This is a genomic window from Alexandriicola marinus (assembly GCF_004000435.1).
Lineage (GTDB): Bacteria > Pseudomonadota > Alphaproteobacteria > Rhodobacterales > Rhodobacteraceae > Alexandriicola > Alexandriicola marinus.
The window spans coordinates 1-40,450 of the sequence record NZ_RBVZ01000015.1; the positions used below are offsets into that span (position 1 = coordinate 1).

General features: G+C 62.5%; 43 protein-coding genes and 1 riboswitch. Of the genes, 28 read left to right on the forward strand and 15 right to left on the reverse strand.

Features of this window, described 5'->3' with window-relative positions:
* The 4 genes from EP376_RS20405 to fabA all read right to left on the reverse strand — a co-directional run.
* Positions 1-496, reverse strand: a 496-nt coding sequence (locus EP376_RS20405; protein WP_127657363.1) for an enoyl-ACP reductase FabI, incomplete at its 3' end; no start/stop codon positions are given.
* Positions 497-515: 19 nt separating this feature from the next.
* Positions 516-1,748, reverse strand: coding sequence for a beta-ketoacyl-ACP synthase I (fabB, locus tag EP376_RS20410; protein ID WP_127657364.1), 1,233 nt, complete (start codon positions 1,746-1,748; stop codon positions 516-518).
* 68 nt (positions 1,749-1,816) lie between these two features.
* Complete coding sequence (locus tag EP376_RS20415; RefSeq protein ID WP_127657365.1) at positions 1,817-2,320, reverse strand: P-loop nucleotide/nucleoside kinase family protein; 504 nt, start codon at positions 2,318-2,320, stop codon at positions 1,817-1,819.
* Between the two features lie 60 nt (positions 2,321-2,380).
* The gene (gene fabA / locus EP376_RS20420; protein WP_127657366.1) at positions 2,381-2,890 is read right to left on the reverse strand and encodes a bifunctional 3-hydroxydecanoyl-ACP dehydratase/trans-2-decenoyl-ACP isomerase; all 510 of its coding nucleotides are present in this window, start codon (positions 2,888-2,890) and stop codon (positions 2,381-2,383) included.
* Positions 2,891-3,080: 190 nt separating this feature from the next.
* Here fabA and irr point away from each other — a divergent pair, with 190 nt between their 5' ends.
* Together irr and EP376_RS20430 are read left to right on the forward strand one after the other, a co-directional pair.
* Positions 3,081-3,515, forward strand: a complete 435-nt coding sequence (gene irr, locus EP376_RS20425; RefSeq protein ID WP_127657367.1) for a Fur family transcriptional regulator Irr — start codon at positions 3,081-3,083, stop codon at positions 3,513-3,515.
* Positions 3,516-3,595: 80 nt separating this feature from the next.
* Positions 3,596-4,054, forward strand: coding sequence for an REP-associated tyrosine transposase (locus EP376_RS20430; RefSeq protein ID WP_127657368.1), 459 nt, complete (start codon positions 3,596-3,598; stop codon positions 4,052-4,054).
* A gap of 28 nt (positions 4,055-4,082) precedes the next feature.
* Here EP376_RS20430 and EP376_RS20435 read toward each other — a convergent pair whose 3' ends face one another.
* Positions 4,083-4,949, reverse strand: coding sequence for a hypothetical protein (locus EP376_RS20435; RefSeq protein WP_127657369.1), 867 nt, complete (start codon positions 4,947-4,949; stop codon positions 4,083-4,085).
* A 155-nt stretch (positions 4,950-5,104) separates the two neighbouring features.
* Here EP376_RS20435 and miaB point away from each other — a divergent pair, with 155 nt between their 5' ends.
* The 14 genes from miaB (at position 5,105) to EP376_RS20505 (ending at position 17,373) form a co-directional block, all read left to right on the forward strand.
* Positions 5,105-6,421, forward strand: coding sequence for a tRNA (N6-isopentenyl adenosine(37)-C2)-methylthiotransferase MiaB (miaB, locus tag EP376_RS20440; RefSeq protein ID WP_127657370.1), 1,317 nt, complete (start codon positions 5,105-5,107; stop codon positions 6,419-6,421).
* 205 nt (positions 6,422-6,626) lie between these two features.
* Entirely contained in the window at positions 6,627-7,190 is a 564-nt protein-coding gene (locus tag EP376_RS20445) for an OmpA family protein (protein ID WP_127657371.1), read from the forward strand.
* Positions 7,191-7,201: 11 nt separating this feature from the next.
* Positions 7,202-7,519: a hypothetical protein gene (locus EP376_RS20450; RefSeq protein WP_127657372.1), complete on the forward strand. Its 318-nt coding sequence runs from the start codon at positions 7,202-7,204 to the stop codon at positions 7,517-7,519.
* 163 nt (positions 7,520-7,682) lie between these two features.
* On the forward strand, positions 7,683-8,696 hold the full coding sequence (locus EP376_RS20455) for a PhoH family protein (RefSeq protein ID WP_127657373.1): 1,014 nt from the start codon (positions 7,683-7,685) through the stop codon (positions 8,694-8,696).
* Between the two features lie 6 nt (positions 8,697-8,702).
* Positions 8,703-9,194, forward strand: coding sequence for an rRNA maturation RNase YbeY (gene ybeY, locus EP376_RS20460; RefSeq protein ID WP_127657374.1), 492 nt, complete (start codon positions 8,703-8,705; stop codon positions 9,192-9,194).
* A gap of 33 nt (positions 9,195-9,227) precedes the next feature.
* Positions 9,228-10,142 carry a hemolysin family protein gene (locus EP376_RS20465; RefSeq protein WP_127657375.1) on the forward strand — a complete coding sequence of 305 codons (915 nt, stop codon included), beginning with the start codon at positions 9,228-9,230 and terminating at the stop codon, positions 10,140-10,142.
* Complete coding sequence (gene lnt / locus EP376_RS20470; RefSeq protein WP_127657376.1) at positions 10,139-11,641, forward strand: apolipoprotein N-acyltransferase; 1,503 nt, start codon at positions 10,139-10,141, stop codon at positions 11,639-11,641. The genes EP376_RS20465 and lnt overlap by 4 nt, the downstream gene beginning before the upstream one ends.
* A 39-nt stretch (positions 11,642-11,680) precedes the next feature.
* A riboswitch (SAM-SAH riboswitch) is annotated at positions 11,681-11,728 on the forward strand.
* A 7-nt stretch (positions 11,729-11,735) separates the two neighbouring features.
* A complete protein-coding gene (gene metK, locus EP376_RS20475; protein WP_127657377.1) occupies positions 11,736-12,917 on the forward strand; it encodes a methionine adenosyltransferase in 1,182 nt (393 codons plus the stop codon).
* Positions 12,918-12,986: 69 nt separating this feature from the next.
* Positions 12,987-13,700, forward strand: a complete 714-nt coding sequence (gene trmB / locus EP376_RS20480) for a tRNA (guanosine(46)-N7)-methyltransferase TrmB (RefSeq protein WP_127657378.1) — start codon at positions 12,987-12,989, stop codon at positions 13,698-13,700.
* A 90-nt stretch (positions 13,701-13,790) separates the two neighbouring features.
* Complete coding sequence (gene aroA, locus EP376_RS20485; RefSeq protein WP_127657379.1) at positions 13,791-15,143, forward strand: 3-phosphoshikimate 1-carboxyvinyltransferase; 1,353 nt, start codon at positions 13,791-13,793, stop codon at positions 15,141-15,143.
* A complete protein-coding gene (locus EP376_RS20490; protein ID WP_127657380.1) occupies positions 15,140-15,538 on the forward strand; it encodes a GFA family protein in 399 nt (132 codons plus the stop codon). Before aroA ends, EP376_RS20490 begins: the two co-directional genes overlap by 4 nt.
* Positions 15,535-16,149, forward strand: a complete 615-nt coding sequence (locus tag EP376_RS20495) for a (d)CMP kinase (protein ID WP_127657381.1) — start codon at positions 15,535-15,537, stop codon at positions 16,147-16,149. Before EP376_RS20490 ends, EP376_RS20495 begins: the two co-directional genes overlap by 4 nt.
* Positions 16,146-16,775: a chloramphenicol acetyltransferase gene (locus EP376_RS20500; protein WP_127657382.1), complete on the forward strand. Its 630-nt coding sequence runs from the start codon at positions 16,146-16,148 to the stop codon at positions 16,773-16,775. The genes EP376_RS20495 and EP376_RS20500 overlap by 4 nt, the downstream gene beginning before the upstream one ends.
* Before the next feature lie 79 nt (positions 16,776-16,854).
* Positions 16,855-17,373 (forward strand): polysaccharide deacetylase family protein, encoded by a 519-nt coding sequence (locus EP376_RS20505; RefSeq protein ID WP_127657383.1) that lies wholly within the window; start codon positions 16,855-16,857, stop codon positions 17,371-17,373.
* A 3-nt stretch (positions 17,374-17,376) separates the two neighbouring features.
* Here EP376_RS20505 and EP376_RS20510 read toward each other — a convergent pair whose 3' ends face one another.
* Together EP376_RS20510 and EP376_RS20515 are read right to left on the reverse strand one after the other, a co-directional pair.
* Positions 17,377-18,624, reverse strand: a complete 1,248-nt coding sequence (locus EP376_RS20510; protein WP_127657384.1) for a hypothetical protein — start codon at positions 18,622-18,624, stop codon at positions 17,377-17,379.
* Positions 18,625-18,892: 268 nt separating this feature from the next.
* Positions 18,893-20,305 (reverse strand): hypothetical protein, encoded by a 1,413-nt coding sequence (locus tag EP376_RS20515; protein ID WP_127657385.1) that lies wholly within the window; start codon positions 20,303-20,305, stop codon positions 18,893-18,895.
* Between the two features lie 290 nt (positions 20,306-20,595).
* Here EP376_RS20515 and rpsA point away from each other — a divergent pair, with 290 nt between their 5' ends.
* From rpsA to EP376_RS20560, 9 genes are all read left to right on the forward strand, one after another.
* Entirely contained in the window at positions 20,596-22,302 is a 1,707-nt protein-coding gene (gene rpsA, locus EP376_RS20520) for a 30S ribosomal protein S1 (protein WP_276317308.1), read from the forward strand.
* A gap of 497 nt (positions 22,303-22,799) precedes the next feature.
* Positions 22,800-23,081, forward strand: coding sequence for an integration host factor subunit beta (gene ihfB / locus EP376_RS20525; RefSeq protein WP_127657402.1), 282 nt, complete (start codon positions 22,800-22,802; stop codon positions 23,079-23,081).
* Positions 23,082-23,090: 9 nt separating this feature from the next.
* Entirely contained in the window at positions 23,091-23,450 is a 360-nt protein-coding gene (locus tag EP376_RS20530) for a lipopolysaccharide assembly protein LapA domain-containing protein (protein ID WP_127657387.1), read from the forward strand.
* A 5-nt stretch (positions 23,451-23,455) separates the two neighbouring features.
* On the forward strand, positions 23,456-24,097 hold the full coding sequence (locus tag EP376_RS20535; protein WP_127657388.1) for a phosphoribosylanthranilate isomerase: 642 nt from the start codon (positions 23,456-23,458) through the stop codon (positions 24,095-24,097).
* A gap of 134 nt (positions 24,098-24,231) precedes the next feature.
* Positions 24,232-24,864, forward strand: a complete 633-nt coding sequence (locus tag EP376_RS20540; RefSeq protein ID WP_127657389.1) for a 50S ribosomal protein L25/general stress protein Ctc — start codon at positions 24,232-24,234, stop codon at positions 24,862-24,864.
* A 93-nt stretch (positions 24,865-24,957) separates the two neighbouring features.
* Entirely contained in the window at positions 24,958-26,304 is a 1,347-nt protein-coding gene (gene chrA / locus EP376_RS20545; protein WP_338068415.1) for a chromate efflux transporter, read from the forward strand.
* 25 nt (positions 26,305-26,329) lie between these two features.
* Entirely contained in the window at positions 26,330-27,052 is a 723-nt protein-coding gene (gene pth, locus EP376_RS20550) for an aminoacyl-tRNA hydrolase (RefSeq protein ID WP_127657390.1), read from the forward strand.
* Positions 27,049-28,089 (forward strand): DUF2332 domain-containing protein, encoded by a 1,041-nt coding sequence (locus EP376_RS20555; protein ID WP_127657391.1) that lies wholly within the window; start codon positions 27,049-27,051, stop codon positions 28,087-28,089. Before pth ends, EP376_RS20555 begins: the two co-directional genes overlap by 4 nt.
* A gap of 58 nt (positions 28,090-28,147) precedes the next feature.
* Positions 28,148-28,525: a DUF2237 family protein gene (locus EP376_RS20560; protein ID WP_127657392.1), complete on the forward strand. Its 378-nt coding sequence runs from the start codon at positions 28,148-28,150 to the stop codon at positions 28,523-28,525.
* On the opposite strand, the gene EP376_RS20565 is transcribed toward EP376_RS20560, so the two are convergent.
* From EP376_RS20565 to trpA, 8 genes are all read right to left on the reverse strand, one after another.
* Positions 28,522-29,064, reverse strand: coding sequence for a helix-turn-helix transcriptional regulator (locus tag EP376_RS20565; RefSeq protein WP_127657393.1), 543 nt, complete (start codon positions 29,062-29,064; stop codon positions 28,522-28,524). The genes EP376_RS20560 and EP376_RS20565 overlap by 4 nt on opposite strands.
* 33 nt (positions 29,065-29,097) lie before the next feature.
* Positions 29,098-29,634, reverse strand: a complete 537-nt coding sequence (locus EP376_RS23230; RefSeq protein ID WP_203331052.1) for a PepSY domain-containing protein — start codon at positions 29,632-29,634, stop codon at positions 29,098-29,100.
* A 48-nt stretch (positions 29,635-29,682) separates the two neighbouring features.
* The gene (locus EP376_RS20580) at positions 29,683-30,234 is read right to left on the reverse strand and encodes a PepSY domain-containing protein (RefSeq protein WP_127657394.1); all 552 of its coding nucleotides are present in this window, start codon (positions 30,232-30,234) and stop codon (positions 29,683-29,685) included.
* A gap of 300 nt (positions 30,235-30,534) precedes the next feature.
* The gene (trpB, locus tag EP376_RS20585) at positions 30,535-31,782 is read right to left on the reverse strand and encodes a tryptophan synthase subunit beta (RefSeq protein WP_127657395.1); all 1,248 of its coding nucleotides are present in this window, start codon (positions 31,780-31,782) and stop codon (positions 30,535-30,537) included.
* 75 nt (positions 31,783-31,857) lie between these two features.
* Entirely contained in the window at positions 31,858-33,807 is a 1,950-nt protein-coding gene (locus tag EP376_RS20590) for an alpha-amylase family glycosyl hydrolase (RefSeq protein ID WP_127657396.1), read from the reverse strand.
* A gap of 60 nt (positions 33,808-33,867) precedes the next feature.
* A complete protein-coding gene (locus EP376_RS20595) occupies positions 33,868-35,037 on the reverse strand; it encodes an alpha-hydroxy acid oxidase (RefSeq protein WP_127657397.1) in 1,170 nt (389 codons plus the stop codon).
* A gap of 82 nt (positions 35,038-35,119) precedes the next feature.
* On the reverse strand, positions 35,120-35,422 hold the full coding sequence (locus EP376_RS20600; protein WP_127657398.1) for a hypothetical protein: 303 nt from the start codon (positions 35,420-35,422) through the stop codon (positions 35,120-35,122).
* The gene (trpA, locus tag EP376_RS20605; protein ID WP_127657399.1) at positions 35,419-36,210 is read right to left on the reverse strand and encodes a tryptophan synthase subunit alpha; all 792 of its coding nucleotides are present in this window, start codon (positions 36,208-36,210) and stop codon (positions 35,419-35,421) included. The genes EP376_RS20600 and trpA overlap by 4 nt, the downstream gene beginning before the upstream one ends.
* Before the next feature lie 190 nt (positions 36,211-36,400).
* On the opposite strand from trpA, the gene ychF reads away from it, so the two are divergent.
* From ychF to EP376_RS23535, 3 genes are all read left to right on the forward strand, one after another.
* Positions 36,401-37,498 (forward strand): redox-regulated ATPase YchF, encoded by a 1,098-nt coding sequence (ychF, locus tag EP376_RS20610; RefSeq protein ID WP_127657400.1) that lies wholly within the window; start codon positions 36,401-36,403, stop codon positions 37,496-37,498.
* Between the two features lie 164 nt (positions 37,499-37,662).
* Positions 37,663-38,190, forward strand: a complete 528-nt coding sequence (locus EP376_RS23085) for a hypothetical protein (protein ID WP_164745014.1) — start codon at positions 37,663-37,665, stop codon at positions 38,188-38,190.
* Positions 38,191-38,201: 11 nt separating this feature from the next.
* Complete coding sequence (locus tag EP376_RS23535) at positions 38,202-40,250, forward strand: putative bifunctional diguanylate cyclase/phosphodiesterase (RefSeq protein WP_164745015.1); 2,049 nt, start codon at positions 38,202-38,204, stop codon at positions 40,248-40,250.
* The last annotated feature ends 200 nt before the right edge of the window (positions 40,251-40,450 follow it).

The window sequence follows — 40,450 nt, forward strand, 5'->3', positions numbered from 1 at the left end:
GCGCGGCCTTGGCCACGCCCATGACGTTGTAGAACGGCGTGACCCGCTGCGAGCCTTCGTAGGTCAGTGTCAGGATCGTTCCACCATCTGTCATCAGGGGGCGGGCACGGCGTGCCACTTCGATCAGGGAGTAGCAGGAAATGGTTAGGGAATTGCGAAAGTTCTCGCGGCTGGTGTCGATGAACCGGCCCGTCAGTTCCGTCTTGTCGGAAAAGGCGATCGCGTGAACCAGGAAATCGAGCCTGCCCCATTCGGCCTCCAGCAAGGCGAACGCGGCGTCGAGCGAGGCATCGTCGGTCACGTCGACATCGACCAGAAGATCGGACCCAACGCTTTCTGCAAGCGGTTTCACACGTTTGCCGAACGCCTCACCCTGGTAGGAAAAGGCAAGCTCGGCCCCGGCGTCGGACATCGCCTTGGCGATCCCCCATGCGATTGACCGGTCGTTTGCAACCCCCATGATGAGGCCGCGCTTGCCATCCATCGAAAGTGCCATCGCGGCCTCCTGTATTGTTCTAGTCTGCCCGGTAGCGGGACAGCAGCATCGATCCGTTCGTGCCGCCGAAACCGAAGCTGTTGGTCATCACGGTATCGAGGCCCGCGTTGGCAACCAGTTCCGTGGCGATTTCCTGCGGTTTCAGGGCCGGGTCAAGCGTTTCGACATTGATCGACGGGGCGATGAAATCGTCCTTCAGCATCAGCAGGCAATATACCGCTTCCTGCGCGCCGGTGGCGCCCTGACTGTGGCCCGTCATCGACTTGGTCGAGGAAACGGGCGGGGTGCTCCCCTCCCCGAAGACGCGGCGCACGGCCTCGATCTCGCCCACGTCGCCGACCGGTGTGGATGTGCCATGGGCGTTGATATAGCTGACCTTGCGATCCGCAGGCAGGGTGTTCAGCGCCAGCCGCATCGCCCGTTCGCCGCCTTCGCCGGAGGGCGCGACCATGTCATGGCCGTCGGATGTCGCGGCAAAGCCCGTGACCTCGGCATAGATATGCGCGCCGCGCGCCAGGGCCCGGTCAAGCGCCTCGAGCACGACGATCCCGCCGCCGCCGGCGATCACGAACCCGTCGCGATCCGCGTCGAACGCACGGGAGGCCTTCTGCGGCGTGTCGTTGAACTTGGAACTCATCGCGCCCATCGCGTCGAAGAGGCACGACAGGGTCCAGTCCAGCTCTTCACCGCCGCCTGCGAACATAACGTCCTGCTTGCCCATCATGATCTGTTCGGCGGCATTGCCGATGCAATGCAGCGACGTGGAGCAGGCCGAGGTGATCGAATAGTTGATGCCCTTGATCTGGAAGGCGGTCGACAGGTTCGCACTGATCGTCGACGACATGCATTTCGGAACCGCAAAGGGGCCGATCCGCTTTGTGGCCCCTGTCTTGAGAACCGATTGATGGGCCGCGAGCATCGCCGAGGTCGACGGACCGCCCGATCCGGCGATCAGGCCCGTCATGGGATGCGAGACCTCGTCCGGGCCAAGACCTGCATCGGCAATCGCCTGTGTCATCGCGATATGCGCATAGGCGGCACCCGGGCCCATGAAGCGCATGGTCCGCTTATCGACATGGTCGGCCGGATTGATCTTGAGCGTTCCGGCGATCTGGCTGCGAAACCCGTGTTCGGCCATCTCGGGTGAATGCTCGATTCCCGACCGCCCAGCCTTGAGCGCGTCAGCGACTTCGTCCGCAGAATTTCCCAAGGGTGACACGATACCCAAACCGGTGATGACGACGCGGCGCATGCGGCCTCCCATTCAAATTGTTGCCTCGTGTGTAGGTCATGGGGGCGGGGAAGGGCAAGGCAGGCAATTCAAAGGGTTTCCGGAGGCGCGTGCCGGATGATCGTGATGCCTTCGGCCTCGGTCGGGGGCACAAAGTGCGCGACCACCCCGTCGAATTGCGCGGGCGTCACGTTGAAGGGATGGTCGCCACGCGCCCGGCGCGCGGCCAGGCGGATGCGGCACAGATCGTCAGGCACATCGAGATAATGCAACTTGCATTCGACCCCCGCCGCATCGGCAAGGCGGCGCATCCAGAGGCGCGCCTCGACGGTGTTTGCATGAAAATCGAGGATGACCGAAAGACCGCGCTCCAGCAGTGCCACGACATGCGGGCCGACCGCATAGCGCAACTTGTCGGAGCATCGCACGAAATCGGACAGCGTCGACATCTCTTCACCATAAAGGGCGTCGAGCCAGACATCCTCCGAAAGCGCGATCGTCCCGGCGTCCCTGCTCAATTCGGCGCAGAGGGTGGATTTGCCGGCCGCTGGCTTGCCGCACAGGCAATGCAGGACTGCCGGTTCCACGGCCATTACCGCAATCCGGCGATCGGAGACGTCTGTGCCTGTCGCATGTCTGGCCGCAACCTCCGGTCAGCTTTCGCTTAGCGCGACCTTCATGTCCTTGACCTGATAGATCACCTCGCCATCGGCTTCGACGATGCCATCCGCAACGCCCATCGTCAGGCGGCGGGTTTGCATGGCCTTGGTGAAATCCACCTTGTAGGTCAGCATCTTGCGGTCCGGTCGAACCATCCCCGTCAGTTTGACTTCACCCACGCCAAGCGCATAGCCGCGGCCTTTCCAGCCGCGCCAGCCAAGGTTGAACCCGGTGAGCTGCCACAGGCCGTCGAGGCCAAGGCATCCCGGCATTATCGGGTTTCCGGGGAAATGACATTCGAAGAACCACAGGTCCGGCGTTATGTCGAATTCGGCCACCACATGGCCCTTGCCATGCGCGCCCTCGTCACCGCTGATGTCGGTGATGCGGTCCATCATGAGCATCGGGGGGAGGGGCAATTGAGCATTGCCGGGCCCGAACAGTTCGCCCCGGGCACATTTAAGAAGGCCGTCCTTGTCGAACTGGCGCGGATATTCTGACATCTGCGAGGGGATCCGTTCCGTTGTTTCATCCGTTGGCTACGTCTTTTGCGTCTAGCACCCGAATTCCGGCAAGGGCAAGTCCGGCGGGGTTTCGGGCGATTGCCGGATTCGTGCTGCGACAGGATGCCCCGATCCCTAGATCGGCTGTTTGCCATTGAAAATTCAGGGCATAGCGGCATATCTTGTGATCATGGAACAGGTTTCATCGACGAACGATTTGGCCGGACGACGCGGCGAGGAATGGTTGGGCGCCGCCGGGCTTCGCCCGACGCGGCAGCGGCTTGCCTTGGCAAGGCTGCTTGTCGGCGACGGAGAGGATCGTCATGTGACGGCCGAAACCCTCTATGAGGCGGCGTCTCGAAGCGGGGAGCCTGTGTCCCTTGCCACGGTCTACAACACCCTGCGGGCCTTTTGCGACGTGGGCCTGATGCGTGAGATCACGGTCGACGGCACCAAGAGCTATTTCGACACCAATGTCTCTGACCATCCGCATTTTTATTGGGAAGACAGTGCCGTCCTCACCGATGCCCCGGCCGAAGAACTCGAGATTCGTCGACTTCCCGACCTGCCCGAGGGCGCGGAACTGTCATCTGTCGATGTTGTGATCCGGCTGCGGCGAATCTGATCAGGCTGATCGGTCGCCTCGTCAGACGAACACTCTAGGTCTGTCTCGAGTTGTTAACCTTGAGGGGTGAAACTCGAACCATGACACAAGCAAGCCATTCCACTGTGCCAGACGGCACGTATCTCTTCACGCTTGGCCTGAAGGATCGGTCCAGCACCCTGCTCGTGGATCGGGCCGGCCTCTTGCGGACCGTCATCGCAGAAGTGCAGCAAGAACGGCCATTCGCCATCGACACGGTCGTTATCCTGCCCGACAGGATCCATGCCATCTGGACGTTGCCCGAGGGGGATACCGATTATCTGACCCGATGGGCCGCGATCAAAAGCAGGTTCGAACGGGCGCTGGCGGGCTCGTCACTAGTGCCGGATACAATCTGGCAGCAGCGCGTCAAGGCGTTCGCAATCCGAAGCCCGGCCGATCTTGAACGTCACAGGAAGACCTGTCTTGCGGGACCCGTGGACGCGGGGCTTGTCGATCGGCCGTCCCGCTGGCCGCATGCCTCTTTCCACGGTCCGCGTGCCACCCGTCAGGCGGCCTGACCCGGGGGTGGGTGTCAGCCGTTTTGGCTCAGAACCATTGCCCGGGCTCCATCAGCCCAAGGTCGAGCAATTGCTGCGAATGCCATTCGAACGGTGCGGAATTGTACCACTGGAATGTCTCGATGTCGAAGGTTGACCCGGGATTGCGCTTGAGGGCCTTGGCCGTCCTGAACGAGCAGATGGCGGCCGTCAGGTTGTTGTGCCAGGGGCAGGAATAGGTGTTGTATTCCGGGTCGGTAAAGGTGTGATCCGGCCTGAGGTGAACACCCTTGCGGGCCTTGAAGACCGCAACCCGGTCGATGCGGCGCCGGGGCAGGGGGACATGCTCTTCGAAACGCCACCGCAATCCTCCGAAGAAATCAAGCTGTCGTTCCTCGGGATCCTGGGTTCCGGGTTTGTGTCGCGCCAGCGCGTAATAGCCCGACTTGTCCAGATGCGCATCGTCGAGAGACACCGCACTGGGGTTGGCCCAGAGATCGCCAGCATAAAGGTCGATCACATAGGTCAGGACGGTGTCGCGCCGTTCTTCGTTGTTGAAGGTGATCATCTCGCCGACCGTCCGGTGTTCGCAGAACGGATAAAAAAGGTATTCGGCGTTGTAGCAGTAATAAAGCCATTGCCCGTCGGCCAGATCGATCACCGGATTGATGATCCTGCACAGCGCCCCGTCGGCCAGCACGTCGGTATCGACCCGGATGATCCGGTCGCTGACCGGAACGCCGGTCTTCAGTTCGGGATTGGCGAAGACGATGATCCGGCGAAACCCCGCATCGACGTGATGGCGGATCGACGTGTCGAGTTCGACCTCATCTTCGGCCAGAAGGAGCGCAATCGGTCCCTTCGCGACCAGATCGCGCCCGGAAGAAAGGAACGCATCGAGGCTGTCGTAGTGCATCTTTGGCGGCCCAGTCGTCAGAGGTGTCTGTTCGGCAGGTCGGAACGCAATGTCGCCCGGCAAGACCGGAGATTCGGTTAATTCCGGGTCCATTGCAAGTGCAGGCCCGAGTGCGCTAGATACCCGTCGTTTGCCGGACCAAGGAAACCGCTGCCATGACCGACCAGCCCAGAAAGCTTTTCATCAAGACATACGGCTGCCAGATGAACGTCTATGACAGCGAACGGATGGCCGAGGCGCTGGGCGGGCAGGGCTATGAACAGACGCAGGATGTGTCCGAGGCCGACATGGTCCTGTTCAACACCTGTCACATCCGGGAAAAGGCAGCCGAAAAGCTGTATTCCGATCTGGGCCGGCTCAAGGGCCAGAAGGCCATGAACCCCGACCTCAAGATCGGGGTCACGGGCTGTGTCGCGCAGGCCGAGGGCGAAGAGATCGTGCGCCGGATGCCGATGGTCGATCTGGTGGTCGGACCGCAGAGCTATCACCGGCTTCCCCAGATGGAACAGGCCGTGCGCGCGGGCGGCCGCGCCATCGACACCGAGTTTCCCGAGGATGACAAGTTCGAGACGCTGAGATCCCGGCCGCGCATGGCGCGGGGCCCGACCGCGTTCCTGACGGTGCAGGAGGGCTGCGACAAGTTCTGCGCCTTCTGCGTGGTGCCCTATACCCGGGGGGCCGAAGTCTCCCGCCCCGCTGAACGGATCGAGACCGAGGCCCGGGGCCTGGTCGAGGCGGGCGTGCGCGAAATCACGCTTCTGGGGCAGAACGTGAATGCCTATCACGGTGGCGAGGGCGGGCTTGCCGGCCTGATTTCCCGACTTGCCCGGATCGATGGGCTGGATCGGATCCGCTATACGACGAGCCATCCCAACGACATGGATGAGGCGCTGATCGCCGCCCACGGCGAAGAGCCGAAGCTGATGCCCTATCTGCATCTGCCGGTTCAGTCGGGAAGCGACCGTATCCTCAAGGCAATGAACCGCAAGCACACTGCCGAAAGCTATCTGAGGTTGATCGAGCGGATCCGGGCAGCCCGTCCCGATATCCTGATGACATCGGATTTCATCGTGGGCTTTCCCGGGGAGACCGAGGATGATTTTCAGGCCACGCTCGACCTTGTGGCCGAAGTTGGCTACGGCGCGGCCTATTCCTTCAAATATTCGGCGCGCCCCGGAACCCCGGCTGCCGAGCGCGAGACGGTTCCGGTTGATGTGATGGACGACAGGTTGCAGCGATTGCAGGCGCTCTTGTCGGCACAGCAGACCGCGGCCCAGGAGGCTATGGTCGGACAGGTGACCACCGTGCTGTTCGAAAAGCCCGGCCGCAGGCCCGGGCAGTGGGGCGGCAAATCTGAACATCTTCATGCAGTTCATGTGACTGCGGCCGATGACCTGCGCGGACAGATTCGCCGGGTCCGTATTACCGAGGCCGCCCCGCATTCCCTCGGCGGAGAGCTGATCGGGAGTTGACCGTCCAAATCTGCAAATGAGGCGGAAATGTGGCAACAATGCGGCGATCGGGTAGGCATTGTTAGCTTCAACACCACAATATCTAGGCGAAATCGCTTTCATTGTGGCGCCAACCGGGTAACAATGTGTTCATAAAAGCGTGTGTGACGGCTTTTTTGCCCGTCAAACGACTGGAACGAGTGATTGCAGAGGACAATAGACTGTCATGAGAACAGGGAAGAACAGATTGCGGGCCGCCCTTGGGGGAGTGGCGATCGTCGCGCTGGGGGCCATGTCGATCGCGGCGCCCGTTGCGGCGCAAGAGCAGGTGCGCGAGATTTATGAGCCCACGATCTGGATCGATCCCGATGGGTGCGAACACTGGGTCATGGATGACGGCGCCGAAGGTTACATGTCGCCGCATCGCGACCGCGAAGGCCGCCCGGTCTGCCACCGGAGTGAGATTTGCGGCGTTCTGCCGACGGACCAGTTGTTCGCCACTGATCGCTGGCACATTGGCCCGCATAATCGCGCCAATCTTCAGCAGTTCTTCCGCAGCGCGAATGCCTTTGGCTTCCTGATCTATGGCCACACCGACAGCCGCGCCTCGGATGAATACAATATCCGGCTTTCGAACAACCGCGCCAACGCGGTTGCCGAGATCGCGCAATCTGCAGGTGTTCGCGTCGTCGATGTGCGTGGCTTTGGGGAACGTCAGCCTCGGGCGACGAACCACACCGCCGAAGGCATGCAGCAAAACCGCCGCGTCGAAATCTACTGCCTGCGTTGAGGAGCCCGGATATGAAACTGGTTAAAGTAATGTGCCTGGCTTCCGCCGGATTTGCGCTGGCAGCCTGCGAAGGGGGCGAAGGCTTCATCGAGATCGGCCCGGACAAGACGGTCGACCGCGGGATCAACGCGCACCATCTGTCGACCCTCGTGGCCGGCATCTGGGTCGATCCCAACGGATGCGACCACTGGATCATCGACGACGGTGTCGAGGGCTACCTGTCCGAGCGCCTGACGCCCGATGGTAGGCCGGTCTGCTCGGGGGTGGCGCCGCCCACATCGGTCGTCGGCCCGTTCCAGGAAGGCACGTTCATTCCCGATCCGCTTTGATCGCGGTGAATTTTACATCGAAAGACCGGGGCCACGGTTCAATCCGTGGCCCTTTGTCATTTTGTCATCCCGGCATGGGACAAGGTGACTTGCGCTTCGGGGCGCGCGTTGACAGTTTCATGATATCGGTGCCGACTTGGCCCGACCCAGACAGGAGTAGTTATTGACCATCTCTGTTCTGACTGCCGATACCCAGACATCTGGCGCCGCCCTGGAATTTCCGGACAATTTCCTCCTGATCGACCTGTGCGGCGAATATGATCGGAACCTGACCGCGATCGAAAGCACGCTTGGCGTTCAGATCCTCAGACGTGGAAACCAGCTCTCCGTGATCGGCGAACCCGGCGCCCGGGCGATGGCGGCCGATGTTCTCAGCGCGCTATATCAGCGGCTAGAGACCGGGAAACCGGTCGAGCCTGCGGACGTGGATCGCGAATTGCGCCTTGGTGCTGCGGCACGCGAGGCCTCTGGCGGGGCCGACAGCCAGATGGAGATGTTCAAGGGTGGCGAGGAGCGGGTCGAGATCAAGACCCGCCGCAAGCTGGTGGAGCCGCGCACCGAGGCGCAAAAGGCCTATGTCCGGGCCTTGTTCGACAACGAACTGGCCTTCGGGATCGGCCCCGCGGGAACCGGCAAGACCTATCTTGCCGTGGCCGTGGGGGTGTCGATGTTCATCGGCGGCCATGTCGACAAGATCATTCTCAGCCGCCCTGCCGTCGAAGCGGGCGAAAAGCTGGGCTACCTGCCCGGCGACATGAAGGACAAGGTCGATCCCTACATGCAGCCGCTTTACGATGCGCTGAACGATTTCCTGCCCGGCAAGCAGCTGGCCAAGATGATCGAGGAAAAGGTGATCGAGATTGCGCCCTTGGCCTTCATGCGGGGCCGGACGCTCAGCCGTGCCTTTGTCGTCCTTGACGAAGCTCAGAACGCAACCTCCATGCAGATGAAGATGTTCCTGACCCGTCTGGGCGAAGGGTCGCGCATGGTGATCACGGGTGACCGGACGCAGGTCGATCTGCCGCGCGGGGTTGCCTCTGGTCTGGCCGATGCCGAACGATTGTTGCATTCGATCCCGAAGATCAGTTTCAACTACTTCACCGCGAAAGATGTCGTGCGTCACCCGCTCGTCGCGGCGATCATCGAGGCCTATGACAAAGACGCGGAGCGGGGCTGACCCTCAGTGAACGTCGATTGCCTGATCGAAGAGCAGCTTTGGTCCGCCGCCGGGATCGAAACGATCGCCGCGACCGCGGCCGATGCTGTCGCGGCACATCTGAACCTTCGGCAAAGCGGGCTCGAGATCAGTCTTCTGGCCTGCAATGACGCCCGGATCGCCGATCTGAACAGCGACTTTCGCGGCAAGGCGGTGCCGACCAACGTCCTGTCATGGCCGTCCGAGGATCGCAGTGCCGAGGTGGCCGGCGCGCAGCCCCACGCCCCCGTCGATCCCGAGCTGGGCGATATCGCCATCGCCTACCAGACCTGCCTGCGCGAGGCCGATGCGGGGGGGCGGACGCTGACGGATCATGCGACCCATCTTGTCGTTCACGGCATTCTGCATCTTCTGGGCTATGACCACGAACGTGACGCCGATGCGACCCTCATGGAGGGAATCGAAACGGAGATACTTGGAAAATTGGGGATTGAGGACCCATATGCGATTATTGTGTGATTCGCGGCCACGTGACCGCGACGGATGGAGCAAATGAACGACACCAGTAGTGGGCCGCGCACGGCCGAGACGCCACGCGGCAACGACCCCGACGAGGGCGAGTCTAGAAGTCAGAATTGGGGCCTTTTCGGCCGTGCGATCGGCGTAATCTCCGGGACACAACCCTATTCGGCAAAACCCGACACCTCCCTGACATCATCAGACACGACCCGGCCCGGGCTTCTGAACCTGCGTAGGATGCGTGTGGATGACGTGTCGATCCCCAAGGCAGAGATCGTCGCCGTTCCGATCGGGACAACCCAGGATGAATTGGTCAAGGTCTTCCGCGAAAGCGGTCTGACACGGATACCTGTCTTCGAGGGAACGCTCGATACCCCGGTCGGCATCGTGAATCTCAAGGATTTCGCGCTGCGTTTCGGCTTCAACGGCAAGCACGATGATTTCGACCTGCGCAACATCCTGCGGCCGCTCCTTTATGTGCCGCCGTCGATGCCGCTGGGCGTTCTGCTGCAAAAGATGCAGGCCGAACGCATCCATATGGCGCTCGTGATCGATGAATACGGCGGGACAGACGGCCTTGTCACGATCGAGGATCTCATCGAACAGGTCGTCGGTGAGATCGAGGATGAACACGACGTCGACGAGGCCACCTCCTTTATCGAGGAACGTCCCGGCTGCTGGTTGGCGCTGGCTAAGACGCCGCTCGATGAATTCGAGCCGGCCATCGGTATGAGCCTGACGAACCACGAGGAAATCGACGACGAAGAAGTCGAGACGCTGGGCGGGCTGGCCTTCATGCTTGCGGGCCATGTGCCCGCCCGCGGCGAGGTGATCCGCCATCCCGATGGACCGGAATTCGAGGTGATCGACGCCGACGCCCGACGCATCAAGCGGCTTCGCGTTCGTCTCAACCCGGTCAAGGAGATGCCCCAGAAGGCCGCTGAATGACGCCAACGACGCGGGTCGCGTCGCGGCTGTCAGCCATGCGGGCGATGCCGCGGGGAGCGATCTATGCACTGCTGGGGGCATTTGCCGGACTGGGTCAGAGCCCATGGGGCTTTTGGCCATTGATGCTTGTTGCGCTGGGCCTTGCGTTTTCGGTCGCGCGACACGAGACGCGCTTGCGCGGTGCGATCTGGGCCGGTTGGGCCCTTGGTGCGGGATACTTCGCACTGACGTTGCATTGGATCGTTCAGCCGTTCCTTGTCGATGTTGCTCGCCATGGCTGGATGGCGCCTTTTGCCTTGGTGTTCATGGCCGTGGGGGCGGGCGCGTTCTGGGCCGCCGCATTTGGACTGGCACACAGGCTGGCGCGCGGGTCCAGCCTTCTGGCGCTTGTCGCGATGCTGGCGCTGGCCGAACTGGCGCGGGCGTTGATCCTGACGGGATTCCCATGGGCGCTGATCGGCCATGTCTGGATCGGGACGCCGGTCGCACAATTGTCGGCGATCACGGGCCCGCACGGGCTGACCCTGCTGACGCTGGCGCTGGCCGCGGGTATCGCCGCTGCCGGACTTCGGTTGTGGCTGGCGCTGCCCGCGCTTGTGCTGGCATCGGGGTGGATCGCCTTTGATCCGGGCCCGCCCATGGGCCTCAGCGAGGATCGGCCCCTTATCCGGATCGTGCAACCCAACGCCCGGCAGGACCTGAAATGGCAGCCCGGGATGGCAGACGTCTTCTTTGACCGGCTGTTGAACCTCAGCGCCGGTGATCCGGCGGGCCCTGTTCCCGATGTGACGATCTGGCCGGAAACGGCTGTGCAATGGCTTCTGGAACAAGCCGAAATGCGCCTTGCCCTCGCAGCCGACCTGACCGGAAGCCCCGTTGTGACCGGGATTCAACGCCGCGAGGGTCGGCGGTTTTTCAACAGCCTTGTCGTCGTCGACCCCGATGACGGCCTCGTCGACCTGTATGACAAATGGCATCTCGTTCCATTCGGGGAATACATGCCCTTTGGCGAGTTGATGGCCCGATTCGGTATCCATGGCCTCGCAGCGAGCGAAGGCGGCGGCTACACCCCGGGCACCGGTCCGGCGCTTGTCCGGATACCGGGGATCGGCTCCGCGCTGGCACTGATCTGCTATGAGGGCATCTTCGCCGAAGAAGTGCGCGCCGCGCCAAATCGTCCCGATTTCCTTCTTTTGTTGACGAATGATGCCTGGTTCGGGAATTGGGCCGGGCCGGAACAGCATCTGGCGCAGGCAAGGCTGAGGGCGATCGAGCAGGGGCTTCCTCTGGTGCGGGCGGCCAATACCGGCATCTCGGCCATGATCGACAGCAAGGGCCGAATCCTTGGTGAAATCGCCCTGAATACCGAAGGCACACTTGACCTCGTGTTGCCGGAACCGGGACAGCCCACATTTTACTCCAAACTGGGGGACTGGCCCGTGGGCTTGTTGCTGATCTTCCTGATTGCCGGGGCTTTCTATGCGGCGAGGCGGGATTGATGTTGACCCGGTGAGCGGCAGGGCATAGCCCCGTTGCGATCTCCGTCACAACGGCTTCCTGGCGTGGCGGAAAATTTCAGTGGAGCGACCCCTCATGTCACGACAAGACTATATTTTCACCTCGGAATCCGTTTCCGAAGGGCACCCCGACAAGGTGTGCGACCAGATTTCAGACGCCATTCTCGATGCGTTCCTGAGTGAACAGCCAGAGGCCCGCGTGGCCTGCGAAACCTTTGCCACGACGAACCGCGTCGTGATCGGTGGCGAGGTCGGCCTGTCCGATCAGGACCGGCTCAAGGAATTCATGGGCCATGTCGAGGGAATCACCCGCGACTGCATCCGCGATATCGGCTACGAGCAGGACAAGTTTCACTGGAAAACCTGCGAGATCACGAACCTTCTTCATGAACAATCGGCACATATCGCACAGGGCGTGAACGCGGCCGACAACAAGGACGAAGGGGCCGGCGATCAGGGCATCATGTTCGGCTATGCCACGAACGAGACCGATGCGCTCATGCCCGCACCTATCCAGTTCAGCCATGCGATCCTGCGCCGGCTGGCCGAGGTGCGAAAGAACGGCACCGAGCCGGTTCTGGGCCCTGACGCCAAGTCGCAGCTGTCGGTCATCTACCGTGATGGCAAGCCCGTGGGCGTGACCTCGATCGTGCTGTCGACCCAGCACCTTGATGAGGACATGACCTCCGACGACGTCCGCGCCGTGGTCGAGCCCTACATCCGCGAAGTTCTGCCCGAGGGCTGGATCAGCGCCGACACCGCCTGGCACGTCAATCCGACGGGCAAATTCGTGATCGGCGGGCCGGATGGTGACGCGGGTCTGACGGGCCGCAAGATCATCGTCGACACCTATGGCGGCGCCGCGCCGCACGGTGGTGGTGCGTTCTCCGGCAAGGATCCGACCAAGGTCGACCGCTCGGCGGCCTATGCCGCGCGCTACCTTGCCAAGAACGTGGTGGCGGCAGGCCTGGCCGAGCGCTGCACGATCCAGCTCAGCTACGCGATCGGCGTGTCCAAGCCGCTGTCGATCTATGCCGACACCCACGGCACCGGCGAGGTCGATCCCGCGGCGATCGAACGCGCGATCGATCAGGCCATGGATCTGACGCCGCGGGGCATCCGCACGCATCTGGGCCTGAACAAGCCGATTTACCGGCGCACGGCGGCCTATGGCCATTTCGGGCGCGAGCCCGATGCCGATGGCGGGTTCAGCTGGGAACGGACCGATCTGGCCGAGGCCCTGAAAAAGGGCCTCTGAGCCAGCAGACCGCGACAAAGCCGGGCCCGCCGCTTGCAACGCGGCGGGCCCGTGGCTATTCGGCGCGGCATGACTGACCGCACCCACAAATCCGGCGCGCCTTGGCGCAATTTCCATGGCCGTATCCACGGCAAGACGCTCAACCGTCGCCAGCAGGACATGCTGGAGACGGATCTGGGGCATTTCTCGCCCGGGCCTGTCAGTTGGGAAGAGAACCCCGATCGCACGCCGCTCGATCTTGCGGGCCTCTTTCCCGGCAAGGATGAAATCTGGCTTGAAATCGGTTTCGGCGGCGGCGAGCACATGGTCGCGATGGCCGCCCGGTATCCGGGGATCGGTCTGATCGGGGCGGAACCCTACGTCAACGGCGTGGCGCAGCTTCTGGGCAAGATCCGCGAGGCGGAGGTGCAGAACCTCGCGATCCATGCGGGAGATGTCCGTGATCTTTTCGACGTGATCCCCGATGGCAGCATCGCGAAAGCCTTTCTCAATTATCCCGACCCATGGCCCAAGGCGCGCCATCACAAGCGCCGCTTCGTGACGCCGCAATATCTTGAACCGCTGATGCGGGTTCTTGCGCCGGGCGCGGAATTTCGGGTGGCCACCGATATCGAGGATTACGTGCGCCAGACGATCGAGGAAGTGCCCGCCGCGGGATTTGCACGCGTCGACCACCCGATGGACGAGGCCTGGTCCGACTGGCCCTCGACCCGGTATGAGCAAAAGGCCCTTCGCGAAGGGCGGCCGCCGCATTACCTGACCTGGCAAAAGCCTGTCGACTGACGCAATTTGCCGGCCGAACCGCACAGGAGCGTGGACCCTCCCCCGGTGCTCGTCTAGAACGCGCTGCAAAAGCACCTAACGAGGTAGGACATGTCTTCGCACGGCGATCCGATTCCGATGACTTCGCGCAAGACGCGCAACCTGCGTGGCACGGCACATGTGCCCGGTGACAAGTCCATCTCGCACCGGTCCCTGATCCTTGGCGCGCTCAGCGTCGGCGAGACGACGATCGACGGCTTGCTCGAAGGGCAGGACGTGCTGGACACCGCGTCGGCGATGCGGGCTTTCGGGGCCGAGGTCACCGATCACGGCGGTGGACGTTGGTCCGTTCACGGCGTGGGTGTGGGCGGATTTGCCGAACCCGATCAGGTGATCGATTGCGGAAACTCCGGCACGGGCGTCCGGCTGATCATGGGGGCGATGGCGACGTCGCCCATCACGGCGACATTCACGGGCGACGCCTCTCTCAACAGCCGCCCCATGGGCCGGGTGACAGACCCCCTCGCACTGTTCGGCGCGCAATCTTACGGGCGCGAGGGTGGCCGTCTGCCGCTGACGATCGTGGGGGCGGCCGATCCGGTGCCCGTGCGCTACGAGGTGCCGGTTCCCTCGGCGCAGGTGAAATCGGCCGTGCTTCTGGCCGGGCTCAACGCGCCGGGTCAGACCGTCGTCATCGAGAAAGAGGCGACGCGCGACCATACCGAACGGATGCTGGCTGGCTTCGGTGCGGAATTGTCGGTCACCGAAGAGGATGGCAAGCGCGTCATAACACTGACCGGGCAGCCGGAATTGCAGCCGCAGTCGATCATCGTTCCGCGGGATCCGTCCTCGGCGGCGTTTCCGGTCTGTGCGGCGCTGATCGTCGAAGGGTCGGACGTACTGGTCCCGAATATCGGGCTCAATCCGACGCGGGCGGGCCTGTTCTATACGCTTCAGGACATGGGTGCAGACCTCGTGTTCGAGAACCCGAGGGAAGAGGGCGGCGAACCCGTGGCCGACCTGCGTGCCCGGTTCTCGCCCGACATGAAGGGCATCGAGGTCCCGCCAGACCGCGCGGCAAGCATGATCGACGAATATCCCGTCCTGTCGGTCGTTGCGGCCTTTGCCGAGGGCAAGACCCATATGCCCGGCGTGAAGGAGCTGCGCGTCAAGGAAAGCGACCGGATCGATGCCATGGCGCAAGGCCTGCGCGCGGCAGGACTGACGGTTGATGAGGGCGAGGATTGGTGGACGGTCCACGGGTTGGGTCATGGCAAGGTGCCCGGTGGCGCCACGGTGGAAAGCAGGCTCGATCACCGCATCGCGATGTCGTTCCTCGTGTTGGGCATGGCGAGTGAACAGCCGGTGAAGGTCGACGATGCCGGTCCCATTGCAACATCGTTCCCGATCTTCGAGAGGCTGATGGCCGATCTTGGGGCGCGGATCGAACGGGCCAACGGATGACGGCACGGGGAAGCTGCCTTTGTGGATCGGTCACCTTTGAAATCGCGGGTGCTCTTGGCCCCGTGGTTGCCTGCCATTGTGGCCAATGCCGCAAGATGAGCGGTCACTACGTGGCCGCAACCGTGATCGACGGTGCCGACATCACGGTGAGCGGTGCGATCAGCTGGTATCAATCCAGCGACCTTGCGCGCCGTGGATTTTGCGGCACTTGCGGATCGACCCTGTTCTGGGATGGTCCGGGCCCCGAACTGGCCGTCATGGCCGGCAGCCTCGATGGTGATCCCGGGGTCGGCATGGCGGGCCATATCTTCTGCGCCGACAAGGGGGCGTATTACGACATCACCGATGGCTTGCCGCAGGCGGCCGACGGACATCTGTGCGAGGGTCGGGCATGAGCTTTACAGTGGCCATCGACGGGCCCGCCGCGGCGGGCAAGGGCACGATATCCAAGGCGGTCGCGGCGCATTTCGGCTTTGCCCATCTGGATACCGGTCTGCTCTACCGTGCCGTGGGCGCCCGGGTCAGGGACGGGGCCGAGCCGATTGCCGCCGCAAAGGCTCTAAGGGCCGAAGACCTCGAGGCTGGCGATCTGCGCACGCAGGCCGTGGCCGATCAGGCTAGCCGTGTCGCGGTCATCCCCGAGGTCCGTGCCGCGCTTGTCGATTTTCAGCGCAGCTTTGCCCGGCGCGCCGGCGGCGCGGTTCTGGATGGCCGGGATATCGGAACGGTGATCTGCCCCGAGGCCGAAGCCAAGCTGTTCGTGACAGCCAGCGCCGAATGCCGTGCCGAGCGTCGTCACAGGGAGCTGACCGAACGTGGAGAGATCCAAAGCTATGACGACGTGCTGGCCGCTGTCCGGGACCGGGACCAGCGGGATCGCGACCGGGCGACCGCGCCGCTTCTTCCGGCGAGCGACGCGGTGCAGCTGGATACCAGCGACCTGTCGATTGACGAAGCCGTCGCCCGCGCCATCGAGATCGTCGCCCGGCGTCGCGGACCGGAATGACCGGGCGCGCGGTCGACCTTGCCTCATGGCCTCGTGCCGAAGCATTCCAGCTGTTTCGGAAATATGACCGGCCGCATTATGCCATAACCGTCCGGATCGACGTGACCCGTCTGATGACCGAACGCAAGGCGGCGGGCGTGTCGCCCTATCGCGCCGCCCTTTACGCGATCGGGGCAGGCGTGGATGCGGTGCCGGAATTGCGGATGCGGTTCCGGGGTGAGCGGGTCACTTTGTATGATCGGGTCGAGATGTCGATGTCCGTGCCCCGGCCTGACGGCAGTTTCGGATATGGCTATCTGCCATTTCAGCCGGGCTTCGCGGCATTCGATCAGCTTGCGCAGGACAGGATCGCCGTGGCGCGCGATGCGACCGATATGGGCGCGAATGCGGGCGAGCGGGATGACCTCGTCTATCTCTCGTGCTTGCCGTGGCTCGATTACACATCGCTCAACAATGCGCTGCCCGGACCCGAGGACTGCATTCCGCGCATCTCATGGGGCAAGATGGTTGCAGAGGGCGATACCTGGTCCATGCCGATGACGATCGAAGTGCATCACGCGCTGGTCGATGGGGCGCATGTCGGCGCCTTCTTCGATACCGTGGCAGAGACCTTCACCACACTTTGATGGTCGCTCCCGAAGACGTGCTTTCCCGATGACGGGGTGTTCGGTCTAGGCTGACCCCAGCCCCGAGCAGGAGAGCCCCATGATCCGACGTCTTGCCGCCGCCCTGATCCTGACCGCGCTGCCCGCCTTCGCGCAGGAGGCCGAGCCGCCGATGACGGCAGAGCGGTTGATCCGGATCGCGATCGCCCTTGATCCGGAGGCGCGGGTGGCGGGGCCGGGACTCGAAATGACGATTTCCGATGTGCCGATCCTGATCGTGATGGACCCGGGTGCCAACAGGATGCGGGCGATGGTGCCCATCGCCTCGGCCGACGGGTTGGACGCGGACGATCTTTTGCGGATGATGCAGGCGAATTTCGACAGCGCGCTTGATGCGCGTTATGCCGTGGCCAATGGCCGGGTCTGGGGTGTCTTCCTCCATCCGCTGGCCGAGTTGGAACGCGATCAGCTGATTTCGGGTCTGGCGCAGGTGGTCAGCGTGGCCCAGACATATGGCACCTTCTATTCCAGCGGCGCCGCCCAATTCGGGAGCGGCGACAGCGCGCGAATGCATCGAGAGCTGCTTGAGGACCTGCTCGACAGGGGTGAGGCGCTCTGACGCTCAGGCGGCCTGCGCGACTTCGCGTTCGACAGGAAGCTCTTGCGGAACCGGAAGCGAGAAGGCGGGGACCCAGCTCAGCACCTCGTTGCCGTCGACGATCTTCGATGCAACCGACCAATCCTCTCTGAGGCAACCGCGTCCGAAGGGATAGCGATGCTCCGGCACATGATCCTTGATGCTGATCGCCTTCTGGAAGGCATAATTGATACGGGTCTTGCCTCCGTCGAGTGGCAGCGCGCAGATGAGCCTGACCGTTGCTGGGCCCGTCTGCTCGACGGCCATGATCTCCTGACCTTTCTGTCCGGTCACGCTGAACCCAAGTGCCGAATCGGGAACCGGAAAGCGGGTCGTGTCAAAGGTGATCCCGGTCGGGCTGTCGAACAGGAGATCGACCACGTTGCCCTGAACGACCATGTGCGCCAGCCTGGTGATGTGTCTCTCTTTCCCCTTCTCCAGCGCGACGAGCCGATGGGCGATCAGTTCGCCGATCAGGGCTTTGCTGTTCGCATTGAGGTGGACGGAATCCTCCAGCGCCAAACCGTAATTGGCTGCGACCAGATGCGCGTTGCGCCGTCTTGTGGCGATATCGTCGAGGCAGACCCGCGTCGCCCAGGCATTGCCGGTCGAACCCTCGGCGGTGCCGGACGCCTGTGTCATGAGCCACGTGCAGCCAAGCGACATTTCCGCAAGGACTGCTTCGGCGTCATCCATCATGGCTTCGAGGTTCCGGCGATACTCCTCATAAGGGGCGGACCTGTCGGCCTCACCATGAAAGAACGGGATGTAGACATGCCGGAGCGGTGCGCCATCGGCCTCTGCCGCGGCCTTGATCTGGCGGATATCCTCGATGAAGCCTTCGAAGATCGCGGATCGGGTTCCATCGAGGTTGAGGTGAATGCCCGGGGTGACGCGACCATTGCGGTCACGCGCGATCAGGGGGCACCCGCCCCGCGCGGCACTGCGCACGATCACACGTTCCAGCGACACATCGTGCGTCATCTGATCCAGAACGGTGCAACCGATCGCGGCGCCGATGGATTGTATCTTGCTTTTCGGGTCATAGGATGGATCGAAGCCAGTGATCGGTTTGATCCGTTCCCGTCCACGCCAACCCTGGAAGCTCCGCCCGTCGTTGGGGACAACGCAGCGCGGATTGTCGAGAAATGGCACCGGCAGGCTGGGACCGGCGTTGTGCGCGTCCGCATTGGATTGCCCGAACAAAATGACCAGAATAGAAGACGTTTTCATTTGCCCCTCCGAACCTTTCAAGATCGTTGGGATTGTTTCTATTTTGGGGCTGGGGCGGCTTATTGTCTTGAATTGGGAAACTTTCGGGCTCGATCCCGTGCGCTCTGTATGTTGTATGCCTTTGCCGCTCAAAGTCTACATGATGCGTTGGTGATGGGAACAAACGCGAAGTTAATTCCAATTTGAAAACAATTACCCCCGAGGATTGTTTCCCCGGGGGTTCTTTGTGTCCAATTCGCGGCAATTGGGGCGCGATTGGGGCAGTTTTCTACATTTCGGAGAGGTCGACGCCCTCTACGTCGATGCCGTCCGTGATATCCGAAGCCGTGACACTCAGGCTGCCGGTGCCGTCATCTTCCTGAACGGCTTCGATGCCGGTGTCGTCGCTATCATCATTGTTGCCGGTGGTGGTGCCGGTCACGTCGACCCTGACATCGCCGTCGCCCTCTTCCTCGAAGACGAAGCCCTTGCCGCCGTTGTCCGTGGACGTCGCGCCCACGACGGTCGAGACGACGTCTCCACCATCTTCTTCGGAATTCTTGAACCCGTCATCGGCGTTGCCGGAGGCGCGCGTGCCGATCACTGTGAGATCGATGCCGCCTGCGCCGGATTCGTCGTAGTCGTTCCCTTCGTCTAGGTTGCCGGTGATCGCACCGCCGATGAGGACCGCATAGAGAGAGCCATCGCCGGATTCGTCGATGTCGAACCCGTCATCCACGTCGATCGCGAATTCATAGGCCTCGACCGAACCGTCATCATACAGATCGACCGCGCGCTCGAAGCAACCGTCATCGGGCGAGCCCATGATCGGACCGGGAATGCCGGCCTCGTCCTGCTGGCCTTCCTCGAACTCGGCCTCGTCAACGTCGGGCATGAAGCCGGCAAGAAGGTCTGGGTTGCAATAGCCGCCGTTGTCGACGAAATCGCTGTTGATCGCGGTCACGACGACGTCGCCGGCCTGTCCTTCGTCAAGTTCGACCCCATCGGCGCCGACATTGGTGAAGGTGCTGCCGGTTGCAAAGAACTGGACACCGCCCTCGGCACGCTCGTCGACGCGGACCCCGTCGGCATCGAATTTGCCGTTACCTGCATCGTCGACGACCACATTGACGAGATGCACCCGGATCGAGGCGGGCGAGCCTTCGCCGTCGCCCGTCGCCCCGCCACCGCATGCGTCAGCCAGCGAGCAGTCCGAGACATGGATACCGTGATTGGCCACGCCCGAGACGGTGACGTCCGACAGCATCAGCGAAACCGTCCCCGTCTGATCGTCGCGCACGTCGACGAAGATGCCCTTGCCGGCGATGCCGTCGGAATCGGCGCGCGCCTCGATGCTGTATCCGCCAGGGCCCGCGAAATTCAGGCCGGCGATCGTCAGGTCAGCACCATTGGAGGCGGTCAGCAAGGTGACATCCTGCGCCGTGCGCACGGTCTGCCCTGAGCCGATGATCTCGAGCGGGTCGCTTCCTTCATAGACGAGGCCTGTATCGACCGAGATATCGTCTTGCGTCAGGATCACGACCCGCGACGCCGCGCCGGTCTGCGCAGCCTGTGCGAGCGCCGCGCGCAGCGTGCCCTCGCCGGTATCGGCGGTTGTGGTGACGAAAAAGGGTGTTTCAGCCTGGGCGAGACTGCCCAGTGCGATGGCGGCGGCAGTCGTCAAAAGGCGGGAGCGGAGCATTCGGGTATCCTTGTCTTGGCAAATGATCTGTTGCCCCGCCCCACTAGGATGCCATTGTAACGGGAGAACAAAGCTTTCATGACAGTCTTGTTGCACTGTCCCGGCTTTGCCTGTCGCTCTTGGCCCTTGCGCAAAAGGGTCATCGTCGCTATGAAACGCGCGTCAAGCAGGCGGGAAACGCCTCGGGATCGAGCAGGGTCGGGACTTCCCGGCCCTGATTTTGTTGCCGGGCCCCGTGACCGACCAACCTCGTGAAAGACCGGCGGAGACAACCGCACGGCCGGAAAAACATCGTAAAGGAAATCAAAAGCCACATGGCTCAGAACGCATCCATGGAGGAATTCGAAGCCCTCCTCAACGAAAGCTTCGAAATCGACACGCCCGCCGAAGGCAGCGTCGTCAAAGGCAGGGTCCTCGCCATCGAGGCGGGACAAGCCATCATCGATGTCGGCTACAAGATGGAAGGCCGCGTCGATCTCAAGGAATTCGCAAATCCCGGTGAGGCCCCCAACATTTCGGTCGGTGACGAGGTCGAAGTCTTCCTGCGCAGCGTCGAGAACGCCCGTGGCGAAGCCGTCATCAGCCACGAGATGGCCCGCCGCGAAGCAGCCTGGGACCGTCTGGAAAAGGCCTATGCCGACGAAGAGCGTGTCGAAGGCGCGATCTTTGGCCGGGTCAAGGGTGGCTTCACCGTCGATCTCGGCGGCGCTGTGGCGTTCCTGCCCGGCTCCCAGGTCGATGTGCGCCCGGTGCGCGACGCGGGCCCGCTCATGGGTCTCAAGCAGCCGTTCCAGATCCTCAAGATGGATCGCCGCCGTGGCAACATCGTTGTGTCGCGCCGTGCCATCCTCGAGGAAAGCCGCGCCGAACAGCGTGCCGAGGTCATCGCGAACCTCACCGAAGGCCAGACGGTCGACGGTGTGGTCAAGAACATCACCGAATACGGTGCGTTCGTTGATCTGGGCGGTGTCGACGGCCTGCTGCACGTGACCGACATGGCATGGCGCCGCGTCAACCACCCGTCCGAGATCCTGTCGATCGGTGAAACGGTGAAGGTCCAGGTCATCAAGATCAACAAGGACACCCACCGCATCAGCCTCGGCATGAAGCAGCTGCAGGACGATCCGTGGGATGCGGTCGAAGCCAAGTTCCCGCTGGAATCGGTGCATACCGGCCGCGTGACGAACATCACCGATTACGGTGCATTCGTCGAACTTGAGCCCGGCGTCGAAGGTCTGGTTCACGTGTCGGAAATGTCGTGGACCAAGAAGAACGTCCATCCCGGCAAGATCGTCTCCACCTCGCAAGAGGTCGAAGTCATGGTCCTCGAGATCGACACGGCCAAGCGTCGCGTCAGCCTTGGTCTCAAGCAGACCCAGCGCAACCCGTGGGAAGTCTTTGCCGAGACCCATCCCGAGGGGACCGAGGTCGAGGGCGAGGTCAAGAACATCACCGAATTCGGTCTGTTCATCGGCCTGCCCGGCGACATCGACGGCATGGTGCACCTCTCCGACCTGACCTGGGAAGGTCGGGGCGAAGACGTCATCGGCGATTTCCGCAAGGGCGATATCGTCAAGGCCAAGGTGTCCGAAGTCGACGTCGAGAAGGAGCGTATCTCGCTCTCGATCAAGGCGCTTGACGGCGACCCCTTTGCCGAAGCCGTTGGCGGCGTGAAGCGCGGCTCGATCATCACCGTCGAGGTGACCAAGATCGAGGATGGCGGCATCGAGGTGGAATACGAAGGCATGAAGTCCTTCATCCGCCGCTCCGACCTGTCGCGTGACCGTGCCGAACAGCGCCCCGAGCGTTTTGGCGTGGGTGACAAGGTCGACGTGCGCGTCACCAACATCGACAGCAAGACCCGTCGTCTGGGCCTGTCGATCAAGGCGCGCGAAATCGCCGAGGAAAAGGAAGCGGTCGAGCAGTTCGGCTCCTCCGATTCCGGCGCATCGCTGGGCGATATCCTCGGCGCGGCCCTCAAGGGCAGCGACGACTGATCGATCCGGTCTTTGTGATACAGGAAACGGCCCCGCCAAGTGCGGGGCCGTTTTCGTTTCGACCTGTCAACCGGCGCGCTAGAGCATTCGACCGCCAGCCGGGCCAGGACCCCTCGCATTATTGTGGATGCGTGGCTGACCGGGCAGCTGTTGTCCTGATGCCGATGGCGGGAGCTGTTGTGGCACATGTCACCGCGTCAACCAAAGCCGTCGGCGCCATTGGGTGCGGGACGGTTGCAGCGCGAAGAAGATCAGCCGCCCTGTCGCCCCGAACGGGCACGATACCGGGTGAGGCAAGCGGTTCCTGCGCCGCCCGGAGGGGGGAACTGGGCTCGTTCCCGTGCTCTGAATCTTTGCGGTATAGGCGAATTTTCGTGGCAATTCGAAAGGCTTCCTGTTTTTCATGGCGACGTGCCCGGCAATTGTGATAATTCGAAACAGTCAGGACGCGCGGAATGCCTGCCAGCTCCGCGCAGGTCGAGATCAAGGGGATGCAGATGATCAGGTCCGAACTCATTCAAAAGATCGCCGATGAGAATCCGCATTTGTTTCAGCGGGACGTGGATCGGATCGTGTCGACCATCTTCGACGAGATCACCGAGGCGATGGCCAATGGCAACCGGGTAGAGCTGCGCGGTTTTGGCGCCTTTTCCGTAAAACGTCGTGACCCCAGGATAGGCCGCAACCCGCGCACGGGTGAGGCGGTCGAGGTCGAGGAAAAACATGTCCCCTTCTTCAAGACCGGGAAACTTCTGCGCGACCGCCTGAACGGAAATTAAGAGAGTGAAATGAAAACAATACGTTACGCCTTTTGGGCCATTGTCGGCATTTGCCTTATCATCGTGGGCCTCGCGAACCGGGGCGAGGTGACATTGCGTGCCATGCCCGAGGTGTTCGGCAACCTGATCGGCGTGTCGCCTGATATCACCCTGCCGCTCTATGTCGTGATCTTCCTTGGCGTCGCGGCGGGCCTGTTGATCGGGTTCTTCTGGGAATGGCTCCGCGAAGGCCGGATCAGGGCAGAAGCGCGTGAAAAGGGCCGCGAGGTAATTCGCCTCGAACGCGAAGTCGGCCGTCTGAGAACCTCGAAGACCGAGGGAAAGGACGAGGTTCTGGCCCTGCTCGAGTCGGCCGAATCCTCTCGCTAGGCGCCATGCGCGACATCCGTATCAAGATTTGCGGCCTGCGAACGGCCGAATCGGTTGCGGCTGCCTGCGAGGCGGGCGCCGCCTATCTGGGGTTCAATTTCTTTGACCGCAGCCCGCGATCCGTGACCATTGACGAGGCGAGAGACCTTGCGGTCGACGTGCCCATCGGGGTCGCCAAGGTAGCGCTCGTGGTCGATGCCTCTGATGACATGCTCGACCAGATCGTCGGGCGCGTTCCCCTCGACATGTTGCAACTGCATGGAACGGAAAGTCCGGACCGGGTGCGGGACTTGCGGGCGCGCCATGGTTTGCCGGTCATGAAGGTCGTGGGCGTCGCTTCGTCCGACGATCTGGAAAAGCTCGATCTCTATTCGCAGGTCGCCGATCAGATCCTTGTCGATGCCAAGCCGCCCAAGGATGCCGTCCTTCCCGGGGGCAACGGCCTGACTTTCGACTGGCGCCTGATTTCCGCACGGCGCTGGCCTGTTCCGTGGATGCTCGCCGGTGGTCTGACCCCCGACAACGTCGCCGAGGCCATCGCCCTGACGGGTGCAAGGCAGGTCGATGTGGCGTCGGGCGTCGAATCCGCACCTGGCGTGAAGGACGCCGAAAGGATGCAGGCCTTCGTGGCCGCCGCCCGCGCCTGATCCAAGGGCGATTGTCCGGCATCGCGGCCCCCCGGATTTGGGTCTTTTCAAAGGGCGCAAACCATCCTATACGCGCGACTTCACAGGCCGGTACACCCTTGGAGGACTGGCCACTTACACAAAGGAAATATCCCATGGCTGGTGAGATCCCCGATCTGATCGCCACGGAACGGACGGGGACAGGCAAGGGGGCCGCCCGTCAAGCTCGCCGCAATGGCGACGTTCCTGGCATTGTTTATGGTGGCGGTGTAGATCCGCTCCCCATCAACATTCCCTTCAACCGACTGATCAAGATGCTGCGCGCAGGCCGTTTCATGGCCACGCTGTTCAACCTCAAGGTTGAAGGGCACGACGACGTGCGTGTCATCTGCCGTGCGGTCGAACGTGACGTGGTGAAAGACCTTCCGACCCATGTCGACTTCATGCGCCTGCGTCGCACGAGCCGCGTAAGCCTGTTCATTCCCGTTGATTTCATCAACGAGAAAGACGCCCCGGGCATCAAGCGTGGCGGTGTTCTGACGGTTGTGCGTCCCGAGGTCGAGCTGAGCGTCATCGCCGGCGATATCCCCGAATCGATCACCTGTGATCTGACGGGGCTGGAAGTCGGTGACACGATCAACATCTCTGACATTCCGCTTCCCGAGGGGGCAACCCCGACGATCGACCGGAACTTCGTCATCGCCAATATCTCTGCTCCGTCCGGGCTTCGTGCGTCCGACGCAGAAGCGGAAGCCGATGCCGAAGAGGCAGAGGCCGCCGAGGAGTAATCCCGGACCTTGGACAAGTGATCGAGAACGGGGCCCGTCGGGCCCCGTTTTTTCTTGTGCGTGCCTGTCTTTCGCCGTGTCGTTACATTGCGGATGTTTGATCCCGAAACGGGCGACGAAGGGGCAACAGGCGATGCACAATCCGGACATCAGGCAACGGCATCCGTTTTCGTGATCATGTCGCCTGACCCACAGCCTGTATCCCTCGGGCGGCTTGCCCGGGCCTTCGGTCGGATCGGCCTGCTCTCATTCGGCGGACCGGCAGCGCAGATCGCGCTCATGCACCGCGTTCTGGTGGACGAAGAGGCATGGATCACCGAGCGTGATTTCACCGCTGCGCTGGGCTTTTGCATGATGCTGCCCGGTCCCGAGGCGATGCAGCTTGCCACCTATGCCGGCTGGCGGCTGCGCGGGACGGCAGGCGGGCTGATCGCCGGAACCCTGTTCGTTCTGCCCGGCGCGCTGATCATCTTTGCGCTTGCGGCGGCCTATGCGGCCTATGGCACGGTTCCCCTCGTCGAAAGCCTGTTTCTGGGGATCAAGGCCGCGGTTCTCGTGATCGTGGTGCAGGCCCTGATCCGGCTGACCGGGCGGGCCTTGCCCACGGTGGGGCACAAACTGGCCGCTCTGCTGGCTTTCGCCGCGATCTTCGTGCTGGCCCTTCCGTTCCCGCTTGTCCTCTTGTTCGGTGCGGTGTGGGGGGTGACACGCGCGCGCCGGGATGACGCCCGGCCCGCGGCCAAGCCTGTTCGCTTCGGACAGACGCTCAGGACTGTCATCCTCGGGGTGTTGATCTGGGCCGGGCCTCTGGCCCTTGTCACCTGGGCCACCGGGAGCGCGCTTCTGGGCGAGATCGCCCTGTTCTTCTCGTGGCTGGCCGTTGTCACCTTTGGCGGGGCCTACGCGGTTCTGGCCTATATGGCGCAGGAGGTCGTGGCGGGGCAGGGCTGGATCAGCGCGGGCCAGATGTTCGATGGTCTGGGTCTGGCCGAAACGACCCCGGGGCCGCTGATCCTTGTGACGCAGTTCGTGGGCTACCTCGCAGGCCACGGGACAGGGGGGGCCTGGATGGGGGTTCTGGCCGGTCTTGTCACGCTCTGGGCCACGTTCGCGCCGTGCTTTGTCTGGATTTTCGCGGGCGCGCCATATCTCGATCAGCTTGGTGCGTCTGCGCGGCTGAGGGGCGCGATGGAGGGTATCACCGCCGTTGTCGTGGGCGTGATCCTGAACCTTTCGGTCTGGTTCGCGCTGCACGTGACCTTTGCCGAGGTCGCGCGCACGGGCCCTGTCGGGCTGTGGTGGCCTGACTGGTCGACGCTGGATTGGCGTGTTCCCATCCTCGCCGCGCTCAGCGCGGTGCTCGTGTTCCGCCTGCGCATACCGATCTGGGGCCTTCTGCCGGTTGCGGGCATTTGCGGGGCCCTGCTTGGCGGGATATAGCGGGGGAGTTCTCGCGGAGGATCGCATGAAGATATTCGCAGGCCTCGGAAACCCGGGCGACAAATACGCCGGCAACCGGCACAACATCGGCTTCATGGCCGTCGACCGGATCGCGGAAGATCATGGATTCGGGCCATGGCGCCAGAAATTCCAGGCGCTTGTCTCGGAAGGGCGGCTGGGGTCGGAAAAGATCATCCTCCTGAAGCCGCAGACCTTCATGAACCTGTCCGGTCAATCGGTTGGCGAGGCGCTGAAATTCTACAAGCTCGAGTCCACCGACCTGACCGTCTTTCACGACGAGATCGATCTGGCTCCCGGCAAGATCAGGCTCAAGGCGGGGGGCGGTCACGCGGGCCATAACGGGCTGCGGTCGATCCACAGTCACATCGGCCCGCATTATGACCGGGTCCGGCTGGGCGTTGGTCATCCGGGCCACAAGGATGCCGTTCCGGGTTATGTCCTGCGCGACTTTGCCAAGGTGGAGCAGGAGTGGCTGGACGACCTGATGCGCGGGATTTCGGACGGCGCGGCGTTTCTTGCCGATGGTGACGGGGCAAAATTCCTCAACGCGGTTGCCTTGCGGATGAACCCGGCGCGCAGCGGCACGGGCAAGGCCCATTCAACGGGGGCAAACCCTGCCCCCAAGACCACCGCCCCTCCGAAAGCCGAAGATACGCCCAAGGCAGATGTCTCGTCCGAGGAGGATAGTCGAAGCCCGCTGCAGAAGCTGGTCGACAGGTTCCGATGATCGGCGACCGCCGCCTGAAAGAGGCTTTCGCGGATCAGGCACGCGCCTGCCGCAGCCTAGGCTCCCCATTCATGGGGCAACTGTGCGATCTGTTGTCCGAGCGGCTGCAACGGGGCACGCCTCTGGCAGACCGGCTCTTCGACTGGGACGGGTTGCTCGGCCCGCGGGATGCGTCGGTTCCGTTGCGGCTGTGCGGGGCGCTTCATGCCCTGCGGCTGCAGGGCCATGCAGGGCTCGACGCGGTTTATCCGCCCGCCACGGTGAAGCTGTCCGAACTCTGGTCGGCGGTCGAACTGGCGCTGAGCGATGAGGCCGAGTTCATCGGGCGTTTCATCGACAGCGCACCCCAGACGAACGAGGTCCGGCGCTCGGCGGCGATCATCCCGGCGGCTCATGTGGCGGCGGGACGTTTCGGGCTGCCGATGGATGTTGCGGAGTTGGGGGCGAGTGCCGGGCTCAACCTCATGTGGGACAGGTTTCGCCTTGATGCAGGCGGAACCCTTCTCGGCCCGGACGATCCGGTTCTTGAACTTGCCCCGCATTGGACGGGGCCGGCCCCCGACCCACAGCCAGTGCAGATTGCGCGCAGGGAAGGGGTCGATCTCAACCCGCTTGATCCCCGCATGGCAGAGGGCCGCCTGCGACTGATGGCCTATCTCTGGGCGGATCAACCGGAACGGCTGGAGCTGACACAGGCCGCCATCGCGGCGGCCGAGGCCGAGGTGACCCGCGCCGATGCGATCGACTGGCTCGAGAGGTGGTTGCTGAGACCGTCCATCGGGCGGCTGCGCTTCGTCTACACCACGATCGCGTGGCAATACTTCCCGTCTGACAGTCAGGCCCGGGGCGCCCGCATGATCGAGGCGGCCGGTGCCAAGGCCACCGATCAGACCCCGCTTGCGTGGTTTTCGATGGAAAACGATGGCACGCAGCCCGGCGCCGTTCTGACGCTCAGGCTCTGGCCCGGTGACGTGGTTCTGGCCCTCGGGCGCGCCGATTTTCATGGCCGCTGGATCGACTGGTCGGGAGAGGCCTGACACGGCGCGAGTTTGTGCTAGGGTTGGAGAGACCCACAGCAATGACGGAGGCCCCGAAATGGAAAAGGATCCATCGATCAACGTCCTTGGCGGACCTCTTGCCCCCTGTTCCTATGAGCCTTTGACCGGCTTTTTCCGGAACGGGGCCTGCGACACCTGTGCCGAAGACAGGGGAAGCCATACCGTCTGTGCCGTGATGACGGCCGAGTTTCTCGCCTTTTCGAAATACGTGGGCAACGACCTGTCGACACCACGGCCGGAGTTCGGCTTTGCGGGGCTCAAGCCGGGGGATCACTGGTGCCTGTGCGCAAGTCGCTTTGCCCAGGCCCATGACGAAGGGTGCGCGCCCAAGGTCAATCTCGTCGCCACACATCGGAACGCGTTGGATATCGTTCCTCTGGAGGTTCTGGAAAGCAACGCGATGGGAGAGAGTTAGCCTGCCGCCCGCGTCGTTTCGATCTGTGGCGCTGCCTCTGTCTCTCCGATTTTCGGCCCGCCGACGGGGCCCTCCATCAGGTCTTCGATGAACAGCGACAACAGTTGCGGGCGGCCGGAAACGCCTGCCTTGCGATAGATCGCATTGGTCTGGGCCTTGACCGTGCCGTCCGATGTTGACCGAAGTGCAGCGATCTCCTGGATCGACATGCCCTTGATCGAGAAAAGCGCGACATCCCGTTCGGCCGGGGTAAGACCCCACTCGGTGAACCGTTCCTGCAAAAGCTCACCGAAGGCCCCCGACGCGGCGCGAAGTTGCGCCTCGACGCGGGCGGTGCGGGCCAGGCTCCGCCGCAATGCCACAGCCCCCAGTGCACTGCCGAGGACCAGCCCGACAGCGGCACCGATCTCGATGAACTCGTAGAGGGTCCATGGGACCGGGGCCCAGCCCAAGAAGGAACTGAACGTGTTCAACAGGAACAAGATCGCACAGATGCCTTGCACGATCAGAACGATGACTATTCCGTAGGGTCTGCTCACCGGTTCAACGGCCCGTTACCGGACCTTTGTCCTTCAGTCATCATCATCGTCATCATCCCTGTCGTCCCTGTCGTCCCCGTCATCGTCGTCATCGCGATCGTTGTCCCGATCGTCATCATCGTCGCGCCTGTCGTCATCGTCATCGTCATCGTTATCGTCATTGCTCGCCGGGGCAGGACTGCTGCCGGCGTCGTCATTATCATCATCATCGTCGTTCGGCGAGGAGGGAGAGGGAGCCGTGCCGGTGCCGCCCGAAGAGCTGCGGGGATTGATCAGGCGATTGCCGTCGTCATCATCATCGTCGAGGTCTCTCCAATAGTCACGCAGGATAACGCCTGTCGTCGGGTCGAACACGATTTCTCGCCTGAGAGATGAGCTGGTGGCTTGAATCCGGGTGCGGCCCAGCAGGGTTCTGCTGACGGAGATATTGGTAAAGCCTTGTTGGCTGAGTTGGGAGATGATCGATTCTTCGGCCGTCTGAGCGAAACTCGCCCCGGGGAAAAGCCCCAGGGCGAGCGCGACGGCCAGTTTAAGGGAACGTTTTGACATGGCCGTTGTTTCCGATCTCAACTCTTAAAGTGAATAGGGACGAGAGCTGCGACCGGAATTCCAGCCGACTCAATCGTCGTCATCGTCGTCGTCACGGTCGTCGCGATCATCGTCGTCGTCATTGTCATCACGGCCACCACGATCGTCGTCATCGTCATCATCATTGTCGTCGTCGTTATCGTCGCGGCCGCCGCGATCGCCGTCATCATCATCGTCGTCACGGTCGTTGCGGTCATCATCATCGTCGTCGTCACGGCCACCACGATCATCGTCATCATCATTGTCATCGTCGCTGTCGTCAAACCCGTCGTCATCGTCGTCGTCGACGAAGTCATCGCTTTCCGTGCGGATCTGGATTCCGGGCGAGGTGTCGTCATCGGAAGAGACGCGTTCGACCTCGCTCTTGATCAACTCGCCGGTGCTGTTGTCATAGACATATTCGACCTTGGTGGTGCCGCGAATGGCCTCGACCTTGATCTGGGTCGGGCCCTCCTTGATTTCGATCCGGGTAAAGCCCTGGGCCTGAAGTTGACTCACGATCTGGTCAGTTGAGGATTGCGCGAAGGCAACGCTGGCGGCGATTGCGATGGCGGCGGTGGTGGTCAGAAGCTTGAGTTTCATTTGGACATGTCCTTGCTTGTTAAGTTGAGCAGGCAACGACCCGAGAGGGTGGCACGCCGCCTTGGGGTCGATGGATGCACGACCATCGCCGACGTCTCTATTGATCACGGGTTTAGCTTCGGTGCGATAAACCGGGGAACGAGAGGCATAAACCCGGGTTTAGATGCCTGTTTTCGTGGTCAGAACCGGTTGTTCGGTTCAAGTTGCTGCGCCCTATGTGCCTGTCCGCAAGGAAGAAACGGCGGCATAAACGAAAAAGGGCCCCGGTTGGGGCCCTTCGATATTTCCTGATCCTGCCGATCAATCCGCGTCGCGGCCCTCGGTATCGGACATGTCGAAACCCAGATGTTTGGCCACGGTGAATATGTCCTTGTCGCCCCTGCCGCACATGTTCATGCAGATGATGTGGTCCTTGGGCAGCCCCGGAGCGATCTTTTTGACATGGGCCAGAGCGTGCGAAGGTTCGAGCGCGGGGATGATTCCCTCGGTCTCGCAGCACAGCTGGAAGGCGTCCAGCGCCTCCCGGTCGGTGATCGAGACGTATTTGGCGCGTCCGATCTCGTGAAGCCAGGAATGCTCGGGCCCGATGCCTGGGTAATCGAGGCCGGCCGAAATCGAATAGCCTTCGAGGATTTGCCCGTCATCATCCTGAAGCAGGTAGGTGCGGTTGCCGTGCAGAACGCCCGGGCGTCCCCCCGTCAGAGAGGCGCAATGTTCCATCTTTTCATCGACGCCCCGGCCACCGGCTTCGACGCCGATGATCGAGACCTCCTTGTCATCGAGGAAGGGGTAGAACAGGCCCATCGCATTCGACCCGCCGCCAATCGCGGCAATGATCGTATCGGGAAGGCGGCCCTCGGCCTCCATCATCTGTTCCTTGGCTTCCTTGCCGATGATCGACTGGAAATCGCGGACCATCGCCGGATAGGGGTGCGGCCCTGCAACCGTGCCGATGCAATAGAACGTGTCGCGCACATTGGTGACCCAATCGCGCAGCGCATCGTTCATCGCGTCCTTCAGCGTGCCGCGGCCGGAGGTGACGGGGATCACCTCGGCGCCCAGCAACCGCATCCGGAACACGTTCGGCGCCTGCCGTTCGACATCATGCTTGCCCATGTAAACGACGCATTGCAGGCCGAACTTTGCGCAGACCGTAGCGGTCGCCACGCCGTGCTGACCGGCGCCCGTCTCGGCGATGATGCGTTTCTTGCCCATGCGGCGGGCCAGAAGGATCTGCCCCAGAACGTTGTTGATCTTGTGCGCGCCGGTATGGTTCAGCTCGTCGCGTTTCATATAGACCTTGGCCCCGCCAAGCCGCTCTGTCAGCCGTTCGGCATGATACAGAGGCGAGGGGCGGCCCACGTAATGCTTCCAGAGATAATCCATCTCGGCCCAGAAGCTGTCATCGGTCTTGGCCCGTTCGTACTCGGCCTCGAGCGCAAGGATCAGCGGCATCAGCGTTTCCGAGACGAACCGTCCGCCGAAATCGCCAAAGCGGCCCTTTTCGTCCGGGCCGGTCATGAAGCTGTTGATCAGGTCGTCGGGCATGGTGCGTCCTCCTCGGCGGGCATCCCGATCATCTAGCGCCACGCGACCTTGGGGTAAAGCGGCGAGGCGCGGGATTCAGGCCGCGGCGCGCAACCACAATGCCGCATAGGGCGCGACGTGCAGGGCGCCATCTTCGACAGGGGCAGTCTCGCCGCTCAGGATATCAAGGAGGGTGGCGCCCGCGTCGATCCCGCACAGGGTCAGGGGAACTGCGATCGAGGTCTCGGTGAAATTGAACAGGCAGGTCAGCGTCCGGTCGTCGGCGGGCCGCGCAAAGGCGAACAGGCCCGAAAGGCCGGTGTCGATCACATGTGTCGGCACATCCGAGGCCAGTTGGGGCGCCGCCTTGCGGGTGGCCATGATATGGCGCGTACCCTCGAGGATGCGCGCGGCGGGGCCTGTCGTCGTCTCGGTCGCCGGCCAGTCCATCACGGGGCGGTGCATCCAGCGCCCGTCATCGGCTAGGGACGGATCATCGAGATAGGACCGGTCGTTCAGCATCCCGATCTCGTCGCCCATGTAGATCAGCGGAATACCACCATAGCTTGCGATCAGGGCGTGCCCCATCAGGATGCGGCGGATCGACAGGTCAATCTGGTCGGGGTCATTGCGTTCGAGAGCGGCCTCGAGCCCTGCGAGGGACGCGAAGGACCCGTTGGTCCGCCTGTCGCCCGTCTCGGGGTTCGACTGGAAATCCGCACCCCGGGCGAAGGACATCGGAAAGGTGCCGTTATAGAAATCCGCGAGGAACCGGCGATGGTCCTTGGCTTCCATCCCCGGGATCGCGGCCGTGTCCTCGGGCGTGATCGCCCAGCCGATATCATCGTGGCACCGGATATAGGTGGCCCATGTCGCGCGGCGAAAACTTTCGGGGAATCGGCTGCCCATCACATGGGTCATCAGCCGCGTGTCGCGCGAGGCCAGCGCGGACCAATACTGCACCATGAGGCTGTTCTGATAGGCAAGGTTGGACACCTTCCCGGCATAGCGCCCTGTGCCCAGATAGGGGACCAGATCGGCGGGCGCCACGATCGCCTCGGCCTTGTGGATGACGGCGGGTGCCGACACCCGGATCGCCTGAACCAGCGCCTTGAGGATGTCATGCACCTGCGGCAGGTTCTGGCACCCTGTCCCGAGTTTTTTCCACATGAAGGCCACGGCATCGAGCCGGAAGATCTCGACCCCCTTGTTGGCGAGGAACAGCATCGTGTCGAGAATGGCGAGGAAAACCTCCGGGTTTTCCCAGTTCAGATCCCATTGGTATTCATTGAATGTCGTCCAGACCCATTTCCCGGTCGGACCGATATCGGGGTAGAAGGTGAAGTTACCCGGGGCCTGATCGGGGAAGATCTCGACCAGCGTGCGCTCATAGGCCTTGGGCAGGCGGTCGTCGTCGAACATGCGGTAGAAGGCCTGATAGAACGGATCGCCGTCGCGGGCCTTCACGGCCCAGTCGTGTTCCTTGGCGGTGTGGTTCAGGACCATGTCGATGCAGGGGCTGATCCCGCTGGCGCGAAGCTGCATCGCGGTCATCTGGAATTCGGCCATGGTGCCGAGGTCGGGATTGATCTCACGGTAATCCTCGACCGCATAGCCGCCATCGGATGCACCGGGGCGCGGCTTGAGGCAGGGCATCATATGGGCATAGGTCACGCCCAGGGATTTCAGATAGGGTATCTGCGCCGCGATGTTGCTGACCCGGCCCGCGAACCTGTCGATGTAGAAGACATAGGCCACCATCTCTTCGGAGAGGAACCAGTCGGGATTCAGATCGCGTTCCAGATCAAGAAGGCGCAGATCGGTGGGCCGCTCCTGCCAATGGCGATCCAGCAGACCACGAAGCCGGTCGAGCAGGGGGTCGATTTCGGTGTCACCACCATAAAGGCGACCCAGCGGACCGATCAGTTCCTTGCGGGCGCGTCGCCAGCGCAGGGCGAACAGGCGGTCGTCCGAGATGCCCGGCGCCGTCCCCGCCGGTCCCGGGTCCGACGTTCCTTTGCCTGATTTTCGGACGCGCTTTGCCATTTCGACCCCGGCTCCTGAACGGTCGAGCCTAGTCTGCAAGCTGGGGTCGCATCAAGCGGGTCAGGCCCAGTCGCCTGCGAAATCCCGGGGAACAAGCAGAATGTCGCGGTCGACTTCCTCGATCGTTCTTCGGCCGCAAAGCGCCATCGAGGTGTCGAATTCCTTTTGCAGGATTTCCAGCGCCTTCGTCACGCCCTGCTCTCCCATCGCGCCAAGCCCATAGATGTAGGACCGGCCGATCATCGTGCCCTTTGCGCCCATCGCAATCGCCTTGAGCACGTCCTGACCCGAGCGGATGCCGCTGTCGAGCCAGACTTCGGTCTGATCGCCAACCGCCTCGACGATCGAGGGCAGGACGCGGATCGACGACAGCGCACCATCCAGCTGTCGTCCGCCATGGTTCGACACGATGATCGCATCGGCGCCGATCTGGACGGCCTTCTTCGCATCTTCGGCATCGAGGATGCCTTTCAGAATCAGCCTGCCGCCCCACTTTTCCTTGATCTTGGCGATCTTTTCCCAATCAAGGCGCGGGTCGAACTGCTCTTGTGTCCAGCTCATCAGGCTGTTGAGGTTCGATACCCCCTTGGCGTGGCCCACGATGTTGCGGAACGTGCGGCGATGGGTGCCCAACATGCCGATCGCCCATTCCCACCGGGTGGGAAAGCCGATGTCGATCATGTTCTTGAGGGTGAGCCGGGGCGGGGCATTCAGGTCGTTCTTGAGGTCCTTGTGCCGCTGCCCGAGGATCTGCAGATCAAGCGTCAGGACAAGCGCATCGCAGCCCGCATCCTTGGCCCGCCTGATCATGTTGTCGACGAATTCCTCGTCCTGCATGACATAAAGCTGGAACCAGAACGGCGCCTTGGTCGCGCGGGCGACATCTTCGATCGAGCAGATCGACATGGTCGACAGGGTGAACGGAACGCCGAACTTCTCGGCGGCGCGGGCGGCCTTGATCTCGCCATCGGCGGTCTGCATTCCCGTCATCCCTACCGGGGCAAGCGCCGTGGGAAACGCCACGTCCCGCCCGGCCATTTTCGTGGCGGTTGACCGGTTCGACATGTCGACGGCCACGCGTTGGCGCAGGCGGATCTTGTCGAAATCCGAGGTGTTCTCGCGGAATGTCTGTTCCGTCCAGCTGCCGCTTTCGCAATAGTCGAAGAACATCTTCGGGGTCTTGCGCTTGTGAATGCGCTTGAGGTCTTCGATGCAGGTGATGACGGTCATTTGCAGGGCTTTCGGCGGGATTGGTTAGGTTTGCTTACCAATGCGGTGACTTCCTGACAAGAAGCGCTGATGCCGCACGATCTTAGTCGAGGGCGACCCGGATCCCGCCGTGGACGACCCAGATCAGCAGAAGAACCGCGATCACCGGAAAGCACAGCCACATGTCGAAGAAGAGGTCCAGCAGAAGACCGGTCATCGTCCCGGCATTCTGATCAAGAAGCGGAGCGGTAAGCCCGGGCGCCACGCTGGCCAGATCGAACCGGGCCCAGTCCCCTTCGCGGAAGCGATAAACGATTTCAGCGGCGATCTGGATGATCGGGGCCAGAACCATCAACACCATCGACAAGCCCGCCACGAAACCGAAGTACCGCCTGAGAACGTTCATGCCCTGTGCGCACCTTCGGCAAGATCGGCCACAAACTTCAGCACGTCCGCCGGGCTGTCCTTGCGGGCGATCCGTTCAACGATCGCCGACCCGACGACGGCGCCATCCGCCACCGAGGCGATCGCTTCGGAGGCTTCGGGCGTCTTGATCCCGAACCCCACGATGACCGGCAGATCGGTCGACGCCTTGATCCGGGCAACCTCGGGTCCGACATCGGTCGCCTGCGCGTTGGCCGCCCCCGTGATCCCTGTGATCGAGACGTAATAGACAAAGCCCGAGGTGTTCTGGAGCACCTTTGGCAGCCGCGCGTCATCGGTTGTGGGCGTGGCCAGCCGGATGAAGTTGAGCCCGGCCTTCTGCGCGGGAATGCAAAGTTCGTCATCCTCTTCGGGCGGAAGGTCCACCACGATCAGCCCGTCGATGCCGGCCTCTTTCGCATCGGCAAGGAAGGTGTCGACCCCGCGATTGTAGATCGGATTGTAATACCCCATCAGAACGATCGGTGTCGTGTCGTCGATCTTGCGCAGGTCGCGGGCGATCTGGAGCGTCTTTTCCAGCGTCTGCCCACCGGCCAGCGCGCGTTGGCCAGCCAGCTGGATCGTCGGGCCATCGGCCATGGGATCGGTGAACGGCACGCCCAACTCGATCACGTCGACGCCCGCGGCCGGCAGGCCAAGCACGATCTCTCGCGAGGTTTCATAATCGGGATCGCCGGCCATCACATAGGCCACGAACGCCTTTTTCCCCTCTTGTTTCAGGGTTTCGAACTTGGCGTCGATGCGGGTCATATGGGCCTCCGGATCTGGTTCGGCCCGGTTTGGCCCAAAACAGGCGTCGGTGCAATGGATCTTGGCCCAACGGTCGTTCGCCACGCATCGGCCGATAGACGCGTGCTTGCCCGGCCCTGCGTCTAGGTTCACCTTGCGACCGGGCGGTTTCGCCCATAGAAGCGCGGCAAATCTTGATGGGAGTGCCGAAATGGGTTTCAGGATGGGTATCGTCGGATTGCCGAATGTCGGCAAGTCCACGCTTTTCAACGCGCTGACCAAGACGGCGGCGGCGCAGGCGGCGAACTTCCCGTTCTGCACGATCGAGCCGAATGTGGGCGATGTGGCCGTGCCCGATGCCCGGCTCGACAAACTCGCCGATATCGCGAAATCGAAACAGATCATTCCCACCCGGATGACCTTTGTGGATATCGCCGGGCTGGTGAAGGGCGCCTCGAAGGGCGAGGGGCTTGGCAATCAGTTCCTCGCCAATATCCGCGAGGTGGATGCCATCGCCCATGTGCTGCGCTGCTTCGAGGATGGCGACGTCACCCATGTCGAGGGTCGGGTCGATCCGGTCGCGGATGCCGAGGTGATCGAGACCGAACTGATGCTTGCCGATCTCGAGAGCATCGAGAAACGGCTTCAGAATATCGTCCGCAAGGTGCGCGGCGGAGACAAGGAAGCCGTCGAGCATGAACGGCTTCTGAAGGCCGCGCAAGCGGTTCTCGAAGAAGGCAAGCCCGCCCGCACCGTCGAGGTGGCCGACGAAGACATCAAGGCATGGAAGATGCTTCAGCTTCTGACATCGAAGCCGGTGCTCTATGTCTGCAATGTCGAGGAGGAGTCGGCGGGAACCGGCAATGCGCAATCCGCGAGAGTGGCCGAAATGGCCGCGGCCGAGGGCAATTCCCATGTCGTCATCTCGGCCAAGATCGAGGAAGAGATCAGCCAGCTTGATGCCGACGAACAGGAGATGTTCCTGGCCGAGATGGGGCTGGAGGAACCGGGTCTCGACCGGTTGATCCGGGCCGGCTACGAGCTTTTGAACCTTCAGACCTATTTCACCGTCGGGCCCAAGGAGGCCCGCGCCTGGACGATCCGGCAGGGAACGTCGGCCCCCCAGGCGGCTGGTGTGATCCATGGCGATTTCGAGAAGGGCTTCATCCGGGCCGAGACGATCGCCTATGAGGATTTCGTGGGGCTCGGTGGCGAAGCCGCGGCCAAAGAGGCTGGCAAGATGCGCGCGGAGGGCAAGGCCTACATCGTCAAGGATGGCGACGTGATGCACTTCCTGTTCAATACCTGACGAAGGCCAAGGGCCGGTCCCACGCCATGCTTTGACGCCCGTCAGGGCCGGCAGATGTCCAAAACCGGGAATATATAGACAATTGTAGCTTTTGGCGTGGTGCTTAACCTCGCCAAAAGCCTTGGCTGAGATGTTGCCTCCGTAGCCAGAAGGAGGCCCTAGCCATGAAGTATTTCCTGCTCACGGCGGCGCTTGGTGCCGCATTCGCCCTTCCGATTTCGGCTGTCGCGCAGGCGGTGCCGAACCCAGCCTTTCAGCCGGTCGAGTTGACGCCGATCGCGCATTCCGATGCCACGCTGACCATCGTCGACAGTGGCGGTGTCGAACATGTCTATGGCCCTACCGAACTGGAGGGGCTGCCAACCTATGCGCTCCGGACGACGACGCCATGGCGCGAAGAGCCGGCCCTCTTCGAGGGCGTGCTCCTAGTGGATCTGCTTGCGCGTCACGGGCTCGATCAGGTCGAGGGTGTCTTTGTCCTTGCCGAAAACGACTATGTCAGCGAGATCGGCCGTGCCGCCTGGGAGACCGGTGCGATCATGATTGCAACCCGCGTCGATGGCCGGCCCCACAGTCGACGCGCGCGTGGTCCGATCCAGTTCGTGGTCCCGATGCAGGTTCTCGAATCCGAGGAGGCCATCACGACCCAGCATCTCGTCTGGATGGCCGCCAGGATCCGTTCCGCCGATTGAACCGGTGCAGCATGCAGCATTTGGATCAGTTCATTTCAAGACTTCTTGACGGATTGGCGTCGCGGTTCGGCGTGACTGTTCTTGCAACGATTTTCGCCCTGATCTCGGCCAGCAGCATCCTCTATGTCGCGAGGTCGACAGATCTTCTGGGGGAGGCCCGAAAGATCATCGACGGCCCTTCGATCCGAAATGGCGCCATCACGGTCTCCGATCTCTATCGCGTGACCTCGATCGTGAACCGGGCTGCAGCCGAGGGCGCGTTGAACGACGATTTGCGTTCGGAATTCGAGGTCGCCCTCGATATCCTCTTTGTCCGGGCAGACACTCTTCAAGGGATCATGGAACAGAACGATGTCCCGGAAGAGGGGCTTCGGGCCCTGTCCAGTCTGTGGAATGTGATCGATCTGGCGGACGCCGCCCTTGGCGCCGGCGTCGACGATACAGCGGATCTTGCCCGTGACCTGGATGAAGCGGCCGCAGATGCCCATGCGCATCTGATCCGATATCTCGAGGACAAACATAACGATCAGGCTGCGGCCTTTGCCGGAACGGCCGGCTCTCTCGGCGAGATGGCCCGACGGCATTCGACGTTCATCGCGCTCAATCTGCTGGTGGCGGTTACCGCGCTTTGCCTCTTGCGCCGGGAAGTCATTGCGCGGCGGTTGCGCAGCGCGGCCGAAGGCAGGGTGGCGCATCTCGCCTACCATGATTCCCTGACCGGCCTGCACAATCGGGCATGGTTCACAGACCGGCTCGAAGAGCTTTTCGACAGGTCCGAGGGTCTTCGTCAGATCGGGCAGGGACGCCGGTGGTCGCTCGTCTACCTTGATCTCGATGATTTCAAGCAGATCAACGACCTTCACGGTCATCAGGCCGGTGACGCCGTCTTGTGCCGGGTCTCCGAAGGTGTTCGCCGTATCGCCGAAGAACATGGCGGCTGTGCGGCCCGACTTGCGGGTGATGAATTCGCGTTGTTGCTTCCCCTCTCGCATCATCGCACTTTGGAAAGGTTTGCCGCCAAGCTGATTCCCCAGGCGACTGTCCCGATCGAGCATTCCGGAAGCCGGATCCTGCCACGCCTGTCGATCGGCATCGCATCGGCGGCCAAGCTCGCCGAAACAGAGGTCGTCTCATCGGCAAGCCTCAGCCGCGCCGCCGATTTCGCCCTTTACTGCGCCAAGGAGGAACCGGGACGCGGCAAGATGCGGCAATTCGATGATGATATGGCCCTTCGGTTGTCACAGCGGCGGGCCCGGCTGGATGCGCTGGAACAGGCAATCCTGAACGAGAACCTCGAAGTCTGGCTGCAGCCCAAGATCGTGCTCGCCACTGGCGCTCATGTCGGCTTTGAAGCGCTGGTCCGCTGGCGGCATGAAGGCGACCTGATCATGCCGATGGAATTCATCACTCTGGCCGAAGAAAGCGGCCTGATCATCGAGATCGATCGTTTCATGCTACGCGCGGCAACCCGTGCTGTCGCGGAGTGGAACGCCCGTCACGGCAAGGACGTATCGGTCAGTATAAATCTGTCAGGCCGTCACATCTCTTCACCCGATCTCGAGTCGCATGTCGCGGCCGCGATCGAGGCATCGGGTCTGCGCCCGGAACAGCTGACGCTCGAACTGACCGAAAGCGTCGAGGTGCGCGACTGGGGCGCGGTGTCGAAAAAGCTGAACAGACTGAGGGAGTTGGGCTGTCGGCTGTCGCTTGATGATTTCGGAACGGGATATTCCTCACTTGGGTATCTCAGACAGATGCCGACCGACGAACTCAAACTCGACAAGAGCTTTGTCACCGATCTCGAGACTTCGGCCGTCGCCCGCGAGATCGTTGCATCCGTCGTCGACATCGCGAGAACACTTGATCTCGGCGTCGTGATCGAAGGGATCGAGACCCTGGCCCAGGCACAGATCGCCGAAGAGCTCGGCTGCGCTGTCGGTCAGGGCTATTTCTTCGGCCGCCCCGTCCCGGCAGGACGCTGCCTGCCACCTGGGATCCCGGACGACCAGATCACCAATTCGTCCACCATGTCACTGCCCCGTCTTTACCGACAAAACTGACAGGACGCGCGCAATCATTGGCGCCCTCACCAGTGGCTCCGACCCTCCCGGGCTGTCTCCTTCGAAAATCCCGCGTCTACTGCCTCGGTTTTTGCCTTGTTTCCCGCGCGCCCCCCCGATAAACGGATCGACGGAGACGTGGCCGAGTGGTCGAAGGCGCTCCCCTGCTAAGGGAGTAGGCGGGAAACCGTCTCGAGGGT

What these genes read in the sequence shown, in the direction of transcription:
- fabB (WP_127657364.1), bottom strand. Translation starts at nt 1,748, where the DNA reads ATGCGCCGCGTCGTCATCACCGGTTTGGGTATCGTGTCACCCTTGGGA.
- EP376_RS20415 (WP_127657365.1), bottom strand. Translation starts at nt 2,320, where the DNA reads ATGGCCGTGGAACCGGCAGTCCTGCATTGCCTGTGCGGCAAGCCAGCG.
- fabA (WP_127657366.1), bottom strand. Translation starts at nt 2,890, where the DNA reads ATGTCAGAATATCCGCGCCAGTTCGACAAGGACGGCCTTCTTAAATGT.
- irr (WP_127657367.1), top strand. Translation starts at nt 3,081, where the DNA reads ATGGAACAGGTTTCATCGACGAACGATTTGGCCGGACGACGCGGCGAG.
- EP376_RS20430 (WP_127657368.1), top strand. Translation starts at nt 3,596, where the DNA reads ATGACACAAGCAAGCCATTCCACTGTGCCAGACGGCACGTATCTCTTC.
- EP376_RS20435 (WP_127657369.1), bottom strand. Translation starts at nt 4,949, where the DNA reads ATGCACTACGACAGCCTCGATGCGTTCCTTTCTTCCGGGCGCGATCTG.
- miaB (WP_127657370.1), top strand. Translation starts at nt 5,105, where the DNA reads ATGACCGACCAGCCCAGAAAGCTTTTCATCAAGACATACGGCTGCCAG.
- EP376_RS20445 (WP_127657371.1), top strand. Translation starts at nt 6,627, where the DNA reads ATGAGAACAGGGAAGAACAGATTGCGGGCCGCCCTTGGGGGAGTGGCG.
- EP376_RS20450 (WP_127657372.1), top strand. Translation starts at nt 7,202, where the DNA reads ATGAAACTGGTTAAAGTAATGTGCCTGGCTTCCGCCGGATTTGCGCTG.
- EP376_RS20465 (WP_127657375.1), top strand. Translation starts at nt 9,228, where the DNA reads ATGAACGACACCAGTAGTGGGCCGCGCACGGCCGAGACGCCACGCGGC.
- lnt (WP_127657376.1), top strand. Translation starts at nt 10,139, where the DNA reads ATGACGCCAACGACGCGGGTCGCGTCGCGGCTGTCAGCCATGCGGGCG.
- metK (WP_127657377.1), top strand. Translation starts at nt 11,736, where the DNA reads ATGTCACGACAAGACTATATTTTCACCTCGGAATCCGTTTCCGAAGGG.
- trmB (WP_127657378.1), top strand. Translation starts at nt 12,987, where the DNA reads ATGACTGACCGCACCCACAAATCCGGCGCGCCTTGGCGCAATTTCCAT.
- aroA (WP_127657379.1), top strand. Translation starts at nt 13,791, where the DNA reads ATGTCTTCGCACGGCGATCCGATTCCGATGACTTCGCGCAAGACGCGC.
- EP376_RS20490 (WP_127657380.1), top strand. Translation starts at nt 15,140, where the DNA reads ATGACGGCACGGGGAAGCTGCCTTTGTGGATCGGTCACCTTTGAAATC.
- EP376_RS20495 (WP_127657381.1), top strand. Translation starts at nt 15,535, where the DNA reads ATGAGCTTTACAGTGGCCATCGACGGGCCCGCCGCGGCGGGCAAGGGC.
- EP376_RS20500 (WP_127657382.1), top strand. Translation starts at nt 16,146, where the DNA reads ATGACCGGGCGCGCGGTCGACCTTGCCTCATGGCCTCGTGCCGAAGCA.
- EP376_RS20505 (WP_127657383.1), top strand. Translation starts at nt 16,855, where the DNA reads ATGATCCGACGTCTTGCCGCCGCCCTGATCCTGACCGCGCTGCCCGCC.
- EP376_RS20510 (WP_127657384.1), bottom strand. Translation starts at nt 18,624, where the DNA reads ATGAAAACGTCTTCTATTCTGGTCATTTTGTTCGGGCAATCCAATGCG.
- EP376_RS20515 (WP_127657385.1), bottom strand. Translation starts at nt 20,305, where the DNA reads ATGCTCCGCTCCCGCCTTTTGACGACTGCCGCCGCCATCGCACTGGGC.
- ihfB (WP_127657402.1), top strand. Translation starts at nt 22,800, where the DNA reads ATGATCAGGTCCGAACTCATTCAAAAGATCGCCGATGAGAATCCGCAT.
- EP376_RS20530 (WP_127657387.1), top strand. Translation starts at nt 23,091, where the DNA reads ATGAAAACAATACGTTACGCCTTTTGGGCCATTGTCGGCATTTGCCTT.
- EP376_RS20535 (WP_127657388.1), top strand. Translation starts at nt 23,456, where the DNA reads ATGCGCGACATCCGTATCAAGATTTGCGGCCTGCGAACGGCCGAATCG.
- EP376_RS20540 (WP_127657389.1), top strand. Translation starts at nt 24,232, where the DNA reads ATGGCTGGTGAGATCCCCGATCTGATCGCCACGGAACGGACGGGGACA.
- chrA (WP_338068415.1), top strand. Translation starts at nt 24,958, where the DNA reads ATGTTTGATCCCGAAACGGGCGACGAAGGGGCAACAGGCGATGCACAA.
- pth (WP_127657390.1), top strand. Translation starts at nt 26,330, where the DNA reads ATGAAGATATTCGCAGGCCTCGGAAACCCGGGCGACAAATACGCCGGC.
- EP376_RS20555 (WP_127657391.1), top strand. Translation starts at nt 27,049, where the DNA reads ATGATCGGCGACCGCCGCCTGAAAGAGGCTTTCGCGGATCAGGCACGC.
- EP376_RS20560 (WP_127657392.1), top strand. Translation starts at nt 28,148, where the DNA reads ATGGAAAAGGATCCATCGATCAACGTCCTTGGCGGACCTCTTGCCCCC.
- EP376_RS20580 (WP_127657394.1), bottom strand. Translation starts at nt 30,234, where the DNA reads ATGAAACTCAAGCTTCTGACCACCACCGCCGCCATCGCAATCGCCGCC.
- trpB (WP_127657395.1), bottom strand. Translation starts at nt 31,782, where the DNA reads ATGCCCGACGACCTGATCAACAGCTTCATGACCGGCCCGGACGAAAAG.
- EP376_RS20590 (WP_127657396.1), bottom strand. Translation starts at nt 33,807, where the DNA reads ATGGCAAAGCGCGTCCGAAAATCAGGCAAAGGAACGTCGGACCCGGGA.
- EP376_RS20595 (WP_127657397.1), bottom strand. Translation starts at nt 35,037, where the DNA reads ATGACCGTCATCACCTGCATCGAAGACCTCAAGCGCATTCACAAGCGC.
- EP376_RS20600 (WP_127657398.1), bottom strand. Translation starts at nt 35,422, where the DNA reads ATGAACGTTCTCAGGCGGTACTTCGGTTTCGTGGCGGGCTTGTCGATG.
- trpA (WP_127657399.1), bottom strand. Translation starts at nt 36,210, where the DNA reads ATGACCCGCATCGACGCCAAGTTCGAAACCCTGAAACAAGAGGGGAAA.
- ychF (WP_127657400.1), top strand. Translation starts at nt 36,401, where the DNA reads ATGGGTTTCAGGATGGGTATCGTCGGATTGCCGAATGTCGGCAAGTCC.
- EP376_RS23085 (WP_164745014.1), top strand. Translation starts at nt 37,663, where the DNA reads ATGAAGTATTTCCTGCTCACGGCGGCGCTTGGTGCCGCATTCGCCCTT.
- EP376_RS23535 (WP_164745015.1), top strand. Translation starts at nt 38,202, where the DNA reads ATGCAGCATTTGGATCAGTTCATTTCAAGACTTCTTGACGGATTGGCG.